Origin of the sequence: Brachybacterium phenoliresistens (assembly GCF_000576425.1) — a bacterium.
GTDB classification, from domain to species: domain Bacteria; phylum Actinomycetota; class Actinomycetes; order Actinomycetales; family Dermabacteraceae; genus Brachybacterium; species Brachybacterium phenoliresistens.
The window spans coordinates 316,609-370,952 of the sequence record NZ_KK069991.1 but is presented as its reverse complement, the minus strand read 5'-3'; the positions used below and the strand labels follow the sequence as shown (position 1 = coordinate 370,952).

Genomic DNA, 54,344 nt, shown 5'->3' with positions numbered 1-54,344 from the left:
CCCGCCCGCCATCTCTGGAACAGCCGCGTGCAATGGCTCGAGGGGCCGGAGCACATGCGCCGCCCCGCCGGTGCTGGGGCGCCCGTCCGCGCGGGCGCCGACGCACCCGGGGCTCAGGCCTCGGCGAGCACGGCCTCGGCCGTGGGCACGTCGGTGATGAGGTGCGTGAACAGCTGCGCCCGGGCGCCGGCCCGGATGGAGCGAGCCTTCTCGCGTCCCGCCGCGAGCGCGAAGATCGTCGGCACCGCGTGGAGCTGGTCGAGGCTGGGCCGCACCAGGCGGTCCGAGCCGGGGAAGGCCATCGGCTCGCCGTCGTCGCCGAAGAAGTGCAGGCAGATGTCCCCCGCCGCGGCCTCGAGGGAGGGCTCCTCGCGCGGGACCACGCTGGTGAGGGATTCGCGCCGCGCATACGGGGCGCCGACGCCGACGATCACGGCCCGCGCCCGGTCCCACAGGTCGGTGATCTCCCGGAAGCTCGGATCGGCCTGCAGCGAGGACCAGAGGCTGGCGCTGGGCAGGGCCGGCGCGAAGATCGAGCGGGACTCCGCACCGGTGCGGGCGGCGATGCGGCGCGCGGTGTCGTTGGTCTGATAGGCCTGGTCGGGCTCCTGCAGGCCGCCGACGGTCGGGGCGATGATCACGCCCGGCAGCGGGGGCAGCATGGGCATGCCGCTGACGGCGAAGGTGGTCCGGCCCGAGGAGATCAGCAGCGCGTCGCCGCGACGCAGCCCGAGCGCGGCGAGCTCCTCGGCGAGCAGCTCGCCGAGTCCGCGGTACTCGCGCTGGACCTGGTCGCCCGGGGCGATGCGGACCGACTCCACCCCGAGCGTCTCCCGCAGCCGCGCGGCGAGATCGTCGAGATCGGCCGTGGTCACGTCGAGCACCTCGAAGCGGACCATGCCGATGCGGCGCGCCTCGGCCAGCAGCTTGCTGACCGTGGGGCGGGAGACGCCGAGCTTGGCCGCGATCTCCGCCTGGCGCAGGTCGTCGAGGTAGTAGGCCGAGGCGGCGCGATGCAGCAGCTGCAGATCCATGGTCGTCTCGAGCACGCGCACCTCCTCCTCGTCGCGGCGGGCCGCCGCTGGGGCCCGGGTGCGGGCACGATCCTATAGATACCTCCCGGTCCCGCGCCGTCCCGCCCGCCGGATCCGCCGCGCGCCGGCTCCTGCCGGGCGCCGCATCGGCCGTGGCGGGAAGCGCGCGGGGGCGTGGCAGGATGACAGCGTCGCCCGGACCGGTCCGCGCGGGGCGGACGACGAGGTCACGACGGCGAAGGGTGCAGTTCCATGGCTCCAGGCACGCAGCGGCCCGCGCCCGCCCCCGGCAGCGTGGTGCTGGGCGTGGACGTGGGCACCTCGAGCACCAAGGGCGTGCTCGTCGCGCCGGACGGCGAGGTCCTCGCCACGGCCGTGCGCGAGCACCAGGTCTCCCGTCCCGCCCCCGGCCACGTCGAGATGGACGCGGGGATCTGGTGGGACGAGTTCCTGGGCATCGCCCGCGAGCTCGGATCGGCGGCCCTGGCCCGCGGGTCCCGGATCGCGGCGATCGGCGTGTCCGGCATGGGGCCCTGCGTGCTGCTGGTCGACGAGGACGATGCTCCCGTGCGCCCGGCCATCCTCTACGGCGTGGACACGCGCGCCGAGGCGCAGATCCGCGCCCTGGACGCGCGGCTCGGCCCCGAGGAGATCCTGCGCCGCAGCGGGTGCTCGCTCACCGCGCAGGCCGCCGGCCCGAAGATCCTCTGGGTCGCCCAGAAGGAGCCGGAGCGCTACGCCCGCGCCCGCCGCCTGCTGATGCCGTCCTCGTTCCTGGTGCGCCGCCTGACCGGCGCGTACGTCCTGGACCGTGCGAGCGCGGCCCAGGTCGCGCCGCTGTACGACATCGCCGCCCGCGACTGGCACGCCCCCTGGGCCGAGGCCGCCGCTCCCGGCCTGGAGCTGCCGCGCCTGCTCTGGGCCGACGAGGTCGCCGGGCACGTCCTGCCCGGCGTCGCCGCCGCGCTCCCGGGCGTTCCCGCGGGAACGCCCGTGCTGGCGGGCACGATCGATGCCTGGGCGGAGGCCGTCAGCGGGGGCGTCCGCGCCCCGGGGGATCTCATGCTCATGTACGGGACGACCACGTTCCTGCTGGCCATGACCCCGCAGCCGGTGACCAGCCGCCACCTGTTCCCGACCCCGGGCACGACCGAGGGCACCAGCATGCTCACCGGCGGCATGGCGGCCTCCGGGGCGATCACCACCTGGCTGCGGGACCTGCTCTCCGCCCCGGACGTGGGCGAGCTGGTGGCCGATGCCGCGCAGAGCCCGCCGGGCGCCCGCGGCCTGCTGGTGCTGCCGTACTTCTCCGGGGAGCGCTCCCCGCTGGCGGATCCGGAGGCGCGCGGCGTGGTCGCCGGGCTCACCCTCTCGCACGGGCGCGGGGACCTGTACCGGGCCGTGCTCGAGGCGGCCGCGTACGGGGTGCGCCACCATCTCGAGGAGCTGCGCGCGCAGGGCTGCGCGATCTCCCGGACGGTCGCGCTGGGCGGCGGCACCCGCACCGGGCTGTGGCCGCAGATCGTCGCCGACGTGACCGGGCTGGCCCAGGAGCTGCCGCGCGTGACCATCGGCGCCTCGTACGGGGACGCGATGCTCGCGGCGGCCCGCGTGCTCGGGGCCGATGCCTCCTCGTGGAACCCGGTCGAGCGGCGGTGCGAGCCCGACCCCGCGACCCGGGAGCGCTACGACGCGCTGTACGGGCTGTACCGGGAGCTGTACCCCGCGACCCGCTCCATCAGCCATGCCCTCGCACGGATGCAGGAGGAGGACTCCCCCGCACCGCGGGCCTGATCAGCTCCCGGCTCCGGCCGGGATCGCGGCGAGCGCCGGGAGCGCCGGCAGCGCCGGCAGCGCCGCGGCGATCACGTGATCCCCAGCAGATGCGGCAGGTAGGCGACCGCGAGCACGACCACGAGCCCCACCAGGTAGAACGGCAGCAGCGCGCGGGCGGTGGCGAGCACCGGGACCCGCCCGATCGCCGCCGAGATGAACAGGGTGGTCCCCACCGGCGGGGTGTACAGGCCCAGCGCGAGGGTCACGACCATGATGATGCCCAGGTGGATGAGGTCCAGGCCGATCGCGTCCGCCAGCGGCAGCAGCACGGGCGTGAGCAGCAGGATCGCCGGGGCCATGTCCAGGAACATGCCCGTGACCAGCAGGATCACGATCATCGCGAGGATGACCATCCACTCCTGCCCGAACGCTCCCGTGATCGTCCCGGCCAGCGCCTGGGGCGCCTCCTGGATGGTGAGCAGCCAGGCCAGGGCCGAGGAGAACATGATCAGCACGAGCACCACGGCGCTCGCCGCCGCCGATTCGACCACGGCCCGGCGCAGCTGCGTCAGGCTGAGGTCCCGGTACAGCAGCACGCGGATCGCGACCGCGTAGATCACGGCGAGGACCGACACCTCGGTGACGGTGGCGACGCCGGTGAACAGCACCACGCGGATCAGGATCACGGGGATGAGGATCGCCGGGGTCGCGAACAGCAGGTCCACCAGCAGCCGCTTGAGGGTGAAGCGCGCCTTCACCCGAGGGAACCCGGCCTTGGCGGCCACCGCCCAGCACAGCACCAGCAGCAGGACGGCCGTGAGGACGCCGGGGCCGACACCGGCGTTGAAGACCTCGGCGACCGAGGCGCCGGAGGCGGCGGCGAACAGGATCATGGGGATCGACGGCGGCAGGATCACGCCCAGCGTGGCGGCGGAGGCGTTGACCGCTGTCGCGTACCCGCCGCCGTACCCCAGCCGCTGCGTCCAGGGGATGACGACCTTGCCGATGCCGGTCGCATCCGCGACGGCCGATCCGGAGATCCCCGAGAAGACGGTGTTGGTCAGGACGCTGGTCATGCCGACGCCGCCGCGGAACCGGCCCACCACCCGGGTGGCCAGCCCGATCACCTGGCCGCCCAGCGTGCCGCTGAACAGCAGGTCGGCGGTGAGGATGAAGAAGGGGATGGCGAGCATCGAGTAGTCGCCCACCGGGCTGAACGACTGCTGGGCGAGTCCCTCCATGGGCAGGGAGCCCACGGCGAACAGGCCCACGATCGCCCCGGCGATGATGGAGAAGGCGACGGGCACGCCCATCAGCAGCAGGACGAGGAAGACGACGATGGCCAGCAGGGCTTCAAGCACCGGGAACCTCCTGCGTCGGGGCGGCGGCGCTCGCGGCGGCCACGCGGTGGTCGGGCTCGGGGGCGCCGTGGCGGGCGTAGTGCACGGTGCGGGCGGCGGCCTGCACGGTCATCACGGCGACCATGACGATGAATGCGCCGAAGCTGCCCAGCTGGGGCCAGCCCATGATCGGCGTGGACTGCGCCGCCATCGGCGGGATCAGGTAGGCGGCGAGATAGGTGAGGTACCCCAGCAGGACGGACACGAAGGCCCACGTGAGGATCTGCGCGCGATCGTAGGCCTTCCCGTGGAGGCGGCTGACCAGCACGTCCACGGCGATGTGGCCGCGGGTGGCCTGGGCGACGACGGCGCCGCCGGCGATCAGCCAGGGGAAGAGGTAGGTCGGCCCCTCGGAGGCCACGGGGAGCGACGAGTTCAGGACGTAGCGCAGGACCACCGAGACGGTCACGAGCACGACGATGATCGCGGTGCCCGCGATCGCGAGAACGGAGCCCACGGTGGCCGCGACGGCGTTGACGGGGTCCTCGGGGCGGGACTCCTCGGCATGGCCGCCGGTGGTGTCCAGCGCCTGCAGGTCCTCCTCGGTGATGACGGGGGCGCGCCCGTCGGCCGAGGCCGGGGACGACGGGGAGGATGCTCTGGGGCTCATGCCGGCTGCTCCTCGTGCTCGGCGCGGATCGCCTCCGCGGCGGTGGTGATCTGGTCGAAGAAGTCCGGGTGCTCCGCCTGCCATCGCTCGGCGACGGGAGCGGTCGCCTCGCGGAACTCGGCGCGATCGGGGTGGGTGACCTCGAGGACCTGTTCGAACTCGGTGTAGATCGCGGCGGTCTGCTCGGTCATCAGGCGGCGCTGCTCCTCGACGGCGCCCTGCGCGGCCGAGGCGATGACCTGCCGGATGTCCTCGGAGAGGTTCTTCCAGCGGGTCGTGGACATGACGAAGGGGTTCACCTCGTACTTGTGGCCGGTCACCGCGAGGTGGGACTGCACCTCCTGGAGGGAGGAGCTCTTGATGTTGACCACCGGGTTCTCTTGGCCGTCGACCGCCCCCTGGCGCAGCGCGAGATACAGCTCGCCGAAGGCCAGCGGGGTCGGGTTCGCCCCGAGCTCGCCGAAGATGTCGATGGTCATCGGGTCGTCGGGGGTGCGGATCTTGAGCCCGGCGACGTCCTCGGGAGAGGCGATCGACCGGACGGAGTTGCTGATGTCGCGCATGCCGTTGTCCCACAGGTTCAGGACGTGGAAGCCGACCTCCTCGGCCCGTGCCGCGATGGTGTCCTGCAGGGCGCCGTCCAGCACGGCGTAAGCGTGCGCGGAGCTCTCGAAGAGGAACGGAAGACCGATGAGGGCCGCCTCCGGCACATAGGAGGAGAAGGGCCCCTGGGAGTTGATGGACATGTCCAGGGTGCCGGCGGCCACCGACACCATCATCTCGGTGTCGTTGCCGACGGATTCCTGACCGAGAATCTGGATCTCGACCTCGCCGCCGGACTGCTCGGCGACCAGACGCTGGAAGGCGAGGGCGCCGTCGGACCGGGGGTTCCCGGGGGCGGCGCCGTGGCCGAGGATGATGCGCACCGAATCGGTGCGGCGGGGTCCGTCGCCTCCGGCGCAGGCGCTCAGGGCGGCCGCGCCGGCGGCGGCGCCGGCCAGCCCCTGCAGCAGGCTGCGGCGGCGCAGGCTGCGGCGGCCCTGGGGCACGTCGTCGTGCATGTCTCCTCCTTCGGAGTACGGGGTTCGGCGAGGGGCGCCGGCGCGGTCAGCCCGCGTCCGCGCCGGTGACGAGATCCCGCACGAGGGCCAGGCTGCGGGCCACATCGGCCTCGCGGTCCTGCTCGGCGATGTCGTGGGTCTCGAGCTCGAGGACGTACCGCACGCCGGGGACGTGCTCCTCGAGGGCGGCGACGACGCCGGGGAGGTCGACCTGCCCGGCGCCGAGGGACAGGTTGAGGTCGCCGGGGACTGCGTCGCGCAGATGCACGCGCTCGATCCGCGGCGCCGCGCGCGGCACCCAGGCCACCGGGTCCTCCCCGCCGGCGACGACGTGGGAGACGTCCAGCAGCAGGCCGATGCTGTCCGGGCCCACCCGGTCCAGCAGCTCCTCGGCCGCGGCGATGGTGTGGATGTAGCGGCGATGATGCAGCACCTCGACCAGCAGGCGCACGCCATGGCGGCCGCAGATCCCCGCGGCGCGGTCGAGGCGCTCGGCGATCAGCGCCATGTCGGCCGCGTGGTCGCGCACGGGGCGGTGATCGGCGCGGCCGGCCGGGACGATGAGCGCGCCGCCGCAGGCCGCGGCGAGCGCGGCGAGGCCCTCGAGGGTCTCCTCGAGGCGCCCCTCGTCCAGGGCGGGGTCGTTGAGATCGCCCGGGTCGGCGTTGACGGCATCGGCCGCGAGCCCGGCCGCGGCGACCTCTGCCGCGAGGGCGGCCGGGTCGCCGGTGAAGGGCACCGGCACGTGATCGGTGACCGCGGGGATCGCCCCCAGGTCGATTCGGGTCGCGCCCATGCCGGCGATGAGCGCGAGCGCCTCGGCGAGGGGACGGTGGCGGAAGGAGATGGTGGAGACGCCCACGCGGTCGGCGTCGGGCAGGGCGGCAGAGGGCAGCGAGGAGCGCGTCATCGGGTCCTGGTCTCGGGAGCGGGGCGGAGGGGCGGGGGCGCGGCGTCGTCGACGCCGCGCCGGGATCCTCAGGAGATGTAGGCGCCGCCGTTGATGGACTGGGTGGTGCCGGTGATGTAGCCGGCGTCGGGGCCGGACAGCCACACCACCAGCGCGGCGATCTCCTCGGGGGAGGCCTGGCGGCCCATCGGGATGGAGGCGTTGATGGCGGCCTCCGACTCCTCGGTGGCATCGGCCGCGCGGATGTTGGTGTCCGCGGCGCCGGGGGCGATGGCGTTGACGGTGATCTGGTGCGGCGCCATCTCGCGGGCCAGGGAGCGGGTCAGCCCCAGCACCCCGGCCTTCGCGGCGGAGTACGGGGTCTTGGAGAAGACGCCGCCGCCCTGCTGCGCGGAGACGGAGGACATGTTGACCACGCGGCCGTACCCGCCCTCGAGCATCGCCGGCAGGAAGGCGCGGGAGGTGTAGAAGGAGCCGGTGAGGTTCACCGCGATGATCGTGTCCCACAGCTCGTCGGTGACCTCGAGGAACGGCACGGGAGAGGCGATCCCCGCGATGTTGGCGAGGGCGCCGACGACGGGCAGCTCGGAGGCGGCGATCTGTGCGGCCACGTCGTCCACGGCGGCGCTGCGGGTCACGTCGACGGCGAACCCGGCGGTGGGGACGCCGTGCTCGGCGGCGACCTCCTCGGCGACGGCCTTCGCGCCCTCGCCGTCGCGGTCGAGGATCGCCACGGCCCATCCCTCCCGGGCGAAGCGGTGCGCGGTCGCGCGGCCGATGCTGCGGGGCGCGGCACCGCCGGTGACCACGGCCGTGCGCTGCACGGTCTGCTGGTCGCCGGTCTGGGGGGCGGGGGCGGGAGTCGTGTCGTTCACCGCGGGTCCTCTCACATCGTCGTGGCGCCGCGCTCGGCGCGGGCCGCCCGGGACGCCGGGCGGAGCTTCTGGGAGGAGACGCTATGCAGTGGCCCCGGCACGGACAATCGGTCCGACCATCCCCGGACGAGGCTCGCGGACATCGCCGCAGGCCACAGGCATGGAAGATCCGCACTATTGGTCAGACCAATCCTGGTCGCCGCCTTCCGTCCCCGCATGCCACCCTGCCGGTTTCCCGCATGCCGCCCCGTCGGCGCTTCCGTCCCCCGTCGCGCCGTCCGCCGCCACCTCTCCCGTCGTGCCGCCTGCGCGCCCCCGCACGCACCGGCCCCGTCTCGCGCGGCGTCCGCAGATCATTGGTCGACCAATTTCTGTGCCCTGCTGTCCGCCCCTGACCTGCGCCGTCATCCGGTGCAGGCCCTCAGGCGGCGGGCGGGACGCGTTGCCGCGGCGGGGTCGGCGTGATTCGATCCTCTCGCCCGTCCCCCACGACCGAAGGAGGTCCCATGGACTCCGATGCCCTGGAGTTCCTGGACACGCTCGTGCGGGAGGGGACCCGGACCGAGAAGGGGATCCGTCTGCCCACCGAGCGGCGCCTGGCGGAGATCAGCGGCCTGTCCCGGTCGCAGGTGCGCGAACGGCTCTCGGGCCTGCAGATGCTGGGCATGCTGCAGAAGGTCCAGGGCTCCGGGAACATGCTGGTGGATCCGTCCACCAGCGGGACCGGCAACGTGTTCACCCTGATGCAGCGGGCGGGCCTCGTCTCGACCGCGCAGATCGCCCAGGCCCGCGAGATGCTCGAGATCGCGATCGCCCCGCGGATCCTCGAGCACGTCACCGAGGCCCAGATCCTGGCGCTCGAGCAGACGGTGCACGACATGATCGACGCCTCCGCCGCGCGGGACTTCGCCGCCGGGCTGAAGGCCGATCACGACTTCCACCTGGCCCTGTTCGACATCCTCGACAACCCGATCATGACCTACATGGTCGGGAGCATGAACCAGGCCCTGCACGACCTGCTGCTGGAGCGCCGCCGCGTCGTCATCAGCCGCGAGATCGCCGAGAACGGCGGCGTGATCCCGGAGATGTTCACCACCGACGAGGTGCACTTCGAGATCACGCGGGCCCTGCGTTCCCGCCGCCGCGAGGCGGTGAGCGCCGCGATGGTCGAGCACTTCGAGCGCTGGCGCCGCGTCTCGCGCCCGCGCCCCCACACCGCCCCCGCCCCGCGAGGAGAGACATGAGCACACCGCAGACCCCGCCCGTCCCCGAGGCGTCCGCCGGGCCGCCCGCCCCGCAGGCCGCATCGGCCCCGGCCTCGGCCCGGGACACGGCCCTGGATCCGGAGCGCATCGCCCGCATCCAGGAGGCCGCCTATCGGATCCGCCGCAACTCCCTGATCCAGGCGGAGGTGCAGGGCCAGGGCTACATCGGCCAGGCCCTGGACATCGCCGACGTGCTCGCGGTGCTGTTCACCGACCAGCTGCGCCTGGATCCGCTGGACCCCGAGTCCGAGGACCGGGACCGCTTCCAGCTGAGCATCGGCCACTACGCGCTGGCGCTGTACGCGGCGCTCACGGAGGCGAAGTTCTTCCCGCTCGAGGAGCTGGAGACCTACGCGACCGACGACTCCCGCTTCCCCATGTCCTCCATGCGCACCTACACCCCGGGCGTGGAGATCTCCGGCGGCTCCCTGGGCCACGGTCTCGGCATCGCCAACGGCGTGGCCATGGGGCTGAAGCGCAAGGGATCGGACCGGTTCGTCTACAACCTGCTCTCCGACGGCGAGCTGGGCGAGGGCTCCACCTGGGAGGCCGCGGCGGTCGCCGGGCACCACCGGCTGGACAACCTCATCGCGATCGTCGACTTCAACGACCAGCAGGCCGATGGGAAGAGCACCGACATGCTCTCCATGGAGCCGGTCACCGACAAGTTCGAGGCCTTCGGGTGGATCGCCCGCCGCTGCGACGGCAACGACGTCGCCGCCGTCCTCGCCGCCCTGATCGAGCTGCGCGAGATCCAGGGCCCCCGCCCCCGCGTGCTCATCGCCGACACCCGGCTGGGCAAGGGCGTCGACTTCCTCGAGGACCGCGAGAAGCTCCACTTCATGCGGGTCGAGAAGGAGGAGTGGGCGCGCGCCCACGAGACGCTGAAGCAGTCGCACGAGGCGCTGGTCGCCTCCCCGCAGAAGGACGACGCCCGATGAGCACCACCACCCCGAAGCTGACCAGCGGCGCCATGAGCGTCGACATCGCCAAGGAGGGGCAGCGCACCGTCGCCGCCCCGCTGGGCCACGCGCTGCTGGAGGCGGCGCGGGAGGACGAGCGCATCGTCGGGCTCTCCGCAGACCTCGCGAAGTACACCGACCTGCACATCCTCCGCGACGCGATGCCGGAGCGCTTCTACCAGATCGGCATGGCCGAGCAGGCGCTGCTGGGCGCCGCGACGGGCCTGGCGATGGAGGGCTTCATCCCCTTCGCGTCCACGTATTCGGTGTTCGCCACCCGGCGGGCCTACGACTTCCTGTGCCTGGACATCGCCGAGGCGGACCTCAACGTCAACATGGTCTGCGCGCTGCCGGGCCTGACCACCGGCTACGGCCCCTCCCACCAGGCCACCGAGGACGTCGCGATCCTGCGCGGCATGCCGAACCTGACCATCGTGGACCCCTGCGACGCGATCGACATCCAGCAGGCCGTCCCCCAGCTGGCCGCGAGCGACGGCCCCACCTATATGCGGCTGCTGCGCGGGAAGGTGCCCGCGGTGCTCGACGAGTACGGCTACTCCTTCGAGCTCGGGAAGGCGACGATGATCCGCGAGGGCGGGGACGTCCTCATCATCTCCACCGGCCTGATGACCGAGCGCGCGCTGGAGGCCGCAGCGCAGCTCGAGAAGGACGGCGTGGGCGTGGCCGTGCTGCACTCCCCCACCCTCAAGCCCTTCGACGAGGAGAGCGTCGTCGCCGCGCTCGGCAAGGGCCGCCTGGTCCTCACCGCCGAGAACCACTCGGTGGTCGGCGGGCTGTTCGACGCCGTGGCCCGCACCCTGGTGGGCCGCGGGATCGGCGAGAGGGTCACGCCCATCGGCCTGCCCGACGCGTTCCTCGACGCCGGCGCCCTGCCCACCCTCGAGGACCGCTACGGCGTGTCCACCGCGAAGATCATCGAGCGGATCCGCGAGCTGCTCTGAAGCGCGGCTCCTTCGCCTGTTCCCACCCCGCCCCTACCGTGTCGACCACAGCTTCCCTCCAGTGGAGGTGCTGGTTGGTGATGTGCGAAGGCGGGGCGGACTCGGACGACCGATGGTGATCTCCCGCCATGTCAGAAGATCGGAGAGACCCCAGACTCTCGTAAAATTCAAGTCCATCCTTCAGGCAATACTATTCACCAGGTCGGCCCGAACAGCCTTTCCGAGTCGACACGAAGCTTTCGGGCGACCGCCCGTACTTCGCGACGCTGCTCGACATCTCGGGTCATGTAGGAAACAATCCTAGCCGCCTTGAGCAAGAAGAACGGCAGTAGGCGTGTTGCCAAAATACTCTCGATGCCCGGCGAGGCGGAATCCCGAAAGGCCGGCGAACCGTCCGGCTTCTCGAGGATGTACTCGTCGGCAACATGGATCCCGGGGTGCGAGAGCTCGGACAGCATCCGATAGTAGGCGTACATCTCCGGGAGACCGAGGGCGTCCGTCATCTTCTCGAAACTTCTGAGATGCTGAGACTCCGCGACATCAAGCTTGCTCCAGTCCGGAATGGCTGTCGACATACCTTCCGGAATGAGGGCACTCTTCACCATTGCTTCCCTCAAGTTCTTGCGATTCCGATCCGCCTCATTGATGGCGGCTTCGGCCGCATCCTCGAACCGGTCCATCCACACGACCCAAATACCCGTCTCCAGCGCTTCTCGGGCGACCGGAACCAGTGTAATCGGCAACGATTCGGGAAGATAGGGGCGCACCGTCTTAACAAGTTGGAAAAGGTGCTGTGTGAGCGTGACGATGACTGCGGCTTGACGTTGCGTCTTTGAAAATTCTCTGCGCGGATTGAGCCGAATGGATCCGATCGCAACCCAACGCTCCCAGATCCCCAGTAGCTCATCCATTGCGTCGACTAAGTCATCGAGCTCGAGGTCGGCTGGCCTGCTCGGTTCATGGGACATGCCCCTATCATCCCCTATCAGCACGACTCGCGGCAGCAAGAACTCGGTGGCCAGCCAGTTGAGTGCACACGCCCACCAGGCTGACTTCTACTCGGCGGGCCCGAACCTGCCGCAGCCTTCGGTGGTCAGCGAGTAGGCACTGCTCGGAACGGTGATCTCGACGCGGAACGCGCTCGAGATGAAGTTGTTGTCGATGATGTCGCCATCCTCGTCCAGGAGCTCCCAGTAGCAATTCTCGACCGGGCTGTCCTCGCGCTCGAGCACGTAGGTTCCGGGCTGGACGTCTTCTCCGACCCGGTAGGTGCCGTCGAAGAAAACGCGACCCTCGGCGATGAGTCGGTCCTCGACGATCGAGGCCTCGATCCGATCGCGCACGACAGGCGCGTCGGGATGATCGGGACAGAGCACGAGGGCGGCCGCGAGCTCGGCTTGCTGGCCATCGCTGTAGGTGTTGAGATCTCCGCCGTACCCGAGGCCCGGCTTCGCGCAGAGCAAGTACAAGGTCGAGATGTCCCCGTTGTCGTAGCCGGCGGCCTCATAGGCCTCAGCCTCGACGTCCATCCACTGCGACCTCGAGACGCGATCGACGTCGCAGCTGTATCGCTGCTCCGCGGGTGCGGCCCAGGCTTCCTCCAGGCTCGAGAACTCCTCTCCCCCAGCCTCGCCCTCGGCGTGGCAGGAGATCTCCAGCGCTCGCATCATCGGATCCGTCGGAGTCGGCGTCGTGGTGGCCGCCTCCGTCGTCTCGGTGATGATCGGGGCCTTGGTCGTCGCCTTGACCACGGCTGCCGGCGTGCTCTCTGGAGAAGGAACGGCCTCTGGCTCCGCGGTACCGCACGCGGCGAGAGCGAGCACGGCGAGGGTGACCGCGAAGCCGCGACGGATGTGGGTGGTCATGAGGCGATGCTCCCAGCCCCTTGGTGACGACCCGGTCTCGACCGGGCCTCAGTTCGGTCACAACCGGCGCGGGCGGCCCTGAGGACGGCTCACCACCGCATCCTCGGCCTTCGTCAGGTGCCGCTAGATCAGCTCGAGCACCGGCCCCTCGTGCACCGCCCGGTAGACGCGGTTGCGCAGGGCGTTCGCCTCGGCGGCCCAGAGCGTGGACTCCAGGGGGCGCAGCACGATGCGGATCAGCAGGTTCTCCTGCTCGGGGCCGATGCCGAGGCGCTCCCGCGCCGCGGCCGGCAGCTGCGCGGCCGGGGTACGGGAGAGGATCGAGACGGACTCGAGCAGCTCGGCATCGTCCCCGAGGGCGGTGCGCACCCGGTCGCCGAGGGTTTCCTCGTCCTCCCCGGCGGGCAGCACCACGGACAGGTCGCGACGGGCGGCGGGCTGGGAGGAGACGGGCCGCCACGGCGCGAGGTCGCGCATCTGCGCGAGGACCCGCGCATCCCGCGCCCGCAGCAGGCGGATGTCAGGGATCTGCTTGCGCAGCATGAGCGCCCGGTCCAGGCCCATGCCGAGCGCCAGCCCGGACCATCGGCGCGGGTCCAGGCCAGAGCGCTCGAGCACCGCCGGATGGATGCGCCCGCATTCGGCGATCTCGAGCCACTGCCCATCCAGCAGCACGTCGATCTGGCGGCCGCCGTGGGTGTACGGGTGGGTGGCGGGGGTCAGGCGGCGCCGCGCGCCGGGCAGCACGGCCTCCACCACCGCGTCGATCATGGCGAGCATGTCGGCGTCGGAGGTGCCGGGGTCCTCGCGCAGCCGCCACAGGTCGACCTGATGGGGCTCCCCGACGTGGCTGCGGTCCACCGCGTCGCGGCGGTAGACGAGTCCGGGCACGACGATCAGCTCGTCCACACCCTCGCCCTCCCGGCCCCGGTACTCCTCGAGGATCGCCGGCAGCTGGGCGCTGGTGTGGCTGCGCAGCATCGTGGTCGGCGAGAGGTACCGGGTGTAGCGGCGGGCGCGGGTGACGTCGTCCGGGGCGTAGCCCAGGCGGTCGTAGTTGTCGCGCACGGGGACGATGGGCGGGGTGCGCACGGTGCGGACCGTCCCGCCCCCGGACGGGCGCAGGGCGTCGGTGACGGCGGCGAGCAGCAGCTGCATGGCGTGCTGCCCCTGGCCGGGGTCGGTGAGGTCGCGCAGGGTGAGGGCGCGGTGCAGCTGCTCAGGGGTGAGGTAGTCGTCCGGCGTCGGGGCCGGGAGGGCAGGGGCGGGAGCGGGGTGGGCGGTCATGAGGGTCTCCTGCAGGAAGCGGTCCGATCGGGGCGGGTGCTCCCCCGGCCGTGCCTGCGCGGACCCGGCGCCTGCTCAGCGCAGCATCAGGACCCCGCGGCCGTCATCGGCCGGGGGTCGGGAAATCGCTGCATGCGCCTCATGGTCCGGAAGGGTAGCACCGCCCCGCGCCGGCGGTCGGGGCCGGAGCGGGGCGGTGCGCCGCATCGCGCGGATCCCTCGGCACCCTCGCGGGGCCGCGGGGCCGCTGCTCAGCGGGCGATCTGCCGATGGATCCCGAGGTCGACGCGCCCGGGCAGCAGGTCCTCGCGCAGCGCGCGGGTGCCCCGGTAGTCGCCCTCGCGCAGGGACCGGAAGGGGACCGGCCGCTCGGCGTCGATCCCGGCCAGGCGCTCCCGCAGCCGGTCGACCTCGTGCGCGACGCCCTCGGCCCCGAGCGCGTCGGCATCGGTGACGAGGTGGATGTCCAGCACCTCGATGCCCACGTACCAGAGCGTGCCGTGGGTGAGCGGGAACAGCAGCGACTCGATGTCCCCGCTGATCCCGCGCGGGCCGATGGAGGCAGGGTCCTCCCCCGCCGTGACCACCACCAGCGCCCGCCGGCCGGCGAGGCCGCCGTCCCCGTAGCGCCGCGGCACCGCGAGCTCCGGGTCCATGTCGCCGTAGGCGAAGCCCTCGGTGAGCACGCGGTCCAGCCACCCCTTGAGGATGGCCGGCGTGCCGTACCACCACAGCGGGAACTGGAGGACCAGCAGATCGGCGGCGGCGAGCTTGCGCTGCTCCTCGCGCACGGGCTCGGGGATCTGCCCGGCGGCATGGGCCTGCGCGATCCGGGTGGCCAGGTTCCCGGCCTCGGTCGCGCGGTCGCCGGCGTCCTGCGTGCGCAGCACCGGGTCGAAGCCCTGCCGGTACAGGTCGCTGCGGAGCACCTCGCCGCGACGGGCGAGCGCCGCCGTGCCGGCGCGGAACAGCTGGTCGTTGAAGGACCCTTCCTGCGGGTGCGCATGCACCCACAGCGAGGTGCCGGGGGTCGGGGCGTGGGCGAGCAGCGCCGGGGCGAGGTCGGGCGAGGCGGCGTGTCCGGGGGTCGAGGGGGTGTTCGTCGTCGGGGTGTTCGTCGTCGTCATGCGACCCAGCCAACCAGCACGATGCGAGACGCTGAATATCGCAGAATCTCGCAGCGATGCGCGAGCGTCTACGCTGGGGGCATGGACGCTCTGACCCGCCTGATCGAGCGCATCCGCGCCTCGGGTGCGCTGCTGGGCACGAACCTGCTCACCCCGCCGTGGCGGATCCGCCTGGACGAGGGCGCGACCATGACCGTGGTGACGATGCTGCGCGGCAGCGCCTGGCTCGAGACCGGGGACGGCCCGCCGCGGCTCCTGGCCCCGCGGGACCTCGCCGTCGTCACCGGGCCGCGCGCGTTCTCGGTGACCAGCGATCCGGACTCCCCCGCGCCTCCCCGGTACGTGTGCCTGGCCGATGGATCATGCACCGATGCGCACGGCGCGGCGCTGCCCGAGAGCGAGATCGGGCTGGCGACGCGCGCCTGCGGGGATCGCCTGGACGCCGAGCACGCCCTGTTCACGGGGTCGTTCGCCGCGACGGGGCGGCTCACGCGGCGCCTGCTGGGCGGCCTTCCGCGCGTGCTGGTAGTGCCGGCGGAGCGCCGGAGCCGCGCGCCGATGGACCTGCTCGAGGAGGAGCTGCGCCGTGACGAGCCCGGGCAGCAGGCCGTGCTGGACCGCCTGCTGGACCTGGTGCTCATCGGGGCGCTGCGCGACGGGCTCGCCCACCCGGAGGACGCCCCCGACGGCGCGGCGGCACCGGCCTGGTTCTCCGCGGCGGCGGACCCGGTGGTCGGCCCTGCGCTGGAGGAGATCCACGGCAGTCCGGAGCTGCCGCACACGGTGGCGTCCCTGGCGGATCGGGCGCAGGTCTCCCGCGCCGCGTTCGCCCGCCGCTTCCGCGACCTGCTCGGGGAGTCCCCCATCGCCTACCTCACCGGGTGGCGGCTGTGCCTGGCCGCGGACATGCTGCGCGAGGGCGAGGACACCCTCGAGACGATCGCCCGGCAGGTCGGCTACTCGAGCGCCTTCGCGCTGAGCACGGCCTTTCACCGGGAGCACGGCGTCCGGCCGAGCGCCTACCGGGCCGAGGCCGTCAGCGCCTGACGACAGCGGCCGGCGCCGGACCGGCTCCGCCCGCGCCCGGCCGCCGCGCAGGCCGGCGGCCGTAGTCTGGGCGCACACGAGAGCGCGCCGCACGGCGGCATGAGGGGAGAGCACCGATGAGCGAGAGCACCGACCTGACCGGCATCGAGTTCGCCGACGCGCAGGGCGCGACGCGGACCCTGCAGGACTACGCCGGCGGGCCGGTCCTGATCGTCAACGTCGCCTCGCGGTGCGGCCTCACGCCGCAGTACGCGCAGCTCGAGCAGCTGCAGCGTGACTACGGCCCGCGGGGCCTGACGGTGCTGGGCTTCCCCTGCAACCAGTTCATGGGCCAGGAGCCCGGCACCATCGAGGAGATCCTCGAGTACTGCTCGACCACCTGGGGCGTCTCCTTCCCGATCCTCGACAAGATCGAGGTGGGCGGCGAGGACGCGCACCCGCTCTACCGGGCGCTCACGCAGGTCCCGGACGCCGAGGGCACCGCCGGCCCGGTCCAGTGGAACTTCGAGAAGTTCCTGGTCACGGCCGATGGGTCCGTGACCCGGTTCCGGCCGAAGGTCACGCCGGATGCGCCGGAGGTCATCGAAGCCATCGAGGCGGCGCTCCCCCGCTGAGCGCCCCGCGCCCCGGCCGCGCAGAGCAGTCCGTGGGCTGCTCCTGCTCCGGCCGCTACTCCTGCCCGCCCCGTCCCGGCTGTGCGGCCGCGAAGGCGGGGAGTACGACGTCCTCCCGCAGCGCGCGCCGCGCGGCCTCCGGGCCGAACCCCGCGTCGAGGCCGGTCAGGACCGTGCGACGGACGTCCTCGAGGGACCAGTCGAAGGCCTCGGCGAGCCGGGCGAGCTCACGGCTGGTGCAGGTCCGGCTCATGAGGCGGTTGTCGGAGCTGATCGACAGCGGGATCCCGGCGCGCAGCAGGGCGTCGGCGGGATGCGCGGCCATCGTCTGCGCCGCGCCGGTCTGCAGGTTGGAGCTGGGGCAGACCTCGAGGCAGATCCCGTCCTCCCGCACCCGGGAGGCGATCGGGCCCGGCCGCCCCTCCGCCGAGAGGTCCTCGGCCAGCCGCACGCCGTGGCCCAGCCGTTCGGCGCCGCTGTCGAGGGCATCGCGGATCGAGGCGAGGCCATCGGCCTCCCCGGCGTGGACCGTCACGCGCAGCCCGGTCTCCCGGGCCCGGGCGAACTGCTCCCGGAACGGGGCGGCGGGGAAGCCGAGCTCGGGCCCGGCGAGGTCCACGCCCCACACGCCCTGCTCGCGGCGGGCGGCGGCGACGTCGACGAGCTCCGGGTCCGCCGGGAGGTGGCGCAGGAAGCACAGCAGCTGGCCGACGAGGAGGGGCCGGCCGGCGGCGCGCGCGGCGGCCATGCCCTCCTCGAGCCCGGCCTGGACGGCGTCGACCGCCTCGGCGAGGGTGAGGCCGCCGGCCAGGTGCTGCATCGGCGCCCAGCGGGTCTCGGCGTAGACGACGCCGTCGGCGACCATGTCCTCCACGAACTCGCGGGCGATCCGCCGCAGCGCGGGGGCGGTCTGCATGAGCTCGAGGGTGCGGGAGAACGTCGCGAGGTACCGCTCGAGGGAGCCGGAGTCGGCGGACTCGGCGAACCAGCGGGCGACCGCGTCCGCCGGGCCCTCGGCCTCGCCGCCGCCTGCGGCAGATCCCGCCGCGGGTGCGGACCGGTCGGGAGCATCGGCCGAGGGCGGGAGGATCCCCTGCTCACGGCACAGGTCCAGCACGGTCTGCGGGCGCAGACCGCCGTCGAGATGGTCGTGGAGCACGACCTTCGGCAGGGCGCGCAGGGACTCGAGGGGCAGCGGCATGGGCTCTCCTGGCGGGGGCATGGGGTCGGCGAGGGCGGGGGTCCAGTCTGCCATCGGCCGCTCAGGGCTCCGCGCGGTGCCTCCAGGTCGAGTCGAGGTCGAGCGGGGCACCGCCGAGGGCGGCGATCACGTGGCGCTCGTAGTCCGGGATCGGCGCGGGCAGCGCATCCAGCGCGAACCAGTCCAGGCCCGCGCACTTGTGGGGCTCGACGATGCGGGGCTCGCCCTCCCAGCGGTCCGCGCACCAGAACCAGTCCACCCGCTGCTCGATCGGGGCGTCGGTGCCGTCGGTGCGCTGCATGACGGTCAGCAGGGCGAGGTCCTCCGGGGCGATCCGCACCCCCAGCTCCTCGCGGGCCTCGCGCACGGCGGCGTGCCGGGCGGCCTCGCCGAGGTCCACGTGCCCGGCGGCGCCGGCCACCCAGTGCCCGTCGCGGTAGCCGGTGTTCGCGCGCTGCTGGAGCAGCACCTCGACCCGGCCGCCGTCGCCGCGCCGGCGCAGGTAGACGTAGGAGGCGGGGATCAGGGCGGGGTGCGCGACCATGCCCGGACCCTACCCGGGGACCGGGGACCCCTGGCGCAGGCGAAGCGCTTCGACTAGTGTCCCGTGTCATCCGAGTCACAGTGGACGTGAACCGGACGTCGGCCGCCTGCCGCTGCAGGCCCCATCGGCCCTGACTCCTCATCAGGGCGGCCATGACCTGGAGATGTTCCCTCACGAAGGAGTGCGTGGTGCACCGATCCCTCCCCTCTGCCCCGAAGCGAAGCGCTTCGATCCTCGCGGCCTCGGCGCTCCTGCCGCTGTGCCTCGCGGGCCTGCCCGCCGCGGCCGATGCGCCCGGCGCCCGCCCCGCCGGAACGACCCCGGTGACGACCGCCGGCCTCACCTCTCCGCTGCGGCCGGGCCCCCGCGACCCGGCGCCCTCGCGCCCCGCCGTCGCCGGCTACACCTGGGGGAACGTCCAGATCGAGGGCGGCGGCTTCGTCCCCGGCATCATCTACAACCCCACCGAGGACGGGCTGGTGTACGCGCGCACCGACATCGGCGGGGCCTACCGCCTGGACCGCGAGGCCGACCGCTGGGTGCCGCTGCTGGACCATGTGGGCTGGGACGACTGGAACCGCAACGGCGTCCTCAGCCTGGCCACCGACCCCGTGCGCACCGAGCGGGTCTACGCCGCGGTGGGGATGTACACCAACGAGTGGGACCCGGACCACGGCGCGATCCTGCGCTCCGAGGACCACGGCGAGACCTGGCAGGCGACCGAGCTGCCGTTCAAGGTCGGCGGGAACATGCCCGGGCGCGGCATCGGCGAGCGCCTGCAGATCGACCCGATGGACCCCGACACCCTGTACTTCGGCGCCGAGGGCGGCAACGGCCTGTGGCGATCGACCGACGCGGGCGTCACCTGGGCGGAGGTCGAGTCCTTCCCCAACGCCGGGGACTTCGTGCCGGTGCCCGGCAGCGAGTGGAGCTACGAGACGCAGAACGTGGGCGTGCTGTGGACGGCCTTCGACACCCGCGGCGCCGTCGCCGGCGAGGGCTCGCGGACGATCTTCACCGCCGTCGCCGACACCGAGGACATCCTGTACCGCTCCGACGACGGCGGCGAAACCTGGGCCCCCGTCCCCGGCGCCCCCACCGGCTTCCTCCCCCACAAGGGCGTCATCGACGAGGCCAGCGGCAGCCTGTACCTCACCACCTCGAACACGGCCGGTCCCTACGACGGCTCCGACGGCGAGGTGTGGCGCTACTCGATCGACGACGGCACCTGGAGCGACATCACCCCGCCGCAGCGCCCCGTCGGCGGGGACTTCGGCTTCTCCGGGCTGAGCGTGGACGCCTCCGACCCCGACACCCTCATGGTGACCACCCAGATCCAGTGGTGGCCGGACATCCTCATCTTCCGCAGCACCGACCGCGGCGAGACCTGGACGCCGATCTGGGACTACACGACAGGGCAGGACGGCGAGAGCGTCCTGGAACGCCGCTACACCCAGGACATCTCCCGCGCCCCGTGGCTGACCTTCGGGGCGCAGCCCTCCGAGCCCGTCGCCGGGGCGGAGCCCTCGCCGAAGCTCGGCTGGATGGCGGAGTCCTTCGAGATCAACCCCCACGACCCCGACGAGGCCATGTACGGCACGGGGGCGACGATCTACCGCACCGAGAACCTCACCGCCTGGGACGAGGAGGGCGGCACCGTGCGGATCAGCGCCCAGGCACAGGGCATCGAGGAGACCGCGATCCAGGACCTCGTCGCCCCGGAGGGCGAGGTCGACGTGCTCTCGGCGATGCTGGACCTGGGCGGCTTCGTCCACGAGGACGTCGACACGGTCCCCGGCATGATCACCGACCCGTACATGGGCGGCTCCACCAGCGTCGATGCGGCCGGCGCCGCCCCGGAGGTGCTCGTGCGGGCGGGCACCGACGGCTCCGGCGTGCACCGCGTGGCCGTCTCCCGCGACGCCGGCGGCAGCTGGGCCGCGGGCTCCCCGGTCGAGGGGGCGCAGGGCCCGGGCCTGGTGGCCGTCACGGCGGACGGCGGCCGGATCGTGTGGTCCGTCCCCGGCATCGGCGTGCAGGTCAGCACCGATGGCGGGGCCACCTGGACGGCCTCGGCCGGGATCTCCGGCGCGGCGCGCGTGGAGGCGGATCGGGTCGATCCGCAGCGGGTGTACGCCTGGAGCGAGGGCACGTTCCTCACCTCCCACGACGGCGGGGCGAGCTTCGCCGCGAGCGCCGGGGCCGGCGCGGGAGATGCCCCCGGGGCATCGGCCGCCCTGCCCGTCCGGGGCGAGGTGCGCTTCGGCGCCGTGCCCGGGGCCGAGGGCGAGGTCTGGCTCGCCGGCGGCGCCGAGGGCGAGCCGTACGGCCTGTTCCGCTCCCGCGACGGCGGGGACACCTGGAGCGCGCTGCCCGGCTTCGACGCGGCCGATGCGGTCGGCTTCGGCAAGGCGGCGCCCGGGGCGAGCACGCCCGCGGTCTACGTCTCCGGCGAGCGCGACGGGGTGCGCGGCATCTTCCGCTCGATCGACGGCGGGGCCGGGTGGACGCGCATCAACGACGACCAGCACCAGTGGGGCCGCACCGGCTTCGCCATCACCGGCGACCCGGACGTGTTCGGCCGCGTCTACATCGCGACCAACGGCCGCGGCATCGTGATGGGCGACATCGACGTGGCCGGGAAGGCCGACGGCCGTCCGGGGCGCGGCCGCGGCTGACCGGGCCCCATGTGGCGGGGCGGCATCGGCTGTGGAAGCCTGAGCACCTGAGCGCCGGCATCCCGGGATGCCGCCCCGACCCCCAGGAGAGCCCCATGACGTCCGCCCCCTCCGCCCCGTCCACCGCTGCGCGGGACGCCGCCCCGATCCGCACCGCGATCCTCGGCTACGGGCTGTCCGGGCGCATCTTCCACGGGGCGTTCCTGCGGCTCGATCCCGCCTACCGGGTCGCCGTCGTCGCGACCTCGAACGCGGAGCGCGCCGCCCAGGCCCGCGAGGACCACCCGGGCGTGCGGATCATCGCCGATCCGCTCGAGGTCGTCGACCACGCCGCCGATCTCGACCTGGTGATCGTCTGCTCGCCGCCAGCGGCGCATGTCGAGCACGCCTCCGCCGCCCTGCGGGCCGGCCTCGACGTGGTCGTCGACAAGCCCTTCACCCCCACCAGCGCCGAGGGCGAGGCGCTCATCGGACTCGCCGCCGAGCAGGGACGCCGGCTCTCCGTCTACCAGAACCGCCGCTACGACGCGGACTTCCTGACCCTGCGCGGCCTGCTCGAGGACGGCGCGCTCGGCACCGTGCACACCCTGGAGTCCCGCTTCGAGGGCTGGAAGCCGGCCGGCGGGCGCGGCTGGAAGGCGCACACCTCGGCCGCGGCCGGCGGCGGGATCCTCTTCGACCTCGGCGCGCACCTCATCGACCAGGCCGTGCAGCTGCAGGGACCGGTCACCGAGATGCTGGCCGATGTCCGCTGCGTGCTCGGCGGCCCCGACGACGTCGCGCACCTGATCCTCACCCACGCCTCCGGCGCCGCCTCCTACCTGACGATGACCAGCCTCTCCGCGATCGAGGGGCCGCGCTTCCTGGTCAGCGGCGACCGCGGCGCCTGGCGCACCGAGGGCAAGGACCCGCAGGAGGCCGCGCTGCGCTCCGGCGTCCAGCCCGATGCGCCCGGTTTCGGGGTCGAGTCCGAGGCCGAGCGCGGGCGGATCAGCACCGGCGAGGGCACCACCCCGACCCCGGCCGGCACCGGCGACTACGGCCGCTACTACCGCGAGCTCGCCCAGGCCCTGCGCACCGGCGGGCCGCTGCCCGTGGACCCCGCCGACTCCGTGGAGGTGCTGCGGATCATCGAGGCGGCGCACGCCGGCCGGCGCACGGTGTTCTCGTGACCGCGGCGCCGCGCACCGCCGTCGTCCTCGGTGGAGGCGCCCTGGGCACCTCGGTCGCCATCCACCTCGCCCGGGCGGGCGTGGCGGTCACCCTCGCCACCTCGGGCGCGCTGTACGACGGCGCCTCCGGCCGTTCGCTGTCCTGGCTGAACTCGGCCGGGGACCGCAGCGCCGCCTACCACGCGCTGCGCCTGTGCGGCATCGACCGCTACCGCACCCTCTTCGCCGCCGATCCGACCCGGGACTGGCTGCGGTTCCCGGGCGGGCTGTGGTGGACGGCCGATGATCCCGGCGGCGCCGCGGAGACCCGCGCCCGCCACGACGTCGAGACCGCCCGCGGGTACGCCTCGCAGCTGCTGACCCGCGAGGACGTCGCCCGCACCGTCCCCGACCTGGATCCCGAGGCCGCCGCGACCGCCTCCATCCTCAACCCCGGCGAGGGATGGGTGTCCCTCCCCCACCTCGTCGAGCATCTCGCCGCCGAGCTGCGCGGGCGCGGCGGGGAGATCCGCACCGGTCTCGGCGAGTGCGCCCTGATCGTGGAGGACGGCCGCGCCGTCGGCGTGCGCGACGCCGCCGGCTCCGCGCTGCGGGCCGATGCCGTGGTCGTCGCCTGCGGCGCGGGGACATCGGCCGTGATGGCGCGGGCCGGCGTGGAGATCCCGGACGCCTCCCCGCTGTCGATGCTGGTGACCACCGAGCCGGCCGATGTGCGCGCGCCCGTGCTGAACACACCGCGGGCGGCGGTGCGCCCGAACCCCGGCGGCACCTTCTGCGTGGACCACGACTGGTACGTCGACCGGATCCTCGAGCACGAGGACGGCCGCTGCACCGTCGACGAGGCGGTCGTCGAGGAGCTCCTCGCGGAGGCCTCGCGCCTGTTCGCGCCGGGCACCCGGCTGCGCGCCGCCGGCTGGGCGGCGGGCCGCAAGCCCATCCCGGCCGACGGCGAGCCGGTGCTGGGCGCCGTCTCGGCGCTGCCGGGCTGCTCGGTCGCCTTCACCCACTCGGGCGCGACCCTCGCGCTGATCGCCGGGGAGACCGTCGCCCACGAGGTCGTCACCGGCCGCCGCCACCCGCTGCTGGCCGAGTTCACCCCCGACCGCTTCGCCGCCTGATCACCACGGCACGACCCCGTCGACGTCGAAGAACGTGCCGGTGGGGCCGTCATCGGGCAGCGTCGCGGCCCGGATCGAGCTGACCGCCCCCTCCTGCGGGGTCTTCGTGCCGCGGTGCCCGTTGAGGTCGGTCGCGACGAATCCGGGGCAGACGGCGTTGATGAGGATGCCGCTGCCCTCGAGCTCCCGGGCGTACTGCACCGTCACCGCGTTCAGCAGCGTCTTCGACGGCGAGTAGGCGACGGCGATCGGTCCGGTGTTCTCCTGCGGGTCCTGCTGGCGGGTGAGGGACCCGGCGCTGCTGGAGACGTTCACGATCCGCGGTGCCGGGGATCGGCGCAGCATCGGCAGCATCGCATTGGTGACCCGGACGACGCCCAGCACGTTGGTGTCCAGCACCCCCGTGAAGACGTCCAGATCCACCGAGGTCGGCATCTGATCGAGATCCCCGACGATGCCGGCGTTGTTCACGAGCACGTCCAGCCCGCCGCCCTGCCGCTCGACGATCTCCGCGGCACGCATGACGCTGTCGGTATCGGTGACATCGAGCGGCACCTCGAAGGCGTCCACCCCTTCCTCTCGGAGCCGGGCGACAGCCTCCCGCCGCCGCTGATCATCCCGAGCGCCCACTCCGATCTTCCAGCCCAATGCGCCCAGGCCACGGGCGGTCTCGAATCCGATTCCCTTGTTCGCGCCGGTCACCAGCGCTGTTCTCTTCTCGCTCATACGATGAGGCTAGGCTGGCTCCGCCCGGGGAGTCCAAGACCGATCCGGGCACGATCAATACCCGTGACGCAACGATGTGGGGGCGACATGCTGGAGACCCGCGAGCTGACGTACTTCCTCGCCGTGGCGGAGGAGCTGCACTTCGGGCGCGCGGCCGGGCGCCTCGGCATCGCCCAGCCGCCGCTGTCCCGCGCGATCCGACGGCTCGAGTCGCAGCTGGACGCGCAGCTGTTCGAGCGCACCAGCCGGTCCGTCGCGCTGACGCCCGCCGGCCGTGTGCTGCGGGAGGAGGCCGGCAGCGCGCTGACGGCGCTCGAGGCCGCCGAGCGCCGCACCCGTCGCACCGCGCGCGCCCTCGCCGAGCGGCCCTCCGTCGCCCTGGCCACGAAGGCGGGAGCATCGGTCGACCTGCTGACCGACCTCCTGGACCGCTACGCGGCGGCCGACGGCGCCCGCGTCGAGGACGTCGACGTGCTGCTGTGCGGCATCGGCGAGCAGGAGCAGATGCTGCGCGACGGCCGCGCGGACCTCGCCCTGCTGCACCTGCCCTTCGACTCCGTGGAGGGGCTGGACTACGAGGAGATCCTCGTCGAGCCGCAGGTGCTGGTCCTGCCCCGCCGGCACCCCGCCGCCGAGGCGCCGGAGCTGAGCCTCGCCGAGGCGTCCGCCCTGGAGGACCTCCCTCTGGCACGGTTCCCCCGCGGCAACGGCGGCCATGACCCCGGGCCCGGGCCGACGTTCACCGATCACGTCCAGCTGATGCAGCTGATCCGCATGGGACGGGCCGCCGTGGTCCTCCCCGCCTCGGTGCGCACCCAGCTCGACCCCTCGCTGGCCTGCGTGCCGGTGCCCGACGCCCCCGCGGTCACGACCGTGCTCGCCTGGCCCCCGCACAGCCGCTCGCGTACGGTCGCGGCGCTGGTGCGGGCCGCCGTGCGCCTCGCCGAGGAGCATGCCTCGATCGCGCCCGCCGTCGCCCCCGCATAGCGGACCTGCTCCATCTCGTGGCTCTCATCGGCCGAGCGCGGCCTGGGCCTCCTCGAGGTCGATGAGGTCGGCCATCGTCATCGAGCCGCGCCGAGGGGACGTGGCCGCGTGCTGCGCCGCGAGCGCGGTGAGCCGGCCGGTCGCCTCGGACTGCCCGACCCCGTCGACCTGCAGGGTCGCTCCGGTGCGGCGGTTGCGAACGAGGACATGCCACCGGTCGCTCCCGGCATGCGGCACAGCCCTCAGCAGGCCGCGCAGCCGCGGGATCCTGCCGACCGCGCCGAGGGCCGCGGTCAGCGCCGGCGAGCTGAGCGCGAGATAGGACCGCACATCGATGCCCCGCTGCGCGCGGAGCAGGACGTGATCGGGGAAGTCCGCGCGGAGATAGTGGCGGGACCTGCCATCGCGCCCGACCGCGCGCGTGCTGGAGCGCAGGTTCCGCACCGGTCGACCCTCCGGGGGCCGATGGACGTCGGCCCCGACCAGGGACGCCGTCCACGCGACGGCGGCGGGTCCGTGCGCTTCCCCGGATCCGAGCATGAGGAGGACGTCGACGTCGTCGCCGGGACGCGGCTCGAGCGACGAGACGAGGACGGTGCTCAGTCCGGGCACCAGCCCTGCGCCCAGCACGACGGCGCCCGATGCCGCCGTGCGCAGCTCCTCCAGGTATGCCCCGGTGGCCGAGATCTCGACAAGGGGCGTGCCGCCGACGGCGGCGGCGAGCTCGGCCCGTTCGATGCCCGCGGCGTTCACGACGACGTCGTGAGACCGGGACAGACGGGACAAGGCCGCGAGGTCGCCGCGCAGGTCGACGACGGCGTCCGCGTCGGCGTGCCGGCTCGCCCCGGTCACGGTGTGGCCCTGCCGGGTGAGCTCTCGCCGGACCACCTGTCCGACGGCGCCGCGGGCACCCAGCACCAGCGCCCTCATCGCGCGAGCTCCTGGCCGGGCCGCGGAGCTCGCGGATCGACGGCCACCGCCGCATCGGTCCGCGCCGGCTGCCCCGCGCTCCCGGGCCGGCCGGGATCGGCACCCGGACCGCCGTCGCCGGCCCCGACACGGGTGCTGACGGCGGCACCGCCGTCCGCTCCGACTGCGATCAGGAGGACCACGGCTCCGCTGGCGATCACGACGATCCAGCCCGCGACCGTGGACGGCGCGACACCGCCGGCGGCGGGCCCGACGACCAGGGTGCCGGCCAGGGCGATGCCGATCGCGGTCCCGACCTGCCGAGCGGTGGAGGCGATGCCGCCGGCGACGCCCGCACGGTCCGATGACAGGGCGCCGACGGCCGTGCTGGTGATCGGGGCGTTGGCGAACCCGACGCCGATCCCGACGAGGAGGGAGGAGAGCAGAAGCAGCGCCGAGGGGTCCTGGCCCAGGGCGAGAAGCGCCGTCGGACGGGTCGTGAGCAGGAACAGGACACCTCCAGCGGTCAGCGCGGAGCCGGCGATCAGCAGGGGCGGGCGGGGCCCGATCCGCCCGACGAGGGCACCGGAGAGCGGGGCGCAGACGGTGGCGCCCAGCGCCATCGGCAGGATGACCGCCCCGGCGTCCAGCGGAGACCAGCCCTGGGTCTCCTGCAGGAGGGCCGTGCTCATCAGCAGCGTCATGCTGAAGGCGAGGAACACGGCCACGGCTGCCAGCACAGCCCCCGCGAACTGCGGCGACCGGAACAGGGAGGGCTCGATCAGTGGCTCCCTCCGGCGCGCCTCCCCGAGGACGAACGCGGCCGAGAGCGCGACGAGCGCGCCGTACCCGAGGATCGCCCACGGCGAGCCCCAGCCCAGTCGCCGCCCCTCGATCAGCAGTGCCACCCCGAGGACCAGGATCAGCACGAGAAGGACCTGCCCCACCGGATCGAGCCGACGAGCCCGCCGTCCTCGCGATTCCGGGACCACGGCCGCCACCAGCAGCAGCGCGACCAGCACGACGGGGACGTTGATCCAGAACAGGGCGCGCCAGTCCAGCAGTGCGAGAAGAGCCCCTCCGGCGACCGGTCCGACCGCCATGCTGAGCCCGAAGACCGCTCCCCACACGCCGATGGCCGAGGCGCGCTCACGCGGGTCGGGCATCGCGTTCACCACGATGGCCAGGGCGACCGGCGAGAGCATCGACGCCCCTGCGCCCTGCACCGCGCGGGCGGCCACGAGGATGCCGGGCGCGGGCGCGGCGGCGCACGCCAGCGATGCCGCCGCGACGGTGATCAGCCCCGTCCGGAACACGCGACGGCGACCGAAGCGGTCCGCCAGGGCCCCGGAGCTGATGAGCAGTCCCGCGAAGACGACCGTATAGGCGTCCACGACCCATGCCAGGCGATGTCCCTCGATGCCCAGGCCGCGGCCGATCTCCGGCAGCCCCACCGTCACGATCGTCGTGTCCAGCCCCACCAGGAACAGCGCCAGCGCACAGACCCCCAGCACGGCCCACCTCCGGCGGGCGCTCAGGCCGCCACCTGCGGCACCGGTCTTCTCCGTCATCCGGGCATCGACCTCTCATCTCGCGCCCGCCGGGTCGACGGGCTCACCAGGTCCGACAGAGCGCCGGACCGGGATCATCCTGCGCGGACGAGGAGCGGCTGCCGAGCGATCTTGCAGATCCTGCACACTGTTCGCATGGAGACCCCTGTCGCGGAGATCATCGATGGCATCGGCCCGAGGCTGCGCGCGATGCGCCTCGAACGCGGCCTGACCCTGGCGGACGTCGCCGAGCGGACCGGCCTCTCGCAGAGCGGGCTGTCCCGGCTCGAGACGGGCCACCGCCAGCCCACCCTCGACCTCCTGATCCCCCTGGCGGAGATGTACCGGGTGTCATTGGAGCGGATCATCGCCGCGCCCGCGACCGGGGACCCCCGCATGCATCTGGTGCCGCACCGCCACGCGAGCGGCGGAGTCGTCGTGCCGATCACGCGGTATCCCGGCCGGATCCAGGTCTTCAAGCACGTGCTGGGACCGCGCGAGCCGCGCCTGACGAGCCACGAGGGACACGCCTGGCTCTTCGTGCTCGCCGGGACCCTCCGGCTGCTCCTCGGGGAGGACGAGCACCTGCTCGCACCCGGGGAGACCGCGGAGTTCGCCGCGTCGACGCCGCACTGGTTCGGTCCCGCGGACGGGAGCTCCGTCGAGATCCTGCACCTGTTCGGGCCCCGGGGCGACGCCGCCGTCCCCCGGGTCTCGCCGCGCGGCGCGGGCCGTCCGGCCGGGGACCGCTGAGCATCGGCCCTGACATGCCGCGAGGCCGGCGGACCAGGATCCTCAGGATCTGGTTCGCCGGCCTCACGAGATCGCGCCGACCGGAGCGCTGCCGCTCAGGCGGGCCCGATCAGGCGGTCGCCGCCTCGGTGTCCTCGTCGACCCAGTCGAAGGTGCGCTCGACGGCCTTCTTCCACAGGCGCAGGGACCGCGCGCGGGTCTCCTCGTCCATGTTCGGCTCCCAGCGCTTGTCCTCGGCCCAGTTGTCGATGACGTCCTGCTCGCCGTTCCAGAAGCCGACCGCGATGCCGGCGGCGTAGGCCGCACCGAGCGCGGTGGTCTCGATGACCTTGGGCCGCACGACCGGGACGCCCAGGATGTCCGCCTGGAACTGCATGAGCGTCTCGTTCATGACCATGCCGCCGTCGACCTTGAGCTCGGTGAGGTCGACGCCGGAGTCGGCGTTCATGGCCTCGAGCAGCTCGGCGGACTGGAAGGCGGTCGCCTCCAGCGTCGCCCGGGCGATGTGGTTCTTCGTGATGTAGCGGGTCAGGCCCACGATCGCGCCGCGCGCATCGGACTTCCAGTACGGGGCGAACAGGCCCGAGAACGCCGGCACCACGTAGCAGCCGCCGTTGTCGTCGACCTGCTTGGCGAGGTCCTCGATCTCCGGGGCGTCCTTGATCAGACCCAGGTTGTCGCGCACCCACTGCACGAGCGAACCGGTCACGGCGACGGAGCCCTCGAGGGCGTAGATCGGCTTGTTGTCGCCGATCTTGTAGCAGACCGTCGTCAGCAGGCCGTTCTCGCTGCGCACCAGCTCCTCGCCGGTGTTGATGAGCATGAAGTTGCCCGTGCCGTAGGTGTTCTTGGCCTGGCCGATCTCGAAGCAGGCCTGGCCGAAGGTCGCCGCCTGCTGGTCGCCGAGGATGCCCGCGATCGGGGCGTCGACGAGGACGCCCTGCTTGCGGCCGTGCCCGTAGACCTCGGAGGAGGACTTGATCTCCGGCAGCATGGACAGCGGGATGCCCATGTCCGCGGCGATGTCCGCGTTCCAGTCCAGGGTGTCGATGTTCATGAGCATCGTGCGGGAGGCGTTGGTGACGTCGGTGACGTGCACGCCGCCGCTCGCGCCGCCGGTCAGGTTCCACACCAGCCAGGCGTCGGTGTTGCCGAACAGCAGGTCCCCGGCCTCCGCCTTCTCCTTGGCGCCCTCGACGTTCTCGAGGATCCAGGCGACCTTGGGGCCGGAGAAGTAGGTCGCCAGCGGCAGGCCCACGCGCTCCTTGTACTTGTCGGCGCCCGCGTCGCCGGCGAGGCGGTCGCAGATCTTCTGGGTGCGGGTGTCCTGCCAGACGATCGCGTTGTACACGGGCTGGCCGGTGTTCTTGTCCCACACCACGGCGGTCTCGCGCTGGTTGGTGATGCCGACGGCGGCCAGCTGGTGGCGGTTGATCTCGGCGGCGGTGAGCGCCTCGCCGATCACGCGGCGGGTGTTCTCCCAGATCTCCATCGGGTCGTGCTCGACCCAGCCGGACTTCGGGAAGATCTGCTCGTGCTCGCGCTGGCCGGAGGCGACGATCTGGCCGCCGTGGTCGAACACGATCGCGCGGGTCGAGGTGGTGCCCTGGTCGATCGCGAGGATGTACTTCTGGTCGTCGTTCATCGGTTCTCCTTCGTTGGACGGTTCGATGGGATGAGGGGAGGGCTCAGAAGTAGAGCTGGGACGCCACGCCGGCGAGCACGCCGCCGATCAGGGGGCCGACGACCGGCACCCACGAGTATCCCCAGTCCGAGCTGCCCTTGTGCGGGATCGGCAGGATCGCGTGCGCGATACGGGGGCCGAGGTCACGGGCAGGGTTGATGGCGTAGCCGGTGGGCCCGCCGAGGCTGGCGCCGATCGCGAGGACCAGCAGCGCGACGGCCAGCGGCCCGAGGCCGCTGGGGGTGTTGCCGAACTGGATGATCACGAACACGAGGACGAAGGTGCCGATGATCTCGGTGACGAGGTTCCAGCCGTAGGAGCGGATCTCCGGGCCGGTGGAGAAGGTGCCGAGGATGGTGCCCGGGTCCTCCTCCGCGTCGTAGTGCTTCTTGTACGCCAGCCAGCACAGGACGGCGCCGACGAAGGCGCCGATGAGCTCGGCGACCAGGTAGGCGATCGTGGTGCCGACCGTGATCGGAATGCCCGGGCCGTACTCCGTGGCCCCGCTGGTCAGCAGGCCGAAGGTGACGGCAGGGTTCAGGTGCGCGCCGGACTTGTAGGCGACGTAGACGCCGGCGAACACGCCGAGGCCCCATCCGAAGTTGATCAGCAGCCAGCCGCCGCCGTTGCCCTTGGTGCCGCGCAGGATCACGTTGGCGACGACGCCGCCGCCCAGCAGGAGCAGCATCGCGGTGCCGGCGATCTCCGACAGGAAGATCGTGCCGATGGTTCCCATGGATTCTCCTCATCGAGTGGTGCTCCGCGGGTGCGGAGCGGGAACGGGATGTCCGTTTCGGGGCCGATGCGGCCCGCGAGGGGACCGGCACGGTGCCGATCCCCGGGAAGGAGCCGGCGGGTGCCGGTCCCGGGGTGGGTGCCGGCGGATGCCGGCGCCCGGTGGGACGCGCCTGCGGGCATCGGCCCGCGGGCGGGGTTCAGGAGCGCGCCGGGACCTCCGGCGCGGAGGCCGCGGCACGGGCCGCGGAGGCATCGTCCGAGGTCGCCTCGGAGGCGAGACGGGCGTCGATGAAGGCGCGGTAGGTCTCGACCTCGCGCGCGGTCGTCGCCGCATCCCAGCCGAGCAGCGGGCCGACCAGGGCCGCGATCTCGTCGGCGGCGTCGGCCCCGCGGTCGCGGGTCTCGTAGTCCAGCCGGGTGCGGCGCTGGAGGACGTCGGCCAGGTGCCGGGCGCCCTCGGCGCGCACCGCGTAGACGGCCTCGGCCCGCAGGTAGCGGGGGGCGTGCTCGAGCGGGGTGCCCAGGGAGGGGTCCTCGTCGATCAGCGCGAGCACGTCGTGCAGCAGGGTGCCGTACCGGAACAGCAGGCGGTCCATGCGGATCTCGTCGAAGCCGTAGCGGGCGGCGATCTCCGCCTTCTCCCGCACCAGCGCCGCGTAGCCCTGCGCGCCGATCACGGGGACGGTGCGGGTGAGGCTGGGCCGGCCGGGCTGGTCCTCGCGGATCGCGAAGTCGACGACGTCCTCGGCCATCACCCGGTAGGTGGTGAACTTGCCGCCGGCGATCGCGCTCAGGCCCGGCTCGACCTCCATCACGGTGTGCTCGCGCGAGACCTTGGTCGAGGCGCCGCCCCCGGCCTTCTTCACCGGCTGCAGCAGGGGCCGCAGCCCGGTGTACACGCCGATGACGTCCTCGAGGGTGAGGTCCTGGGCGAGGATCGCGTTGGCGTGCTCGAGCACGTAGTCGATGTCGGTGCTGGTCGCGGCCGGGTGGGCGACGTCCTCCGTCCAGGGGGTGTCGGTCGTGCCGATCACCCAGTACTCGTCCCACGGGATGATGAACAGCACGGACTTCTCGGTCTGCGTGATGATCCCGGTGTCGGGGACGGCGGGGATGCGGTCGCGGGCGACGGTCACGTGGATGCCCTTGGAGGCGAGGACCTCGAGGCCGGCATCGGCATCGGCGAGCTCCTGCTGCTCCTGCGTCCACACGCCGCCGGCGAGGATGGTCTCGCGGGCGTGGATGTCGAACTCCTCGCCGGTCTCCTCGTCGCGGACCCGGGCGCCGATCACGCGCGGCCCGTCGTGGAGGTAGTCGATGACCGTCGTGTAGTTGGCGACGGCGGCGTCGTGCTGGGCGGCCGAGCGCACCAGCATCATCACGAAGCGGGCGTCGTCCATCTGCGCGTCGTAGTACTCCAGGGCGCCGACGGCCTTGTCCCCGTCCAGCGCCGGGAAGACCTCGAGCATTTTCGCGTGCAGCAGGTGGCGGTGGAAGGGGACGGCGCGCTTGCGGCCCACGGACTGCATCGCGTCGTACAGCAGCACGCCGGAGCCGATGAAGCCGCGGTCGATGACCTTCTTGAAGAAGGGGAAGACGAACTTGATGGGCTTGACCAGGTGCGGCGCGGTGCGCTCGATGAGCAGGTCGCGCTCGCGCAGCGCCTCGGCGACGAGCTTGAAGTCGAGCATCTGCAGGTAGCGCAGGCCGCCGTGCATGAGCTTGGAGGAGCGCGACGAGGTGCCCGAGGCCCAGTCCCGGGCCTCCACGAGGCCGACGCCCAGACCGCGGGTCGCGGCGTCGAAGGCGGCGCCCGCCCCGTTCACCCCGCCGCCGACGACCAGCACGTCCAGCGGGGCATCGGCCGTGGCCGCCCGCAGGCGCGCGAGGTGCTCGCGGCGGGAATCAGGGGTGAGTTCGGACCGCTTCAGTGCAGGCGTCGCAGGCACGGGGAGCTCCTTTGCTGTGGCGTTCTTGCGCCCATCCTGGAACTGTCGTGCACCGCACCGCAAGCGAGATGCACATACGTGCAACACTGGTCCGATGGACCCTGCGAATCGGCTCGAGGCGGCGTTCGCCGCTGCACGGATGTACTACGCCGAGGGGCAGACGATGGAGGCGATCGCCGGCACCCTGTCCGTCTCCCGCTCCACCGTCTCGCGGATGCTGCGCGATGCCCGCGCGGAGGGCCTCGTGGAGATCTCCCTCCATCCGCCGGGCGTCCAGCGCGTCGAGGAGCTGCGCCGCACCATCGCCCACCGCTTCGGGGTGCGCGCCCATGTGGTCGCCGTCGGCCCGCCCGACAGCGAGCGCGAGCGCCTCCAGGCCGTCGCCGCCGCCGGTGCCGGCGTCCTCGAGGAGATGCTCGAGCCGGGCATGACCGTCGGCATGGCCTGGGGCACGACCATCGCCGCGCTCGTCGCCCACCTGGACCCGCGCCCCACCCCGGGGCTGCGGATCGTCCAGCTCAACGGCGCCATCAACACCGAGGGCGCCGGCATGACCTACGTGTCCACGGTGCTGGCCCGCGCCGCCTCCCTGTGGGACGCGACCGTCCACCATTTCCCCGTGCCCGCCTTCTTCGACTTCGCGACCACGCGCGAGGCGATGTGGCACGAGCGCTCGGTCCAGCGCGTGCTGGAGACCCAGCGCCAGTGCACCCTGGCCGTCTTCGGCGTCGGCGCCTTCGACGCGGAGGTCCCCAGCCACGTCTACACGAACAACTACCTCACCGAGGAGGATCTCGCCTCGCTGCGGGCCGATGCCGCGGTCGGCGACGTGTGCACCGTCTTCCTGCGGGCCGACGGCTCTTTCCGCGACATCGCCATGAACCGCCGCTGCTCCGGCCCGGACCCCGCGCAGCTGGCCCGCATCCCGCGCCGCCTGCTGGTCGCCGCCGGCAAGTCGAAGTCGCTGCCGCTGCGCGCCGCCCTGCGCGCCGGCGTCGCCACGGACGTCGTCGTCGACGAGGTCACCGCCGCCAGCCTCCTCGCCCTGCGCTGACCCCGGCGCCCACGCCCCCGAGGATTGTCACTCCCTATGCCCTCAGCGAGCTCCAGATGTCATGAGGAGTGACAATCCTGCGCTGGTCGCCCGTGGATCACTCGGAACCGCTCGCAGACGATCGGCATGTCCGGACGGAAGCCTCTCGTCCCGTAGTCCCGCCAGAACGCCTCATGGATGCGTCGCCAGTCCGCGAGGCTGCGATCGCCCTCCCCCTCGCTGTGGGCGTGCTCCTCGCTCACCTGGTCGAAGGGGACGGTGCGGACCTCGGTCACCTCGAGCACCGCGCGCGGCGCACCGGCTCCGTCGAGGATGATCGAGAGGTCGCCCACCTCGGGAACCTTCTCCCCTTCGGCCTCGTAGTCCCACAGAGCCCCTGCGGTCCCCGTCTTCGTGCCCGCGAGCACCAGCGCGAGGAGACCGTCCGCGTGCTCGGGCGTCGCGCCGAAGGCCCATGCCGGCGGCAGCTCCTCCGGAAGCGACGGGTGCACAGCTCGGGCATCGGCCCAGAAGGAGGTCAGGTCGTCGGAGCTCATCGGACGAGGTTATCGCGCCGCGAAGGGGGACGAGGACGTGGACTTCCTGGGGATCTCCGGCTGGGAGGGCGTCATGCTGATCGGGGCGCTCGTGCTGGTGGTCGGGGCGCTCGCTGCCATCGTGCTGGCCGCCGTCCAGCTCATCGCCATCGGCCGACGCCTCGAACGGCGCCGCTCTCGGGGGGAGCATGACCAGGACACCGCCGTCGGGTGCGGGCTCGACGATCAGCGATAGCGGGGCTGGCGCCGGGCGAGCTGGAGCGTGAGCCCGCGCGATGGCAGAGCGGCCACCACGCCCGTGATGTGATCGTCGCTCGGCACCGCCGCCCCGCGCTCGCGCAGCGCACGCGCGAGGCGCAGAAGGATGCGCAGGGGGCGCCGCGCGTCCTCGCCGTTCGCGCGGGCGAGGGTCCATCCGAGCGCGGCGAGCTCGTCCCGGCGGGCCTCGTCGTCGCGCCACTGGTCCTTGGTGGTCCGATGCCCGTCGCCGTCGTATTCGAGGGCGAGCATGACGTCCTTCCACGCGAGGTCCAGCAGCCGCCGCCTTCCGGTGGCGGGGTCGACGACCGGGAGATTCGGATCGGGCTCCGACAGTCCGGCGGCCAGGATCAGCATGCGCATGATGGACTCCCCGGGCGAGCGCACGTCCTCACGAGCGAGCACGAGCGCAGCGCGCAGCAGCGGAGCGCCGGGCTGGCCCTGCTGTGTCTCGAGGTGGCAGCCGATGTCTGAGCGCCCGACGCCGGAAACCGGCTGCGTCGTGCTGAGCACGCCGTCGACCGCAGCGACCAGGTCGTACAGCGGAATCATGGTGGCGAGCTCCCGGAGCACCTCCTCCGGCGTCGAGACCACCAGCTCCCCGAGCTCCTGCACGGGCCCTGGTTTCCAGCGGTGCACGATGACTCCTCGACGCACGGCCTTCCCTGCGGACGGTGGGATGCGGGCGTGGATCTTGGGGAGCTGGGCGCCGCTGCGCAGGGAGAGTCCTGGTCGCACCGAGGGGATGATCGGAACCGCGTTCCACCGTTCCCCTCCCTCGTCACCCGGTCCGGGACGCAGGAAGGCGACGCCGTTCTCGAGCGTCCACGGCAATCGGACCCCGTGAAGGAGCGCGGCCGTCGTATGGCTGATCACGCACCCGGGGAGCACGTGCCGCTGCAGCACGTACGCCATGGCGTTCACGCTCGCCGGATGGTCCGTCGGCGTATGGAACCCGCGGTAGACCACGGTGAAATCCGGGCCCGAGAGGTCCCGGCAATGGTGGCCCAGTGCCTCCCACTGCGCCCGCGAGAGCAGCGCGCCTCGATAACGATCCGGATCCCGTCGCATGCAGGCGACGCTAGGCGGATCCAGATCCCCGCGCGCCGCCCGCCCTCGGATTGTGGATAACGTGCTTCACGGCGCGGGCGCAGAGCACTCGGTGTCCGCCGGGCGCCGGGCGCCGGACGCCGGACGCCGGGCGCCGCCACGATTGTCAGTCCCTATGCCATCCAAGGCCCGCAAGTGGCATAGGGACTGACAATCCTCGAAGCGTTGGGCGGACGGAGGCCACCGGGCGCCCGATCTTCACTCCGCGTCGGAGAGGTCCAGGCGATCGGGGTGGGTGTAGACGTTCATGCGGCCGTCGCCGGCGGAGGCCCCATCGGCCCCGCCGCCATCGGCCCCGCCCCCATCGGCCCCGCGGAGGAAGCCGATGAGGGTCATGCCGACCTCGTCGGCGGTGTCGACGGCGAGGGAGCTGGCGGCGGAGACGCAGGCCAGCAGCGGGATCCCGGCCATGTACGCCTTCTGCACGATCTCGAAGCCGGCGCGGGAGGAGACCAGCAGCATGAGGTCGGACAGCGGGAGCATGTCCTGCAGCAGGGCCCAGCCGATCACCTTGTCGACCGCGTTGTGGCGGCCGACGTCCTCGCGCTGGACGAGGACCTCGCCGCGCGGGGTGACGAGCGCGGCGCCGTGGATGCCGCCGGTGCGGCGGAAGATCGTCTGCTCGGCGTCGAAGGCGCGCTGGGCCGCGAACAGGGCGCGGGGCGTGGTCGTCCAGTCCTGCGCGAGCGCGAACCTGCCCTTGCGGCGGACGTCCTCGATGCTCGCGGCACCGCAGACCCCGCAGGCGGAGCTGGTGACGAACTCCCGTGCCAGCACGGGCAGCAGCTGGGGGCGGCGGGTGGTGAAGTCCATGACGTTGTAGGTGTTGCGGGCGTAGCCGGACCCGTCCTCCACCACGGCGCCGTCGCAGTAGCGCGCCTCGGCGATGTCCTCGCGCGCGGTGATGCGGCCCTCGGCGTGCAGGAGCCCGTGGACGAGCTCGGTGTCGTGGCCGGGGGTGCGCATGGTCATCGACAGCGGCTGCCCGTTCAGGCGGATGTCCAGCGGCTCCTCGACGGCGAGATGGTCGCCCTTGCGGCCCCGATGCAGCCGCCCGTCGCGGATGCGGACCGTCGTGATCCTCCTGGCCTGCGTCACCCTGCCCATGTCCCCGAGCCTAGCCCGGGGACAGGGACGTCGGGTGCGCCGGGCCCGTCCGCCTCACCCTCAGGCGACGATGCCCTTCTCAGCGAGCCACTCGCGGGCGATGTCGGCGCTCTTGGCCTGCTCGTCGATGCTGCGGGTGTTCAGCGCGATGAGCTCCTCGGTGGTGAGCGCGCCGGTGACCTTGGCGATCTCGGCCGCGGCGGCGTCGTCGACCTTGGACGAGGCGATCGGCACGACGTTCTGCGGGAGGATCAGCGACTCCGGGTCCTCGAGGGTGACCAGGCCGTTCTTCTGGATGGCGGGGTCGGCGGTGTAGATGTCGGCCAGCTGCACGGTGCCGTCGGTGAGCGCCTTGACCGTCAGCGGGCCGCCCGAGTCCTCCACGGGCACGAGGGCGACGTCCACGCCGTAGGTCTCCTTCACGCCGGCCGGACCGTAGGGGCGGGCCTCGAACTCGCTGTTCGCGGCGATCTTCAGGTCCTCCTGCACCCCGGCGAGATCGGGGATCGCGGTCAGCGAGTTCGCGGAGGCGAAGTCGGCGGTGGTGGTGTAGGAGTCCTGGTCGGTGGCCTCGGCGAACGGCAGGGCGGTCAGGCCGTCGGGAAGGACCCCGGCCAGCGCCTCGGCGATCTCCTCGGGGCTCGCCGAGGGGGCGTCCGCCTGGTAGTACTGCAGGAGGTTGCCGGTGTACTCGGGCAGCAGGTCCACGGCCCCGGACTCGAGCTCGGGCAGGTACACCTCGCGCTGACCGATCTGGTACTCGCGGGTGATGCTCAGCCCCGCCGCCTCGAGGACCTGCGCGAACAGCTCCGCGATGATCTCGTTGGAGTAGTAGGCCTGGGAGCCGACGACGAGCGCGCCGGCGGCGCCGCCTCCGGCATCGGAGGCCCCGCCGCCCCCGCCGGAGGCGTCCGAGGTCTCCTCGGCGAGCGGGTCGGAGCTCGAGCAGGCGGCGGCGAGGGAGGCCAGGCCTCCGGCGCCGAGCGCGGCGAGGGCGCCGCGGCGGGCGATGGGTCGGGCGGTCCTGCGGATCATGAGGGCTCCTTCGGGAGGGTGTGCGGTCTGGGGCGGCCGATGGGCGGTGGGGCGGCGTCAGCCGGCGGGCACCGCGCCGCGGGGTCGGGTGAGGGCCTGGACGAGCAGCAGCGCGCCGTCCAGGACGAGCGCGAGCGCGATCACGAGCAGGGATCCGGCGAGCATCTGCGGGTAGTCCTGGGTCTTCAGGCCCAGGAAGATGAACCGGCCCAGCCCGCCGTTGCCGACGTACGCGGCGAGCATCGCCGTGGAGATGACCTGCAGCGTCGCGGCGCGGATGCCGGTGATCACCAGCGGCATGCCCAGCGGCAGCTCGACGCGGGTGAGCACCTGCATCTCGGTCATGCCCTGGGCGCGGGCGGCGTCGACGGTGCGGGGGTCCACGGCCTCGCAGGCGGAGTAGGCGCCCGCGAGAAGCGAGGGGATCGCGAGGATCACGAAGGCGAGGGTGGGGGCCAGCAGGCCGATGCCCACCAGCAGGGCGAACAGGGTGACCAGGCCCAGGGTGGGCAGGGCGCGGGCGGCGCCGCTCGCGGCGACGGCCAGGCCCCTCCCCCGCCCGGTGTGGCCGACCAGGAGGCCCAGCGGGATCGCGACCACGGCGGCGAGGACGACGCCGAGGGCGGTGTACCCGAGGTGCTCGGCCAGGCGCATCGGGATGCCGCCGGGGCCGGAGTAGCGGGCCGGGTCCAGCAGCCAGTCCAGGGCCGCGAGCAGCTGGTTCATGCGGCACCTCCTGCGGCGGCGGCCGCCGGGTCCGGGGCGCCGGCGGGCGACGGCTCCGCCGGGGCCTTCCCGGCCGATGCCCACGGCATCAGCGCCCGCCCCGCGAGGACCAGCAGGCCGTCCAGGGCGAGGGCGATCGCGGCGGTGAGCACGATTCCGGCGAGGATCTCGGCGGTGATGCCGCGCTGGAACCCGTCGACGAACAGCATGCCCAGGCTGGGCACGCCGAGCACCCCGCCGACGGTCACCAGCGACACGGTGGAGACGACCACGACGCGCAGCCCGGCCAGCAGCACCGGTCCGGCCAGCGGCAGCTCGACCGCCCAGAAGCGGGCGACGGGGCCGTAGCCCTGCGCGGTCGCGGCGCGCAGCACGTCGCCGTCCACCGAGCGGAAGGCGTCGATCGCGGCGGGGACCATGAGCGCCAGGCCGTAGAGCGTGAGGGCGACGATCACGTTGACCATGGAGCGGATCGAGGTGCCCAGCACGATCGGCAGCACGATGAACAGCGGCAGCGACGGGATGGCGTACATCAGCGCGGCGGCGGTGCTGATGCCGCCGCGCAGCACGCCGAGGCGTCCGGCGAGCTTCGCGACCGGCAGCGCGAGGACGAAGGCGAGCACGATCGCCGGGAGGGCCTGCAGCAGGTGCGCGCCGGCGTGGCCGCCGATGACGTCGAGGTTGCCGAGGACCCAGCTCATGCCCGGTCCTTCGCGGGGCCGTCGGGCACGGCAGGGTCGCCCTCGGCCGCCTGCAGCACGCCGGCGGCCCGGCCGGTGCCGTCCACGACGATCCGCGTCCCGTCCCGCTCCTCGAGGCGCAGGGCGCGGCGGCCGCGGTCGGCGCCGATGAACCGCTCGACGAAGTCGTCGGCGGGGGCGGCGAGGATCTCCTCGGCGGTGCCGGCCTGGGCGACCTCGCCGCCGGGGCGGAGGATCACGACCTGGTCGCCGATGAGGAAGGCCTCGTCGATGTCGTGGGTGACGAAGACGATCGTCTTGCCCAGCTCGCTCTGCAGTCGCAGCAGCTCCGTCTGCAGCTCCCCGCGCACGATCGGGTCCACGGCGCCGAAGGGCTCGTCCATGAGCAGGATGTTCGGGTCCGATGCCAGCGCCCGGGCGACGCCCACGCGCTGCTGCTGCCCGCCGGAGAGCTGGGAGGGGTAGCGCGTGGCGAGGCCCCGGTCCAGGCCCACGGTCTCCAGCAGGTCCAGGGCGGCGGCCCGGGCCTCCCGCTTGGGGGTGCCGGTGAGCATCGGGACGGTGGCGACGTTGTCCTGCACGGTGCGGTGCGGCAGCAGCCCGGAGGCCTGCATGACGTAGCCGATGCTGCGGCGCAGGGCGACCTTGTCGGTGGTGGCGACGTCCTGGTCGTCGATGAGCACGCGGCCGGCGCTCGGGTCGACCATGCGGTTGATCATGCGCAGCAGCGTCGTCTTGCCCGACCCGCTCGAGCCGACCAGCACGGTCGCGGTGTGCGAGGGGATCGTGCAGGAGAAGTCCTCCACCGCGACGGTGCCGCCGGGGTAGCGCTTCTGCACGGATTCGAATCGGATCACGGAGGGTCTCCTCGCGCTCGGGGAAGGCGCTCCTGGGAGCCTATGCCACGGCCGGGACGGATGGCGCGGCGCTGACCGGCCGGTTCCCTCTCCGCGGACAGACCCTGTCCGCGAGCGCCCCGATCTGCCCTGATCAGCCCTGCTTGTCCGGCCGATCGGCGCCGCACCGACCTGCGCCGCCGCTCGTGCCTCGCGCCGGCTCCGGCCGGAGCAGCCCCGATCAGCCCTGCGCCGCTCTCTTCTGCATGCGCGCGTCCAGCACCAGCGCCACCCGCGTCAGCAGGAGGTTGATGACGATGTAGATGCCGGAGACCACGAGGTAGGTCTGCACCAGGAAGCGGGTGATCGAGACCATGTTCTTGCCCTGGAACTGGAGCTCGTTGTAGCTGACCACGAAGCCGAGGGTGGAGTCCTTCAGCAGCGAGACGAGCGCCAGCACGAGGCTGGGCAGGACCAGGCGCACCGCCTGCGGCAGGATCACCGAGACCATCGACTGCCGGGGCATGAGGCCGATGGCGGCGGCCGCCTCGTGCTGGCCGCGGTCCACGGCGCGGATGCCTGCGCGGAAGACCTCCGCCGTGGTCGCCGAGGACACCAGGATCATCGGCACCACGAGCATCCAGAAGCGGTCGAAGGTGACCCCGTAGGCGGGCAGCGCCAGCAGGAACGCGTACACCACCAGCAGCATGGGGATGCCGCGGAAGAACTCGATCCACGCCGTCGCCGCCCAGCTCAGCGGTCGCAGCGGGGCCAGCCGCGCGAGCGCCAGGACCAGGGCGAAGGGGAAGGCGATCACGGCCGCGACGGCGGTGGCCCGCAGCGTCCCCCAGAGCCCCTCGCCGAGGAAGGCGATGTAGTCGCGTCGCAGGTAGGGCAGCCATTTCGCGGCGTCGAGCTGGCCGTTGACGGCGAACTGCCACAGCCCCGCGCCGATCAGGCCGGCGATCCCCAGCACGCTGAGGACGGACAGCAACAGGATCCGCCGGCGGCCCTTGGGGCCGGGGGCGTCGAAGAGGACCTGGGTCGCGCTCGAGCTGTTCGTGCTCATGCCTGCTGCGCCCCCATCATCGCCTGGGTGGTGGTGGGCCTGCGCCGGCGGCCGGGGGCGAGGGCCTTCTCCAGGGCGATGCCGCCGGAGGCCGCCGCGAGGGACAGCGCCAGGTAGATGACGCCGGCGACGAGGAACAGCAGCACCGCCTCGGCGGTGCGGATGTTCAGCTGCTGGGTGACGTAGGTGATCTCGGCGACGGAGATCGCCGCGCACAGCGAGGAGCCGATCAGCGTCCCGATGAACACGTTGACCAGCGGCGAGATCATGGTGCGGAAGGCCTGCGGGAGCACCACGTAGCGCAGCACGCCGAAGAAGCCCAGGCCGATGGACCGCGCCGCCTCGGCATGGCCGATGGGCACGGTGTTGATGCCGGAGCGGACGTTCTCGCACACGAAGGCGGCGCTCGAGAGCGTCAGCCCCAGCACCCCGCACCAGAAGTACGGCAGCAGCAGCCCGGCGTCCGGCAGCCCGAAGGCGATGAGGATCAGCAGGCTCAGCAGCGGGATGTTGCGGAAGATCTCCACGTACACGGTCGCCGCGCCGCGCAGCGGCGGGATCGGGCTGACCCGGCACACGGCCAGCGCCGTGCCCAGGATCAGCGCGAAGCCGTAGCCCAGCACGGTCAGGGCGATCGTGGTGCCGATGCCGCCCAGCAGCATCGGCCAGTTCTCGAGGATGATCTCCATGCCGCCGCTCCGATCAGGCGGGCAGCTCGCCGATGGTCGGCGGCGTGGGCGCCTCGCCGTCGATCACCTGTCCGATGGTGGCGTCGTAGAGCTTCGTCCAGGTGCCGTCGTCGATGATCGTCTGCAGGAAGGCGTTGACGAACTCGAGGGCGTCGGCCTTGTCCTTGTTCAGGCCGATGCCGTAGGGGTCCTCGGTGAAGGGCTCGCCGACGACGGTGACGTCCGGGTCGGCCTTGGAGTTGCCCAGCAGCACGCCCTGGTCCAGCACGTACGCGTCCACGCGCCCCTGCTTGAGGGCGGCGACGCAGGACTCGTTGTCGGCGAGGGTCTCGACCTTGCCGGGGTTGGGCACGTTGTCCTCGATGGCCTGGATGCCGGTCGAGTTCGACTGGGTGACCAGGTTCTTGCCCTCGAGGTCCTCCGGACCCGTGATGCTCTCGGCGTCCTCGGTGCGGACCTGGATGGACGTGCCCGAGAGGTAGTAGGGGCCGGCGAAGTTGATCTTCTCGAGGCGCTCGGGGGTGATCGAGTAGGTGGCGATCACCGCGTCGACGGTGTCGTTCTGGACCATGGTCTCGCGGGTCTCGACGGTGGTGTCGATGTACTCGACCTTCTCCTCGCCGCCCTCGCCCAGGATGTAGCGGGCCAGCAGCTGGGTGATCCCGGCGTCGAAGCCGGTCACCCTGTTTGTGGCGGGGTCGATGATCGAGAAGACCTGGTTGGCGGTGGTGCCGCCGCGCACGAAGGAGTCCTTCTCCTTGATGGCGGTGGCCCAGGCGCTGCCGGAGACGGCGGCCTCGTCGGCCACGGGCCCGGCGGCGATCGCGGCGTCGTAGGCGGAGGCGCCCTCGCCGCCGCCGTCGCTGGCGCCGTCCCCGCCGCCTCCGAGGGACGGGGCATCGCCCGTCTCGCTCGAGCAGGCGGCCAGGGCGATGCCGGCGGGGAGCGCGGCGGCGGTGGCGATGACGGCACGGCGGCCGAGAAGAGGACTGCGGCCGGGAAGAGCACTGCGGCCGGGAAGCGTGCTGCGGAGGGTCATGGGAACTCCTGGGTTCGGGCCGCCGGGCGGCGGCAGGGGTATCGGGACGTGGCGTCGGGGAAGGGGAGACGGGGGACGGGGGGACGGTGCGGCCCGCCGCGGGTCAGTGCGCGAGCACCTTGCCGAGGAAGTCCTTGGCGCGCTGGCTGCGGGGAGCGGTGAAGAAGGCCTCCGGCTCGGCGGACTCGACGATCTCCCCCGAGTCCATGAACACGACCCGGTCGCAGACGTGCCGGGCGAAGCCCATCTCGTGGGTGACCACGAGCATGGTCATGCCGGCCTCGGCCAGCTCGGTCATGACGTCCAGCACCTCCTTGATGACCTCCGGGTCCAGGGCCGAGGTGGGCTCGTCGAACAGCATCGCCTTGGGGTGCATGGCCAGGGCCCGCGCGATGGCGACGCGCTGCTGCTGGCCGCCGGAGAGCTGGGCGGGGAGGCTGTGCTCCTTGCCCTGCAGGCCGACGCGGGCCAGCAGCTCCATCGCCTCGGCGCGGGCCTCCGCCTTGGGGACGCCGCGCACCTTCATCGGCCCCAGGGTCACGTTCTCGACGGCGCGCAGGTGCGGGAACAGGTTGAACGACTGGAAGACCATGCCGACCTCGCTGCGCAGGCGGGCGAGCTCCCTGCCCTCCTCCGGCAGCGGGCGGCCGTCGACGGTGATCACGCCGTCGCTGACCGTCTCGAGGCGGTTGATGCAGCGGCACAGGGTCGACTTCCCGGACCCGGAGGCGCCGATCAGCGCGACCACCTCCCCGCGATGGATGTCCAGGTCGATGTCCTTGAGGGCCGCGAAGTCGCCGAAGAGCTTCGAGACGCCCCGCACCGAGATCAGCGGCTCGCCGACGGCGGCCGCCGCGCCGTCGGGCGGGGGGACGGGAGTGTCGCGCGCGTCGGTCATAGGCATCACTATGTCCCCGGCCTGGGCCGATGTCCACGCGCGGGAGCATCGGCCCAGGATCCGGGACCCAGATGTGACCTCGCGGTCAGCGCACCGGGCCGGCGGCCTCAGGCGTGCGACGGGCCGGAGTAGGCGCCCTGGTAGACGGCGTCGAAGGGGGCATGGCAGGACTGGCGGTTCTCGATCGCGCTGGTCACGACGGCCTTGGCGGTGCGGGCGGCTTCCAGGGGCGTGGCGCCCTTGGCGAGCTCGGCGGTCACGGCGGCCGCCAGGGTGCAGCCCGCTCCCGAGACCCGCTCCTGGCCGACCTTGGGGCTGCGCAGCTCGACCAGCTGGTCGCCGTCGAAGAAGACATCCACCGCCTCGTCGCCGGCGATGCCGACCCCGCCCTTGGCCAGGACCACGGCGCCGGAGGCCGCGTGGATGACGCGGGCGGCCTCGGCCAGCTGCTCGACGCTCTCGATCGGGCGGATCCCGGAGAGGATCTCCGTCTCGGCGAGGTTCGGGGTGACGAAGGTGGCCTGCGGCAGGATCTGCGCCTTCAGGGCGGTGTCGGTGTCCAGCGCGAAACCGCCCTCGGACTCGTCCTTGCAGATCAGCACCGGGTCCAGCACGACGTTCGTGAAAGCGTGGCGCTCCAGGGCCGTCGCGACCACGTCGATGGTCGCGGGGGTGCCCAGCATGCCGATCTTCACGGTGTCGATGTCGTGGTTCGCGGTCGTCGCCTCGATCTGGTCCTCGATGACCTGCGGCTCGACGGGCACGAAGCGGTGCCCCCAGCTGTTCTGCGGGTCGAAGGAGACGATGCACGTCAGCGCGACGGTCCCGAAGGTGCCCAGCTGGTGGAAGGTCTTGATGTCGGTCTGGGCGCCGGCGCCTCCGGTGGCCTCGGAGCCGGCGATGGACAGGGCGACACGGGGCATGGGTGCTCCTCCTCGGATGCAGGTCGGTGGGGCATCGGCTGATGGCACGATGCGCGTCCGAGCGCTCCCAGGACCTCCCCGTCGGGGGCCGGTCCGTCGCCACGGCGAGGGATGATCCTACGCTCATCGGCCTCCCGGGCGCAGACGCGCCCCCACGGCGGCCGGTACAGTGCAGGGCGTGCTGCGCGGTCTGCTCGACCGCCACCTCCGGCCGAGCCTCAAGTTCCTCGCGGTGGGTGGCCTGGTCTTCCTCCTCGACGCGGCCCTGTACAACCTGCTGGTGTTCTGGGATCCCGGGCAGGGGTGGGGCCACGGCGTCCTGTTCGCGCACCCGATCATCGCCAAGGTCATCACGATCTCCGCGGCGTCCTGCCTGACCTACCTCGGCAACCGGCTGTGGACCTTCGGGGACCGCCCGGCCCCCGGGACCACCCGCTCGGTGATCGCCTTCGTGCTGGTCAACATCATCGCCACCCTGCTGCAGCTGTCCTGCCTGGCGTTCTCCCGCTACGTCCTGGGGCTGGACTCCCCGCTGGCGGACAACATCTCCGGCACGCTCATCGGCCAGGCGGTCTCGACGTCCTTCCGCTACGTCACCTACGGGCGCTTCGTGTTCCCCTCCGCGGCGCGCGCCGCACAGGACTCTGCGCCGCGGATCACCACAGCCGTCTGACGTCCGCCTAGAATCAGGCGAGCCCCCTCGTCGGGTCGGCCCTCCCGGCCCTCCTCCCCGACGATGTCGCGCTGCAGGGTCCCGCGCTGCGGGATCCGTCGTCCTCGGACACCACGGGAAGGATCAGCGATGACCACCACCACCGAGACCCGAGCGGGATTCAGCCCACGGGTCGCCCTCCAGAAGGTCGGCACATCGCTGTCGAACATGGTGATGCCGAACATCCCGGCGCTCATCGCCTGGGGCATCCTCACCGCCTTCTTCATCCCGGACGGCTGGACGCCCAACGAGCCGCTGGCCACCGCCGTCGGCCCGATGATCCACTACCTGCTCCCGCTGCTGATCGCCAACACCGGCGGCCGCATGATCTACGAGGCGCGCGGCGCCGTCGTCGGCGTCATCGCGACCATGGGCGTCATCGCCGGGTCCGACTGGCTCATCGACCAGGAGAACGCCGCGGCCCTCGCGACCTGGATCGCGGACGGCCACGCCGCGGAGGACTTCGCGGAGCTGGGCAAGGTCCACATGTTCATCGGCGCCATGATCATGGCGCCGCTGGCCGCCTGGGTCATGAAGAAGCTCGACCGCCTGTGGCAGGACCACATCCCGGCGGGCTTCGAGATGCTCGTGAACATGTTCTCCGCCGGCATCTTCGGCTTCATCGCGCTGGTGGCGGGCTTCTTCGGCCTCGCCCCGATCGTGAACGGCCTGATGAGCGCCCTGTCCGCGGGAGTGGGGGCCCTGGTCGACGCGCACCTGCTGCCGCTGGTGTCGATCCTCATCGAGCCCGCGAAGATCTTCTTCCTCAACAACGCCATCAACCACGGCGTGCTCACCCCGCTGGGCCTGACCGAGGCCAGCCAGAACGGCAAGTCCGTCCTGTTCCTGCTCGAGGCGAACCCCGGCCCGGGCGTCGGCATCCTGCTGGCGTACACGATCTTCGGCCGCGGCGCCGCGCGCGCCTCCGCCCCGGGCGCCGCGATCATCCAGTTCTTCGGCGGCATCCACGAGATCTACTTCCCGTACGTGCTCATGAAGCCGATCCTGATCCTCGCCGCGATCGGCGGCGGCATGGCGGGCGTGGCCGTGAACGTCGCCTTCGGCACGGGCCTGATCGCGCCGGCCTCCCCCGGGTCGATCTTCGCGATCTTCGGCGTGGCCGCCCGCGACTCCTACCTCGGCATCGCCCTGGCGGTCCTCGCCGCGGCCGCGGTGAGCTTCACGCTCTCGGCGCTGCTGCTGCGCATCGGCAAGCAGGACGACGGCGACATCGCCGCCGCCACCGCGAAGATGGAGCAGATGAAGGGCAAGAAGTCCTCCGTCGCCGGGGCGCTCACGGGCGCCGGCGCCGGAGCCTCCGGCATCGCCGTCTCCGGCCACACCGGCCCGATCTCCCGGATCGTCTTCGCCTGCGACGCCGGCATGGGCTCCTCCGCGATGGGCGCGACGGTGCTGCGCAAGAAGGTGCGCGCCGCCGGCTTCGCGGACGTCGAGGTCACCAACAAGGCGATCTCGAGCCTGTCCGACGAGTGGGACGTGGTGGTCACCCAGAAGGAGCTCGCCGACCGCGCCCACGAGCGCACCGCCTCCGCCGTCCACGTGGCCGTGGACCAGTTCATGAACTCGCCCCGCTACGACGAGGTCGTCGAGCTCGTGAAGGCCCGCAACTCCGGCGACGCCCCGGAGGCCGACGCCGCCCCGGCGGCTCCCGCGGCCGCTGCCCCCGCCGCCGAGGCCGGCCCCGAGATCATGCCGCTGTCTTCCATCGTCATCGCCGGCACCGCCCGGGATGCGGCCAGCGCGATCGACGAGGCCGGCGGCCTGCTGGTCGCGGCGGGCGCCGTGGACGAGGGCTACGTCGCCGCGATGCATCAGCGCGAGGCGACCGTCTCGACGTTCATGGGCAACGGCCTGGCGATCCCCCACGGCACCGGCGAGGCGAAGGCCTCGATCAGCCGCTCGGGCATGTCGCTGATCCGCTACCCCTCGCCGATCGACTGGAACGGCAACGAGGTGCGCTTCGTGGTCGGCATCGCGGGCGTCGGCAACGAGCACCTGGACCTGCTGCAGAAGGTCGCGATGATCTTCTCCGACCCGGCCCAGGTGCAGCGGCTCGAGGATGCCGGGACGGCCGAGGAGATCCGCGCGATCTTCGACGAGGACTGAGAGCATGGGCCGGCCCCGGACGAGCACGGACATGACGCGAACGCGAGAAGAGGGAGACCGATGAAGGCAGTGCATTTCGGCGCAGGGAACATCGGCCGCGGGTTCGTGGGCCTGCTGCTGCACGAGGCGGGGATCGAGGTGGTCTTCGCCGACGTGCAGGACGCGCTGATCACGGCCCTGAAGGAGGCGGACTCGTACACGGTCCACGCCGTCGGCAGCTCGGGCCGCGACACGGTCGTCGAGGGGTTCCGGGCGGTGAACTCCGCGAGCGAGCTCGAGGCCGTGGTCCAGGAGATCGCGACCGCGGACATCGTCACCACCGCCGTCGGCGCGCACATCCTGAAGTTCGTCGCCCCCGCCATCGCGCAGGGGATCGCGGCCCGTCCGGCCGATGCGGGACGCGTCGCGGTGATGGCCTGCGAGAACGCCATCAACGCGACCGACATCCTGGAGGCGGAGGTCCGCAGCGCCTACGAGGGCGAGGACCTCGAGGCGCGGGCCCTGTTCGCCAACACCGCCGTGGACCGCATCGTCCCCGCCCAGGCGCCCGATGCCGGCCTCGACGTCACCGTCGAGACCTTCTTCGAGTGGGCGGTCGAGCGCGGCCCCTTCGACGGCGCCGAGCCGGACATCCCGGGGATCACCTGGGTGGAGGACCTCGAGCCGTACATCGAGCGGAAGCTGTTCACCGTCAACACCGGCCACGCCGCCACGGCCTGGTTCGGCTGGGCCGTCGGGATCGAGAAGATCTCCGACGCGATCTCCGAGCCGTCGATCCGCGGGAAGGTCGCCGCGGCCCTCGCCGAGACCGCCACTCTGCTGGTCACCAAGCACGGGTTCTCCGCCGAGCAGCAGCAGGCGTACGTCTCCACGATCCTCGAGCGCTTCGCCAACCCGCACCTGCCCGACACCGTCGAGCGGGTGGGCCGCGCCCCCGAGCGCAAGCTCTCCCGGCACGAGCGGATCATCGGCCCCGCGGCGGAGCTCGCCGAGCGCGGACTGGACCACCACTCGCTGGTCGCCGTCCTCGCGGCCGCGCTGCGCTTCACGCCCGAGGGCGACGAGGAGGTCGTCCGCGTCCAGGAGCTCCTGGCCACGGGCGACGCCGACCAGGTGACGGCGACGCTCACAGGGCTCGCGGCGGATCATCCCCTCCACCCCGCCGTGCGCGAGGCCGTCGCCGCCCGCATCGCCGAGCTGCAGGCCTGAGCGCCCGGGCCGCGCGGGCGGGCTTTCCCGTCCGCGCAGCGCCCGCACCGCCGCCGAGGTAGCGTTACCTCTACGACCATCGCTTCCGTCGCCCCCGGACCATCGGGGCGGCTCCGAGAAAGGCTTCGAACATGGCAGAGCGCACCGTCACGGTTGCCAGCGCGTCCGGGCTCCACGCCCGTCCCGCCTCGATCTTCGCCAAGGCCGCGGGCGAGCAGCCCGCGCAGGTCACGATCGAGAAGGTGGGCGGCAACCCCGTCCAGGCCTCGAGCATCCTCATGCTCATGACCCTGGGCGCCGGCAACGGCGACGAGGTCACCCTGCGCGCCGAGGGCGAGGGCGCCGAGGAGTCCGTCGCGGCTCTGGCCGCGCTGCTCGAGAAGGATCTCGACGCCGAGGAGTGAGCCTCCTCCCCCGGAGACGGAAGAACGGCGGCATCCCCTCGGGGGTGCCGCCGTTCTCGCGTCCGGGCGCTCAGCTCACAGGCCGAGCTCCTCGAGGATCGGCAGGCCGGCGCGCACGGCCTGCTTCGCGGCGGAGGCGGTGGGGGCGGCCACGGCCGCGGCCGCGAGCTCCTTCGCCTGCTCGAGGGAGATGGAGGAGAGGACCTTCGCCACGGCCGGCAGCGAGCGCGGCGTCATGGACAGGCTGTTCACGCCCAGGCCCACGAGCACGACCGCGAGCGCCGGGTCGCCGGCGGCCTCGCCGCACACGCCCACGGGCCGCGCGGCCTTCTCCCCGAAGGACTCCGGGTCGCCGCCGGCGGTGCGGGCGCCGCGAGCCGTGGCCTGGACCAGGGAGAGGACGGCCGGCTGCCACGGGTCGTTGAGGTGGGCGAGGGAGCCCAGCTGGCGGTCCGCGGCCATCGTGTACTGGGTGAGGTCGTTGGTGCCGATGGAGGCGAAGTCGGCGACCTGCAGCAGGCGGTCCGCGGTGATCGCGGAGGACGGCGTCTCGACCATGATCCCGGCGGGCTCGAGGCCGCGCTGCCGGCACAGGCCCACGAAGTCCTCGGTGTCCTCGAGGGTGGAGATCATCGGCGCCATCACCCAGGGGGTCGCCTCCGTCTGCTCCGCGGCGGCCGCGATCGCATCCAGCTGGTGGGCGAGGACCTGCGGCTTCTCCCAGGAGGTGCGGTAGGCGCGCACGCCCAGGGCGGGGTTGGGCTCGTCGGCGTCGGTGAGGAAGGGCAGCGGCTTGTCGGCGCCCGCGTCGATGGTGCGCACCACGACCTTCTTGCCGGGGAAGTGCGCGAAGACGTCGCGGTAGGCGGCGGTCTGCTCCTCGAGGGTGGGCTCGTCCTCGCGGTCCAGGAAGAGGAACTCGGTGCGGAACAGGCCCACGCCGTCGGCGTGCGCGGCGGCGGCCTTCTCGGCATCGGCCGCGTTGCCGATGTTGGCCAGCAGCTGCACGCGGGTGCCGTCGGACAGCTCGGCGCCGCCGCCCTCGTATGTGAGGGGGTTCTTCTGCAGCTCGGCCCAGGCGGTCGCCAGGGCCCGATGGTCCTCGGTGACGGCGTCCGTGACCAGGCCCGCGGCGCCGTCGACGAAGACCTCGGTGCCCGAGGCGATGGCGTCCACGCCCTTGGCGGCGACGATCGCGGGCAGACCCAGCTGGCGGGCGAGGATCGCGGTGTGGGACTGGGGGCCGCCGTCGGAGGTGATCAGGGCGATCACGCGGGCCGGGTCGAGGGTCGCGGTGTCCGCCGGGGCGAGGTCGACGGCGGCCAGCACGAACGGGGTCTCGTGCTCGGGGATGCCGGGGGCCTGCTCGCCGCGCAGCTCCGCGACGATGCGGGCGCGCACGTCGCGGACATCGGCCGCACGCTCGGCCATGTAGCCGCCGAGGCCCTCGAGCATCGTGGCGACCTGGTCGCCGGCCTCCCAGACGGCGCGCTCGGCGCTGAGCCCCGACTGCACCAGGGCCTGCGCGCTCTGCACGAGGGAGGGGTCGGCGGCCATCTGCGCGGTCGCCTCGAGGACGGCCCGGCCGCCGCCGGTGGCGCGCTCGGCACGGCGCTCCAGCTGGGACTGCACCGACGCGGCCGCCGCGGGGATGCGCTCCGACTCGGAGGCGGCATCGGCGCCCTCGGCCGGGGCCTGCCCGGCGGGCGGCTCGGCGACCGGAGGAGCCATGGTGAGGACCTCGCCGACGACCCGGCCGGGGCTGACAGCTACGCCTGTGAATTCGGACATCGGGGTGCCTCCCAGAGATTCGCTGAACGCTCGGGCCCCGGGTCCCCGCGCGGTCCGCGGCACGTTCCGCGGCGGCGAGGCGCCGGAGCGCGCGGTCAGTCTACGGGGCAGGGCCGATGCCCGGATGCGCGGTCCGTCCGATTCGTCCGGTGCGCTCGCGCGGCGGCCCCGCCCCCTGTGATCAGAGGAACTCGAGCGGATCGAACTCGTCGATGGGGATGATCCGCACGCGCGGCAGGCGGCTGGTGAACGCGTCCACGTCGTACTCGAGGTCGAGGATCTCGACGCCGGGGACCTGCCGCAGCCCCGAGGAGACGAACTCGCTGAAGCCGATCACCGCGACGCGGCGGTCCTCGTCCTCGGCGAGGGCCTGCATCTGCGGGACGAAGTCGCCGTCGTGGCTGACCAGGGCGACGTCGGCGGCGCGATCGCGCAGCGCCTCGGCGGTGCGCTGGATGGCGATGTCGACGACCTTGCCCTCGCCCTGCAGCGGGATGGGGCGGTAGCCGATGGCGAGCAGCGCCTGCACGAAGGAGACGGGCAGGTCCGCGCCCACGGCGAGAAAGAACAGGCCCGTGACGGGCTGCTGCCAGGACTGCTCCATCTGCGTGAGCAGCTTGTTCCAGCGGGGCCTCTCCTCGGGGTGGGGCCGGCGCCCGAGGACGGAGCCGCCCAGGGTCGCGTCGATGTTCTCGCCGTCGACGAGGAGATAGGTGGCGCGTTCGCTCATGGGGCGACCCTACCGCCCGGCCCCACCCCGCGCCGGGGACGACCGATGCCCCGCCCCACGGCGGTCGTGGGACGGGGCATCGGCTCGGGGTCCGTCAGGACGTCACAGGGTGCTCGCCAGCGGGTCGAAGTCGACCGGGACGGCGGGGACCTCGGAGACCGAGGACTCGACGCTCACGAACTCGCCGGTGGCCGCGGACTGCTCGGCCGAGAGCATCACGTCCAGGACGTGGTAGCCCAGCTCGCCGCTGGCCACGTGCGGGCGGCCCTCGGCGATGGCGCGGACCATGTCCAGCAGGCCCAGGCCGCGGCCGGTGACCACGCCCTCCTGCGGCACCTCGATCCACTCCTGCGCGGGCGGGGCCTCCTGCAGCGCCTCGAAGGGACGCACGTAGGCGATCCGGCCCTCGAACATGTTCGGGTCCGGGACCACGAGCGAGCCCTCGGTGCCGTGGATCTCCACGATGCCCTGGCGGGCCAGCGGGGAGTCGAAGCTGAGCAGCGAGGTGCCCGTCTGACCGGCCTCGAAGGAGGTCAGCACGGAGATGGTCGAGGGGACCTCGACCGGGAAGGTCTGCCCGGCGTTCGGGCCCACCTTGATGGCGCGCTCCTCGCGGGCCTTCAGCCCCAGGGCCGCGACCTTGTCCACGGAGCCGAACAGGCTCACCAGCGTGGTCAGGTAGTACGGGCCCATGTCGAACAGCGGGCCCGCGCCCTTGGCGAAGAGGAACCCGGGGTTCGGGTGGAAGACCTCGGGGCCCTGGTACTGCATCGACGTCTGCGCGAACAGCGGACGGCCGATGGTGCCCTTGGCGATCTCCCGCTTGGCCGTCTGCACGCCGGGGCCGAGCACGGTGTCGGGCGCGCAGCCCACCCGCAGCCCGGCCTGCTCGGCCTGCGCCAGCAGCGCCGAGGTGGACTCGCGGTCCAGGCCCAGGGGCTTCTCTGTCCACACGTGCTTGCCCGCGGCGATCGCGGAGGCGGAGACCTCCGCGTGCACCGCCGGGATGGTCAGGTTCACGACGACCTGCACGCCCGGGTGGTCCAGGACGTCCTGCGCGGTGCCCGCGGCGGGGACGCCGTGCTTGGCGGCCTGGGCCTTCGCCCGCTCGACGTCGAGGTCGCCGAGGATCAGCACCTCCACGTCGGGGAACGAGTTCAGGTTCTCGAGGTAGGTGTCGGAGATGACCCCGACGCCGATGAAGCCGACTCCGACGGGTGCGCTCACGCGACGTACCCGCCGTCCACCAGGAAGGTGTACGAGTCCTTGATGTCCTCGAAGACGTCGCCGGGGGCGTTGTCGTACTCGATGACGGCGTACTTGATGCCGGTCGCGGCCTTGAGCGCGGCGTCGGTGGGCACCTCGCCCTCGCCGGCGTGGCGCTGGTCCAGGTCGGAGGAGTCGAACTTCGGCGCATCGGGCGCGAAGGGGTTCGAGGCGGGGGCCACGCCGTCCTTGACGTGGATCGCCACGAGGCGGTCGCCGATCTCCTGGACGAGGCCCACGACGTCCTGGCCGCCCACGAGGGCCCAGAACAGGTCCAGCTCGATCTCGACGGAGGGGTCGATGAGCGAGAGGAAGCGCTGGTAGGCGGTCTGCCCGTCGAAGGTCGCGAGGAACTCCTGCGCGTGGTTGTGATAGCCGACGGTGAGGCCGAACTCCTTCGCCTTCTCGGAGGCGGCGTTCAGGCGCTCGGCGACGTCCTTGACGCCGTCCTCGGTCAGCCAGCGCTCGGTGGGGACCATCGGGTCGATGACGGTCTTCATGCCGATCTCGGCGGCGGCCTCGAAGACGACCTCGGGGGCCGGGGTGGGGATGGAGCCGTCGGGGGTCCACAGCTCGTCGGAGAGCAGCGGGGCGTGCCCGGTGGGCGAGGCGAGGCCGCTCGCGTCCAGGGCCGCGCGGATCTCCTTCGGGCGGCGGACGAAGTCGAAGGCCTCGACGTTCTTCAGGCCGATGGCGGCCAGCTTGTCGAGGGAGCCGCTCATGTCGGCGGAGAACTCCGCGGCCAGCGTGTACAGCTGGACGGAGGCGAGAGGGAGTGCCACGGAAGACCTGCTTTCGTACGTCGTCGTCTGGGTGAGGCCCACATCACGGATGATGCGCACGAGAGTACGCTAGCACGTAAAACCGCCATCTGGAGGTTTCCGATGTGGTGTGATGACCGCATGACTGCCAAGGAGCCCGCGATGCCCTCAGACGCCCCCTCGGCCATAGGTCGCCCCGGCTCGTACTCCAAGGGCGTGGCCCGGCGCCAGGAGATCCTGGACCGCGCCATCGAGGTCTTCCAGGAGCGAGGGGCGGACGGCACCTCGCTGCGCCGCATCGCCGGTGCGATCGGAGTCTCCCACGCCGCGCTGCTGCACTACTTCGATTCGCGCGAGCAGCTGCTGGTCGCCGTCTACGAGCACGCCGAGAAGCGGCGCGACGAGACGGTGGTCGACCAGCCCGAGCCCGAGCGCGGCATCGACATCATGATCGAGGCCGCCAACGCGAACATCGAGGTCCCGGGGCTCGTCCAGCTGTACTCCACGCTCGTGGCCGCCTCCCTCGAGGCCGATGCCGGCCCCTCCCGCGAGTACTTCA

52 protein-coding genes (1 of these 52 running past the window's edge) are annotated in these 54,344 nt (G+C 72.7%); 18 read left to right on the top strand and 34 right to left on the bottom strand.

Features of this window, described 5'->3' with window-relative positions:
* Nucleotides 1-113: 113 nt before the first annotated feature.
* A complete protein-coding gene (locus BF93_RS08115) occupies nt 114-1,049 on the bottom strand; it encodes a sugar-binding transcriptional regulator (RefSeq protein WP_051486706.1) in 936 nt (311 codons plus the stop codon).
* Between the two features lie 237 nt (nt 1,050-1,286).
* Between BF93_RS08115 and BF93_RS08110 the strand changes: the two genes are divergently transcribed.
* Nucleotides 1,287-2,828 carry an FGGY-family carbohydrate kinase gene (locus tag BF93_RS08110; RefSeq protein ID WP_051486692.1) on the top strand — a complete coding sequence of 514 codons (1,542 nt, stop codon included), beginning with the start codon at nt 1,287-1,289 and terminating at the stop codon, nt 2,826-2,828.
* Nucleotides 2,829-2,899: 71 nt separating this feature from the next.
* On the opposite strand, the gene BF93_RS08105 is transcribed toward BF93_RS08110, so the two are convergent.
* The 5 genes from BF93_RS08105 to BF93_RS08085 form a co-directional block, all read right to left on the bottom strand.
* The gene (locus BF93_RS08105; RefSeq protein WP_038371793.1) at nt 2,900-4,171 is read right to left on the bottom strand and encodes a TRAP transporter large permease; all 1,272 of its coding nucleotides are present in this window, start codon (nt 4,169-4,171) and stop codon (nt 2,900-2,902) included.
* On the bottom strand, nt 4,164-4,820 hold the full coding sequence (locus BF93_RS18935) for a TRAP transporter small permease (protein WP_051486691.1): 657 nt from the start codon (nt 4,818-4,820) through the stop codon (nt 4,164-4,166). The genes BF93_RS08105 and BF93_RS18935 overlap by 8 nt, the downstream gene beginning before the upstream one ends.
* Nucleotides 4,817-5,881, bottom strand: coding sequence for a TRAP transporter substrate-binding protein (locus BF93_RS08095; RefSeq protein WP_051486690.1), 1,065 nt, complete (start codon nt 5,879-5,881; stop codon nt 4,817-4,819). Before BF93_RS08095 ends, BF93_RS18935 begins: the two co-directional genes overlap by 4 nt.
* A gap of 46 nt (nt 5,882-5,927) precedes the next feature.
* A complete protein-coding gene (locus tag BF93_RS08090) occupies nt 5,928-6,791 on the bottom strand; it encodes a sugar phosphate isomerase/epimerase family protein (RefSeq protein WP_051486689.1) in 864 nt (287 codons plus the stop codon).
* Between the two features lie 68 nt (nt 6,792-6,859).
* Nucleotides 6,860-7,666, bottom strand: coding sequence for an SDR family NAD(P)-dependent oxidoreductase (locus BF93_RS08085; protein ID WP_084148369.1), 807 nt, complete (start codon nt 7,664-7,666; stop codon nt 6,860-6,862).
* A gap of 506 nt (nt 7,667-8,172) precedes the next feature.
* Here BF93_RS08085 and BF93_RS08080 point away from each other — a divergent pair.
* From BF93_RS08080 to BF93_RS08070, 3 genes are read left to right on the top strand one after another with little or no spacing between them, the layout of a single operon-like run.
* Complete coding sequence (locus BF93_RS08080) at nt 8,173-8,910, top strand: FadR/GntR family transcriptional regulator (RefSeq protein ID WP_038371792.1); 738 nt, start codon at nt 8,173-8,175, stop codon at nt 8,908-8,910.
* On the top strand, nt 8,907-9,872 hold the full coding sequence (locus BF93_RS08075) for a transketolase (RefSeq protein ID WP_051486688.1): 966 nt from the start codon (nt 8,907-8,909) through the stop codon (nt 9,870-9,872). Before BF93_RS08080 ends, BF93_RS08075 begins: the two co-directional genes overlap by 4 nt.
* Entirely contained in the window at nt 9,869-10,855 is a 987-nt protein-coding gene (locus BF93_RS08070; protein ID WP_038371790.1) for a transketolase family protein, read from the top strand. The genes BF93_RS08075 and BF93_RS08070 overlap by 4 nt, the downstream gene beginning before the upstream one ends.
* 194 nt (nt 10,856-11,049) lie before the next feature.
* On the opposite strand, the gene BF93_RS08065 is transcribed toward BF93_RS08070, so the two are convergent.
* The 4 genes from BF93_RS08065 to BF93_RS08050 form a co-directional block, all read right to left on the bottom strand.
* Nucleotides 11,050-11,823 carry a hypothetical protein gene (locus tag BF93_RS08065; RefSeq protein ID WP_038371789.1) on the bottom strand — a complete coding sequence of 258 codons (774 nt, stop codon included), beginning with the start codon at nt 11,821-11,823 and terminating at the stop codon, nt 11,050-11,052.
* A gap of 87 nt (nt 11,824-11,910) precedes the next feature.
* Nucleotides 11,911-12,720, bottom strand: coding sequence for a hypothetical protein (locus tag BF93_RS08060; RefSeq protein WP_038371787.1), 810 nt, complete (start codon nt 12,718-12,720; stop codon nt 11,911-11,913).
* 123 nt (nt 12,721-12,843) lie between these two features.
* A complete protein-coding gene (gene srmL, locus BF93_RS08055; protein WP_051486687.1) occupies nt 12,844-14,007 on the bottom strand; it encodes a PheS-related mystery ligase SrmL in 1,164 nt (387 codons plus the stop codon).
* Between the two features lie 251 nt (nt 14,008-14,258).
* Nucleotides 14,259-15,134: an NAD(P)H-dependent oxidoreductase gene (locus BF93_RS08050; protein WP_084148368.1), complete on the bottom strand. Its 876-nt coding sequence runs from the start codon at nt 15,132-15,134 to the stop codon at nt 14,259-14,261.
* A gap of 81 nt (nt 15,135-15,215) precedes the next feature.
* Here BF93_RS08050 and BF93_RS08045 point away from each other — a divergent pair, with 81 nt between their 5' ends.
* Both BF93_RS08045 and BF93_RS08040 read left to right on the top strand, forming a co-directional pair.
* Complete coding sequence (locus BF93_RS08045) at nt 15,216-16,181, top strand: AraC family transcriptional regulator (protein WP_038371786.1); 966 nt, start codon at nt 15,216-15,218, stop codon at nt 16,179-16,181.
* A gap of 116 nt (nt 16,182-16,297) precedes the next feature.
* Complete coding sequence (locus BF93_RS08040) at nt 16,298-16,795, top strand: glutathione peroxidase (RefSeq protein ID WP_038371784.1); 498 nt, start codon at nt 16,298-16,300, stop codon at nt 16,793-16,795.
* A 55-nt stretch (nt 16,796-16,850) separates the two neighbouring features.
* Here the strand turns inward: BF93_RS08040 and BF93_RS08035 are convergent, their stop codons facing one another.
* Nucleotides 16,851-17,996 carry an adenosine deaminase family protein gene (locus BF93_RS08035; protein ID WP_038371783.1) on the bottom strand — a complete coding sequence of 382 codons (1,146 nt, stop codon included), beginning with the start codon at nt 17,994-17,996 and terminating at the stop codon, nt 16,851-16,853.
* A gap of 61 nt (nt 17,997-18,057) precedes the next feature.
* A complete protein-coding gene (locus tag BF93_RS08030; protein ID WP_038371782.1) occupies nt 18,058-18,540 on the bottom strand; it encodes an NUDIX hydrolase in 483 nt (160 codons plus the stop codon).
* A gap of 188 nt (nt 18,541-18,728) precedes the next feature.
* Between BF93_RS08030 and BF93_RS08025 the strand changes: the two genes are divergently transcribed.
* From BF93_RS08025 to BF93_RS08015, 3 genes are all read left to right on the top strand, one after another.
* Nucleotides 18,729-21,218: a WD40/YVTN/BNR-like repeat-containing protein gene (locus BF93_RS08025; RefSeq protein WP_156954088.1), complete on the top strand. Its 2,490-nt coding sequence runs from the start codon at nt 18,729-18,731 to the stop codon at nt 21,216-21,218.
* Between the two features lie 95 nt (nt 21,219-21,313).
* Entirely contained in the window at nt 21,314-22,390 is a 1,077-nt protein-coding gene (locus tag BF93_RS08020) for a Gfo/Idh/MocA family protein (RefSeq protein ID WP_051486685.1), read from the top strand.
* Nucleotides 22,387-23,508, top strand: a complete 1,122-nt coding sequence (locus tag BF93_RS08015; protein WP_038371781.1) for an NAD(P)/FAD-dependent oxidoreductase — start codon at nt 22,387-22,389, stop codon at nt 23,506-23,508. Before BF93_RS08020 ends, BF93_RS08015 begins: the two co-directional genes overlap by 4 nt.
* Here BF93_RS08015 and BF93_RS08010 read toward each other — a convergent pair whose 3' ends face one another.
* Nucleotides 23,509-24,234: an SDR family oxidoreductase gene (locus BF93_RS08010; RefSeq protein ID WP_038371780.1), complete on the bottom strand. Its 726-nt coding sequence runs from the start codon at nt 24,232-24,234 to the stop codon at nt 23,509-23,511.
* Between the two features lie 87 nt (nt 24,235-24,321).
* Here BF93_RS08010 and BF93_RS08005 point away from each other — a divergent pair, with 87 nt between their 5' ends.
* Complete coding sequence (locus BF93_RS08005) at nt 24,322-25,221, top strand: LysR family transcriptional regulator (RefSeq protein ID WP_198025381.1); 900 nt, start codon at nt 24,322-24,324, stop codon at nt 25,219-25,221.
* A gap of 24 nt (nt 25,222-25,245) precedes the next feature.
* Here the strand turns inward: BF93_RS08005 and BF93_RS08000 are convergent, their stop codons facing one another.
* Together BF93_RS08000 and BF93_RS07995 are read right to left on the bottom strand one after the other, a co-directional pair.
* Nucleotides 25,246-26,151: an NAD-dependent epimerase/dehydratase family protein gene (locus tag BF93_RS08000; protein WP_038371779.1), complete on the bottom strand. Its 906-nt coding sequence runs from the start codon at nt 26,149-26,151 to the stop codon at nt 25,246-25,248.
* Entirely contained in the window at nt 26,148-27,701 is a 1,554-nt protein-coding gene (locus BF93_RS07995; RefSeq protein ID WP_084148367.1) for an MFS transporter, read from the bottom strand. Before BF93_RS07995 ends, BF93_RS08000 begins: the two co-directional genes overlap by 4 nt.
* A gap of 135 nt (nt 27,702-27,836) precedes the next feature.
* Between BF93_RS07995 and BF93_RS07990 the strand changes: the two genes are divergently transcribed.
* Nucleotides 27,837-28,433: a helix-turn-helix domain-containing protein gene (locus tag BF93_RS07990; protein WP_051486684.1), complete on the top strand. Its 597-nt coding sequence runs from the start codon at nt 27,837-27,839 to the stop codon at nt 28,431-28,433.
* Between the two features lie 109 nt (nt 28,434-28,542).
* On the opposite strand, the gene glpK is transcribed toward BF93_RS07990, so the two are convergent.
* From glpK to BF93_RS07975, 3 genes are all read right to left on the bottom strand, one after another.
* The gene (gene glpK, locus BF93_RS07985; protein WP_038371778.1) at nt 28,543-30,078 is read right to left on the bottom strand and encodes a glycerol kinase GlpK; all 1,536 of its coding nucleotides are present in this window, start codon (nt 30,076-30,078) and stop codon (nt 28,543-28,545) included.
* A gap of 43 nt (nt 30,079-30,121) precedes the next feature.
* Entirely contained in the window at nt 30,122-30,844 is a 723-nt protein-coding gene (locus BF93_RS07980) for an MIP/aquaporin family protein (protein WP_038371928.1), read from the bottom strand.
* Between the two features lie 208 nt (nt 30,845-31,052).
* Nucleotides 31,053-32,804, bottom strand: a complete 1,752-nt coding sequence (locus tag BF93_RS07975) for a glycerol-3-phosphate dehydrogenase/oxidase (protein WP_038371777.1) — start codon at nt 32,802-32,804, stop codon at nt 31,053-31,055.
* Between the two features lie 94 nt (nt 32,805-32,898).
* Here BF93_RS07975 and BF93_RS07970 point away from each other — a divergent pair, with 94 nt between their 5' ends.
* The gene (locus BF93_RS07970; protein WP_038371776.1) at nt 32,899-33,858 is read left to right on the top strand and encodes a sugar-binding transcriptional regulator; all 960 of its coding nucleotides are present in this window, start codon (nt 32,899-32,901) and stop codon (nt 33,856-33,858) included.
* Nucleotides 33,859-33,917: 59 nt separating this feature from the next.
* Here BF93_RS07970 and BF93_RS07965 read toward each other — a convergent pair whose 3' ends face one another.
* Nucleotides 33,918-34,394 (bottom strand): ASCH domain-containing protein, encoded by a 477-nt coding sequence (locus BF93_RS07965; RefSeq protein WP_038371774.1) that lies wholly within the window; start codon nt 34,392-34,394, stop codon nt 33,918-33,920.
* Nucleotides 34,395-34,431: 37 nt separating this feature from the next.
* Between BF93_RS07965 and BF93_RS07960 the strand changes: the two genes are divergently transcribed.
* A complete protein-coding gene (locus BF93_RS07960; protein ID WP_038371773.1) occupies nt 34,432-34,629 on the top strand; it encodes a hypothetical protein in 198 nt (65 codons plus the stop codon).
* Here the strand turns inward: BF93_RS07960 and BF93_RS19550 are convergent.
* From BF93_RS19550 to BF93_RS07905, 11 genes are all read right to left on the bottom strand, one after another.
* Nucleotides 34,620-35,723, bottom strand: coding sequence for a hypothetical protein (locus BF93_RS19550; RefSeq protein ID WP_156954087.1), 1,104 nt, complete (start codon nt 35,721-35,723; stop codon nt 34,620-34,622). The two genes, BF93_RS07960 and BF93_RS19550, sit on opposite strands and share 10 nt — an antisense overlap.
* Nucleotides 35,724-35,960: 237 nt before the next feature.
* Nucleotides 35,961-36,869 carry a formate dehydrogenase accessory sulfurtransferase FdhD gene (gene fdhD, locus BF93_RS07950; RefSeq protein ID WP_038371772.1) on the bottom strand — a complete coding sequence of 303 codons (909 nt, stop codon included), beginning with the start codon at nt 36,867-36,869 and terminating at the stop codon, nt 35,961-35,963.
* A gap of 60 nt (nt 36,870-36,929) precedes the next feature.
* Nucleotides 36,930-37,904 carry an ABC transporter substrate-binding protein gene (locus BF93_RS07945; protein ID WP_038371771.1) on the bottom strand — a complete coding sequence of 325 codons (975 nt, stop codon included), beginning with the start codon at nt 37,902-37,904 and terminating at the stop codon, nt 36,930-36,932.
* A 57-nt stretch (nt 37,905-37,961) separates the two neighbouring features.
* The gene (locus tag BF93_RS07940; protein ID WP_038371770.1) at nt 37,962-38,630 is read right to left on the bottom strand and encodes an ABC transporter permease; all 669 of its coding nucleotides are present in this window, start codon (nt 38,628-38,630) and stop codon (nt 37,962-37,964) included.
* Nucleotides 38,627-39,331, bottom strand: a complete 705-nt coding sequence (locus BF93_RS07935; protein WP_084148365.1) for an ABC transporter permease — start codon at nt 39,329-39,331, stop codon at nt 38,627-38,629. Before BF93_RS07935 ends, BF93_RS07940 begins: the two co-directional genes overlap by 4 nt.
* Entirely contained in the window at nt 39,328-40,188 is an 861-nt protein-coding gene (locus BF93_RS07930; RefSeq protein ID WP_038371769.1) for an ABC transporter ATP-binding protein, read from the bottom strand. Before BF93_RS07930 ends, BF93_RS07935 begins: the two co-directional genes overlap by 4 nt.
* Nucleotides 40,189-40,408: 220 nt before the next feature.
* Nucleotides 40,409-41,236, bottom strand: coding sequence for an amino acid ABC transporter permease (locus BF93_RS07925; protein ID WP_038371768.1), 828 nt, complete (start codon nt 41,234-41,236; stop codon nt 40,409-40,411).
* Nucleotides 41,233-41,925: an amino acid ABC transporter permease gene (locus tag BF93_RS07920; RefSeq protein ID WP_038371766.1), complete on the bottom strand. Its 693-nt coding sequence runs from the start codon at nt 41,923-41,925 to the stop codon at nt 41,233-41,235. The genes BF93_RS07925 and BF93_RS07920 overlap by 4 nt, the downstream gene beginning before the upstream one ends.
* A gap of 13 nt (nt 41,926-41,938) precedes the next feature.
* Nucleotides 41,939-42,964, bottom strand: coding sequence for a glutamate ABC transporter substrate-binding protein (locus BF93_RS07915; protein WP_051486682.1), 1,026 nt, complete (start codon nt 42,962-42,964; stop codon nt 41,939-41,941).
* Between the two features lie 103 nt (nt 42,965-43,067).
* Nucleotides 43,068-43,862, bottom strand: coding sequence for an amino acid ABC transporter ATP-binding protein (locus tag BF93_RS07910; protein WP_038371765.1), 795 nt, complete (start codon nt 43,860-43,862; stop codon nt 43,068-43,070).
* A 107-nt stretch (nt 43,863-43,969) separates the two neighbouring features.
* Entirely contained in the window at nt 43,970-44,785 is an 816-nt protein-coding gene (locus BF93_RS07905; RefSeq protein WP_038371764.1) for a hydroxymethylpyrimidine/phosphomethylpyrimidine kinase, read from the bottom strand.
* A 178-nt stretch (nt 44,786-44,963) separates the two neighbouring features.
* Between BF93_RS07905 and BF93_RS07900 the strand changes: the two genes are divergently transcribed.
* The 4 genes from BF93_RS07900 to BF93_RS07885 all read left to right on the top strand — a co-directional run bounded on the left by BF93_RS07900 (nt 44,964) and on the right by BF93_RS07885 (nt 49,237).
* Nucleotides 44,964-45,458 (top strand): GtrA family protein, encoded by a 495-nt coding sequence (locus tag BF93_RS07900; protein ID WP_232226256.1) that lies wholly within the window; start codon nt 44,964-44,966, stop codon nt 45,456-45,458.
* A gap of 129 nt (nt 45,459-45,587) precedes the next feature.
* Nucleotides 45,588-47,624, top strand: coding sequence for a PTS sugar transporter subunit IIA (locus BF93_RS07895; RefSeq protein ID WP_038371762.1), 2,037 nt, complete (start codon nt 45,588-45,590; stop codon nt 47,622-47,624).
* A gap of 60 nt (nt 47,625-47,684) precedes the next feature.
* Nucleotides 47,685-48,833 (top strand): mannitol-1-phosphate 5-dehydrogenase, encoded by a 1,149-nt coding sequence (locus tag BF93_RS07890; RefSeq protein WP_038371760.1) that lies wholly within the window; start codon nt 47,685-47,687, stop codon nt 48,831-48,833.
* A gap of 131 nt (nt 48,834-48,964) precedes the next feature.
* Entirely contained in the window at nt 48,965-49,237 is a 273-nt protein-coding gene (locus tag BF93_RS07885; RefSeq protein WP_038371759.1) for an HPr family phosphocarrier protein, read from the top strand.
* Between the two features lie 75 nt (nt 49,238-49,312).
* On the opposite strand, the gene ptsP is transcribed toward BF93_RS07885, so the two are convergent.
* From ptsP to BF93_RS07865, 4 genes are all read right to left on the bottom strand, one after another.
* Nucleotides 49,313-51,028, bottom strand: coding sequence for a phosphoenolpyruvate--protein phosphotransferase (gene ptsP, locus BF93_RS07880; protein WP_038371758.1), 1,716 nt, complete (start codon nt 51,026-51,028; stop codon nt 49,313-49,315).
* Nucleotides 51,029-51,209: 181 nt separating this feature from the next.
* The gene (locus BF93_RS07875; RefSeq protein WP_038371757.1) at nt 51,210-51,758 is read right to left on the bottom strand and encodes an NYN domain-containing protein; all 549 of its coding nucleotides are present in this window, start codon (nt 51,756-51,758) and stop codon (nt 51,210-51,212) included.
* 102 nt (nt 51,759-51,860) lie between these two features.
* Complete coding sequence (locus BF93_RS07870) at nt 51,861-52,985, bottom strand: Gfo/Idh/MocA family protein (RefSeq protein ID WP_038371756.1); 1,125 nt, start codon at nt 52,983-52,985, stop codon at nt 51,861-51,863.
* A complete protein-coding gene (locus BF93_RS07865) occupies nt 52,982-53,806 on the bottom strand; it encodes a sugar phosphate isomerase/epimerase family protein (protein ID WP_038371755.1) in 825 nt (274 codons plus the stop codon). Before BF93_RS07865 ends, BF93_RS07870 begins: the two co-directional genes overlap by 4 nt.
* Nucleotides 53,807-53,947: 141 nt before the next feature.
* On the opposite strand from BF93_RS07865, the gene BF93_RS07860 reads away from it, so the two are divergent.
* Nucleotides 53,948-54,344: the 5' portion of a TetR/AcrR family transcriptional regulator gene (locus BF93_RS07860; protein WP_038371754.1), read on the top strand. It continues 209 nt past the right edge of the window; the window shows 397 of its 606 coding nt (coding positions 1-397); it begins with the start codon at nt 53,948-53,950; its stop codon lies beyond the right edge, outside the window.

Coding starts and splice junctions, on each gene's coding strand:
- BF93_RS07910 (WP_038371765.1), bottom strand. CDS start 43,862: ATGACCGACGCGCGCGACACTCCCGTCCCCCCGCCCGACGGCGCGGCG.
- BF93_RS07905 (WP_038371764.1), bottom strand. CDS start 44,785: ATGCCCCGTGTCGCCCTGTCCATCGCCGGCTCCGAGGCCACCGGAGGC.
- BF93_RS07940 (WP_038371770.1), bottom strand. CDS start 38,630: ATGAACCAGCTGCTCGCGGCCCTGGACTGGCTGCTGGACCCGGCCCGC.
- BF93_RS07990 (WP_051486684.1), top strand. CDS start 27,837: ATGGAGACCCCTGTCGCGGAGATCATCGATGGCATCGGCCCGAGGCTG.
- BF93_RS07895 (WP_038371762.1), top strand. CDS start 45,588: ATGACCACCACCACCGAGACCCGAGCGGGATTCAGCCCACGGGTCGCC.
- ptsP (WP_038371758.1), bottom strand. CDS start 51,028: ATGTCCGAATTCACAGGCGTAGCTGTCAGCCCCGGCCGGGTCGTCGGC.
- BF93_RS07945 (WP_038371771.1), bottom strand. CDS start 37,904: ATGATCCGCAGGACCGCCCGACCCATCGCCCGCCGCGGCGCCCTCGCC.
- BF93_RS07965 (WP_038371774.1), bottom strand. CDS start 34,394: ATGAGCTCCGACGACCTGACCTCCTTCTGGGCCGATGCCCGAGCTGTG.
- BF93_RS07935 (WP_084148365.1), bottom strand. CDS start 39,331: ATGAGCTGGGTCCTCGGCAACCTCGACGTCATCGGCGGCCACGCCGGC.
- fdhD (WP_038371772.1), bottom strand. CDS start 36,869: ATGGGCAGGGTGACGCAGGCCAGGAGGATCACGACGGTCCGCATCCGC.
- BF93_RS07995 (WP_084148367.1), bottom strand. CDS start 27,701: ATGACGGAGAAGACCGGTGCCGCAGGTGGCGGCCTGAGCGCCCGCCGG.
- BF93_RS08035 (WP_038371783.1), bottom strand. CDS start 17,996: ATGCCGCTGCCCCTCGAGTCCCTGCGCGCCCTGCCGAAGGTCGTGCTC.
- BF93_RS08000 (WP_038371779.1), bottom strand. CDS start 26,151: ATGAGGGCGCTGGTGCTGGGTGCCCGCGGCGCCGTCGGACAGGTGGTC.
- BF93_RS08060 (WP_038371787.1), bottom strand. CDS start 12,720: ATGACCACCCACATCCGTCGCGGCTTCGCGGTCACCCTCGCCGTGCTC.
- BF93_RS08010 (WP_038371780.1), bottom strand. CDS start 24,234: ATGAGCGAGAAGAGAACAGCGCTGGTGACCGGCGCGAACAAGGGAATC.
- BF93_RS08030 (WP_038371782.1), bottom strand. CDS start 18,540: ATGGTCGCGCACCCCGCCCTGATCCCCGCCTCCTACGTCTACCTGCGC.
- BF93_RS08075 (WP_051486688.1), top strand. CDS start 8,907: ATGAGCACACCGCAGACCCCGCCCGTCCCCGAGGCGTCCGCCGGGCCG.
- BF93_RS08095 (WP_051486690.1), bottom strand. CDS start 5,881: ATGCACGACGACGTGCCCCAGGGCCGCCGCAGCCTGCGCCGCCGCAGC.
- glpK (WP_038371778.1), bottom strand. CDS start 30,078: ATGAACGACGACCAGAAGTACATCCTCGCGATCGACCAGGGCACCACC.
- BF93_RS18935 (WP_051486691.1), bottom strand. CDS start 4,820: ATGAGCCCCAGAGCATCCTCCCCGTCGTCCCCGGCCTCGGCCGACGGG.
- BF93_RS07915 (WP_051486682.1), bottom strand. CDS start 42,964: ATGACCCTCCGCAGCACGCTTCCCGGCCGCAGTGCTCTTCCCGGCCGC.
- BF93_RS08020 (WP_051486685.1), top strand. CDS start 21,314: ATGACGTCCGCCCCCTCCGCCCCGTCCACCGCTGCGCGGGACGCCGCC.
- BF93_RS07890 (WP_038371760.1), top strand. CDS start 47,685: ATGAAGGCAGTGCATTTCGGCGCAGGGAACATCGGCCGCGGGTTCGTG.
- BF93_RS08080 (WP_038371792.1), top strand. CDS start 8,173: ATGGACTCCGATGCCCTGGAGTTCCTGGACACGCTCGTGCGGGAGGGG.
- BF93_RS08065 (WP_038371789.1), bottom strand. CDS start 11,823: ATGTCCCATGAACCGAGCAGGCCAGCCGACCTCGAGCTCGATGACTTA.
- BF93_RS07970 (WP_038371776.1), top strand. CDS start 32,899: ATGGACCCTGCGAATCGGCTCGAGGCGGCGTTCGCCGCTGCACGGATG.
- srmL (WP_051486687.1), bottom strand. CDS start 14,007: ATGACCGCCCACCCCGCTCCCGCCCCTGCCCTCCCGGCCCCGACGCCG.
- BF93_RS08110 (WP_051486692.1), top strand. CDS start 1,287: ATGGCTCCAGGCACGCAGCGGCCCGCGCCCGCCCCCGGCAGCGTGGTG.
- BF93_RS07920 (WP_038371766.1), bottom strand. CDS start 41,925: ATGGAGATCATCCTCGAGAACTGGCCGATGCTGCTGGGCGGCATCGGC.
- BF93_RS19550 (WP_156954087.1), bottom strand. CDS start 35,723: ATGCGACGGGATCCGGATCGTTATCGAGGCGCGCTGCTCTCGCGGGCG.
- BF93_RS08045 (WP_038371786.1), top strand. CDS start 15,216: ATGGACGCTCTGACCCGCCTGATCGAGCGCATCCGCGCCTCGGGTGCG.
- BF93_RS08005 (WP_198025381.1), top strand. CDS start 24,322: ATGCTGGAGACCCGCGAGCTGACGTACTTCCTCGCCGTGGCGGAGGAG.
- BF93_RS07925 (WP_038371768.1), bottom strand. CDS start 41,236: ATGAGCACGAACAGCTCGAGCGCGACCCAGGTCCTCTTCGACGCCCCC.
- BF93_RS08040 (WP_038371784.1), top strand. CDS start 16,298: ATGAGCGAGAGCACCGACCTGACCGGCATCGAGTTCGCCGACGCGCAG.
- BF93_RS08050 (WP_084148368.1), bottom strand. CDS start 15,134: ATGACGACGACGAACACCCCGACGACGAACACCCCCTCGACCCCCGGA.
- BF93_RS08090 (WP_051486689.1), bottom strand. CDS start 6,791: ATGACGCGCTCCTCGCTGCCCTCTGCCGCCCTGCCCGACGCCGACCGC.
- BF93_RS07885 (WP_038371759.1), top strand. CDS start 48,965: ATGGCAGAGCGCACCGTCACGGTTGCCAGCGCGTCCGGGCTCCACGCC.
- BF93_RS07875 (WP_038371757.1), bottom strand. CDS start 51,758: ATGAGCGAACGCGCCACCTATCTCCTCGTCGACGGCGAGAACATCGAC.
- BF93_RS08070 (WP_038371790.1), top strand. CDS start 9,869: ATGAGCACCACCACCCCGAAGCTGACCAGCGGCGCCATGAGCGTCGAC.